This window comes from Flavobacterium sp. DW-iso2 (genome assembly GCF_058725285.1).
In genome coordinates, this window is sequence record NZ_JBZXDY010000012.1 from 57,672 (window position 1) to 98,703 (window position 41,032).

The 41,032-nt window shown below is 34.9% G+C and carries 50 protein-coding genes and 1 pseudogene (1 of these 51 running past the window's edge); 47 read left to right on the forward strand and 4 right to left on the reverse strand.

The window, feature by feature from the left end; translation table 11 throughout:
- Positions 1–931, reverse strand: the 5' portion of a protein-coding gene (locus AC4PRO_RS10055; RefSeq protein ID WP_492117268.1) for a SusC/RagA family TonB-linked outer membrane protein. Its footprint begins 2,195 nt before the window's first position; the window shows 931 of its 3,126 coding nt (coding positions 1–931); its start codon is at positions 929–931; its stop codon lies off the left edge, out of view.
- A gap of 85 nt (positions 932–1,016) precedes the next feature.
- Complete coding sequence (locus AC4PRO_RS10060; RefSeq protein WP_492117269.1) at positions 1,017–2,636, reverse strand: BamA/TamA family outer membrane protein; 1,620 nt, start codon at positions 2,634–2,636, stop codon at positions 1,017–1,019.
- A gap of 362 nt (positions 2,637–2,998) precedes the next feature.
- Between AC4PRO_RS10060 and rpsL the strand changes: the two genes are divergently transcribed.
- The 37 genes from rpsL to ctlX all read left to right on the forward strand — a co-directional run bounded on the left by rpsL (position 2,999) and on the right by ctlX (position 26,559).
- Entirely contained in the window at positions 2,999–3,382 is a 384-nt protein-coding gene (gene rpsL, locus AC4PRO_RS10065; protein ID WP_007136570.1) for a 30S ribosomal protein S12, read from the forward strand.
- 73 nt (positions 3,383–3,455) lie between these two features.
- Entirely contained in the window at positions 3,456–3,932 is a 477-nt protein-coding gene (gene rpsG, locus AC4PRO_RS10070; protein ID WP_074724348.1) for a 30S ribosomal protein S7, read from the forward strand.
- A 10-nt stretch (positions 3,933–3,942) separates the two neighbouring features.
- Complete coding sequence (fusA, locus tag AC4PRO_RS10075; RefSeq protein WP_074724347.1) at positions 3,943–6,099, forward strand: elongation factor G; 2,157 nt, start codon at positions 3,943–3,945, stop codon at positions 6,097–6,099.
- Between the two features lie 11 nt (positions 6,100–6,110).
- Positions 6,111–6,416, forward strand: coding sequence for a 30S ribosomal protein S10 (rpsJ, locus tag AC4PRO_RS10080; RefSeq protein WP_011963470.1), 306 nt, complete (start codon positions 6,111–6,113; stop codon positions 6,414–6,416).
- A gap of 153 nt (positions 6,417–6,569) precedes the next feature.
- Entirely contained in the window at positions 6,570–7,187 is a 618-nt protein-coding gene (gene rplC / locus AC4PRO_RS10085; RefSeq protein WP_074724346.1) for a 50S ribosomal protein L3, read from the forward strand.
- Positions 7,187–7,816 carry a 50S ribosomal protein L4 gene (gene rplD, locus AC4PRO_RS10090; protein ID WP_492117270.1) on the forward strand — a complete coding sequence of 210 codons (630 nt, stop codon included), beginning with the start codon at positions 7,187–7,189 and terminating at the stop codon, positions 7,814–7,816. Before rplC ends, rplD begins: the two co-directional genes overlap by 1 nt.
- Positions 7,817–7,822: 6 nt before the next feature.
- Complete coding sequence (gene rplW, locus AC4PRO_RS10095; protein WP_074724344.1) at positions 7,823–8,113, forward strand: 50S ribosomal protein L23; 291 nt, start codon at positions 7,823–7,825, stop codon at positions 8,111–8,113.
- A gap of 9 nt (positions 8,114–8,122) precedes the next feature.
- Positions 8,123–8,947 carry a 50S ribosomal protein L2 gene (rplB, locus tag AC4PRO_RS10100; RefSeq protein ID WP_074724343.1) on the forward strand — a complete coding sequence of 275 codons (825 nt, stop codon included), beginning with the start codon at positions 8,123–8,125 and terminating at the stop codon, positions 8,945–8,947.
- A 7-nt stretch (positions 8,948–8,954) separates the two neighbouring features.
- Positions 8,955–9,233 carry a 30S ribosomal protein S19 gene (rpsS, locus tag AC4PRO_RS10105; RefSeq protein WP_007136562.1) on the forward strand — a complete coding sequence of 93 codons (279 nt, stop codon included), beginning with the start codon at positions 8,955–8,957 and terminating at the stop codon, positions 9,231–9,233.
- 6 nt (positions 9,234–9,239) lie between these two features.
- Positions 9,240–9,650, forward strand: coding sequence for a 50S ribosomal protein L22 (gene rplV, locus AC4PRO_RS10110; protein WP_007136561.1), 411 nt, complete (start codon positions 9,240–9,242; stop codon positions 9,648–9,650).
- 6 nt (positions 9,651–9,656) lie between these two features.
- On the forward strand, positions 9,657–10,406 hold the full coding sequence (rpsC, locus tag AC4PRO_RS10115; protein ID WP_026707012.1) for a 30S ribosomal protein S3: 750 nt from the start codon (positions 9,657–9,659) through the stop codon (positions 10,404–10,406).
- 18 nt (positions 10,407–10,424) lie between these two features.
- Complete coding sequence (gene rplP / locus AC4PRO_RS10120; RefSeq protein ID WP_016989325.1) at positions 10,425–10,850, forward strand: 50S ribosomal protein L16; 426 nt, start codon at positions 10,425–10,427, stop codon at positions 10,848–10,850.
- 13 nt (positions 10,851–10,863) lie between these two features.
- Entirely contained in the window at positions 10,864–11,061 is a 198-nt protein-coding gene (rpmC, locus tag AC4PRO_RS10125) for a 50S ribosomal protein L29 (RefSeq protein WP_074724342.1), read from the forward strand.
- 11 nt (positions 11,062–11,072) lie between these two features.
- On the forward strand, positions 11,073–11,333 hold the full coding sequence (gene rpsQ / locus AC4PRO_RS10130) for a 30S ribosomal protein S17 (RefSeq protein ID WP_074724341.1): 261 nt from the start codon (positions 11,073–11,075) through the stop codon (positions 11,331–11,333).
- Positions 11,334–11,335: 2 nt separating this feature from the next.
- Positions 11,336–11,704 (forward strand): 50S ribosomal protein L14, encoded by a 369-nt coding sequence (gene rplN / locus AC4PRO_RS10135; RefSeq protein WP_007136556.1) that lies wholly within the window; start codon positions 11,336–11,338, stop codon positions 11,702–11,704.
- 11 nt (positions 11,705–11,715) lie between these two features.
- Positions 11,716–12,030: a 50S ribosomal protein L24 gene (gene rplX / locus AC4PRO_RS10140; RefSeq protein ID WP_074724340.1), complete on the forward strand. Its 315-nt coding sequence runs from the start codon at positions 11,716–11,718 to the stop codon at positions 12,028–12,030.
- A gap of 2 nt (positions 12,031–12,032) precedes the next feature.
- On the forward strand, positions 12,033–12,584 hold the full coding sequence (gene rplE / locus AC4PRO_RS10145; RefSeq protein ID WP_074724339.1) for a 50S ribosomal protein L5: 552 nt from the start codon (positions 12,033–12,035) through the stop codon (positions 12,582–12,584).
- Between the two features lie 3 nt (positions 12,585–12,587).
- Positions 12,588–12,857: a 30S ribosomal protein S14 gene (rpsN, locus tag AC4PRO_RS10150; protein WP_074724338.1), complete on the forward strand. Its 270-nt coding sequence runs from the start codon at positions 12,588–12,590 to the stop codon at positions 12,855–12,857.
- Positions 12,858–12,927: 70 nt separating this feature from the next.
- Positions 12,928–13,326, forward strand: coding sequence for a 30S ribosomal protein S8 (rpsH, locus tag AC4PRO_RS10155; protein ID WP_066081018.1), 399 nt, complete (start codon positions 12,928–12,930; stop codon positions 13,324–13,326).
- A gap of 15 nt (positions 13,327–13,341) precedes the next feature.
- On the forward strand, positions 13,342–13,884 hold the full coding sequence (gene rplF / locus AC4PRO_RS10160; RefSeq protein WP_371535348.1) for a 50S ribosomal protein L6: 543 nt from the start codon (positions 13,342–13,344) through the stop codon (positions 13,882–13,884).
- Between the two features lie 11 nt (positions 13,885–13,895).
- Positions 13,896–14,246, forward strand: coding sequence for a 50S ribosomal protein L18 (gene rplR / locus AC4PRO_RS10165; RefSeq protein WP_492117271.1), 351 nt, complete (start codon positions 13,896–13,898; stop codon positions 14,244–14,246).
- A gap of 6 nt (positions 14,247–14,252) precedes the next feature.
- Positions 14,253–14,777 carry a 30S ribosomal protein S5 gene (rpsE, locus tag AC4PRO_RS10170; RefSeq protein WP_074724336.1) on the forward strand — a complete coding sequence of 175 codons (525 nt, stop codon included), beginning with the start codon at positions 14,253–14,255 and terminating at the stop codon, positions 14,775–14,777.
- 12 nt (positions 14,778–14,789) lie between these two features.
- On the forward strand, positions 14,790–14,972 hold the full coding sequence (gene rpmD / locus AC4PRO_RS10175) for a 50S ribosomal protein L30 (protein WP_016989314.1): 183 nt from the start codon (positions 14,790–14,792) through the stop codon (positions 14,970–14,972).
- Between the two features lie 11 nt (positions 14,973–14,983).
- Positions 14,984–15,436 (forward strand): 50S ribosomal protein L15, encoded by a 453-nt coding sequence (gene rplO / locus AC4PRO_RS10180; protein WP_492117272.1) that lies wholly within the window; start codon positions 14,984–14,986, stop codon positions 15,434–15,436.
- Between the two features lie 13 nt (positions 15,437–15,449).
- Complete coding sequence (secY, locus tag AC4PRO_RS10185; protein WP_074724334.1) at positions 15,450–16,796, forward strand: preprotein translocase subunit SecY; 1,347 nt, start codon at positions 15,450–15,452, stop codon at positions 16,794–16,796.
- Positions 16,797–16,800: 4 nt separating this feature from the next.
- Complete coding sequence (gene infA / locus AC4PRO_RS10190) at positions 16,801–17,016, forward strand: translation initiation factor IF-1 (protein ID WP_007136545.1); 216 nt, start codon at positions 16,801–16,803, stop codon at positions 17,014–17,016.
- A gap of 12 nt (positions 17,017–17,028) precedes the next feature.
- A complete protein-coding gene (ykgO, locus tag AC4PRO_RS10195; protein WP_074724333.1) occupies positions 17,029–17,145 on the forward strand; it encodes a type B 50S ribosomal protein L36 in 117 nt (38 codons plus the stop codon).
- A 2-nt stretch (positions 17,146–17,147) separates the two neighbouring features.
- Entirely contained in the window at positions 17,148–17,522 is a 375-nt protein-coding gene (gene rpsM / locus AC4PRO_RS10200; protein ID WP_074724332.1) for a 30S ribosomal protein S13, read from the forward strand.
- 8 nt (positions 17,523–17,530) lie between these two features.
- A complete protein-coding gene (gene rpsK, locus AC4PRO_RS10205) occupies positions 17,531–17,914 on the forward strand; it encodes a 30S ribosomal protein S11 (RefSeq protein ID WP_007136543.1) in 384 nt (127 codons plus the stop codon).
- Positions 17,915–18,004: 90 nt separating this feature from the next.
- Positions 18,005–18,610, forward strand: coding sequence for a 30S ribosomal protein S4 (gene rpsD, locus AC4PRO_RS10210; protein WP_074724331.1), 606 nt, complete (start codon positions 18,005–18,007; stop codon positions 18,608–18,610).
- 21 nt (positions 18,611–18,631) lie between these two features.
- Positions 18,632–19,624: a DNA-directed RNA polymerase subunit alpha gene (locus AC4PRO_RS10215; protein WP_074724330.1), complete on the forward strand. Its 993-nt coding sequence runs from the start codon at positions 18,632–18,634 to the stop codon at positions 19,622–19,624.
- A gap of 63 nt (positions 19,625–19,687) precedes the next feature.
- The gene (gene rplQ / locus AC4PRO_RS10220; RefSeq protein ID WP_074724329.1) at positions 19,688–20,176 is read left to right on the forward strand and encodes a 50S ribosomal protein L17; all 489 of its coding nucleotides are present in this window, start codon (positions 19,688–19,690) and stop codon (positions 20,174–20,176) included.
- Between the two features lie 239 nt (positions 20,177–20,415).
- The gene (gene carA, locus AC4PRO_RS10225; protein WP_492117273.1) at positions 20,416–21,516 is read left to right on the forward strand and encodes a glutamine-hydrolyzing carbamoyl-phosphate synthase small subunit; all 1,101 of its coding nucleotides are present in this window, start codon (positions 20,416–20,418) and stop codon (positions 21,514–21,516) included.
- A 343-nt stretch (positions 21,517–21,859) separates the two neighbouring features.
- A complete protein-coding gene (gene eno / locus AC4PRO_RS10230) occupies positions 21,860–23,152 on the forward strand; it encodes a phosphopyruvate hydratase (protein ID WP_492117274.1) in 1,293 nt (430 codons plus the stop codon).
- A 155-nt stretch (positions 23,153–23,307) separates the two neighbouring features.
- On the forward strand, positions 23,308–24,591 hold the full coding sequence (locus tag AC4PRO_RS10235) for a citrate synthase (RefSeq protein WP_492117275.1): 1,284 nt from the start codon (positions 23,308–23,310) through the stop codon (positions 24,589–24,591).
- A 68-nt stretch (positions 24,592–24,659) separates the two neighbouring features.
- Positions 24,660–25,574 (forward strand): dimethylarginine dimethylaminohydrolase family protein, encoded by a 915-nt coding sequence (locus AC4PRO_RS10240; protein ID WP_492117276.1) that lies wholly within the window; start codon positions 24,660–24,662, stop codon positions 25,572–25,574.
- 49 nt (positions 25,575–25,623) lie between these two features.
- The gene (gene ctlX, locus AC4PRO_RS10245) at positions 25,624–26,559 is read left to right on the forward strand and encodes a citrulline utilization hydrolase CtlX (protein ID WP_074724324.1); all 936 of its coding nucleotides are present in this window, start codon (positions 25,624–25,626) and stop codon (positions 26,557–26,559) included.
- Positions 26,560–26,620: 61 nt separating this feature from the next.
- Here the strand turns inward: ctlX and AC4PRO_RS10250 are convergent, their stop codons facing one another.
- Positions 26,621–27,250 (reverse strand): MarC family NAAT transporter, encoded by a 630-nt coding sequence (locus AC4PRO_RS10250; RefSeq protein ID WP_074724323.1) that lies wholly within the window; start codon positions 27,248–27,250, stop codon positions 26,621–26,623.
- A 174-nt stretch (positions 27,251–27,424) separates the two neighbouring features.
- Here AC4PRO_RS10250 and AC4PRO_RS10255 point away from each other — a divergent pair, with 174 nt between their 5' ends.
- The gene (locus tag AC4PRO_RS10255; RefSeq protein ID WP_074724367.1) at positions 27,425–27,790 is read left to right on the forward strand and encodes a CoA-binding protein; all 366 of its coding nucleotides are present in this window, start codon (positions 27,425–27,427) and stop codon (positions 27,788–27,790) included.
- Between the two features lie 130 nt (positions 27,791–27,920).
- Here the strand turns inward: AC4PRO_RS10255 and AC4PRO_RS10260 are convergent, their stop codons facing one another.
- Positions 27,921–29,429, reverse strand: coding sequence for a sodium:solute symporter (locus tag AC4PRO_RS10260; RefSeq protein ID WP_492117277.1), 1,509 nt, complete (start codon positions 29,427–29,429; stop codon positions 27,921–27,923).
- Between the two features lie 143 nt (positions 29,430–29,572).
- On the opposite strand from AC4PRO_RS10260, the gene recR reads away from it, so the two are divergent.
- The 9 genes and pseudogenes from recR to AC4PRO_RS10305 all read left to right on the forward strand — a co-directional run bounded on the left by recR (position 29,573) and on the right by AC4PRO_RS10305 (position 40,628).
- Positions 29,573–30,193, forward strand: coding sequence for a recombination mediator RecR (gene recR, locus AC4PRO_RS10265; protein WP_492117278.1), 621 nt, complete (start codon positions 29,573–29,575; stop codon positions 30,191–30,193).
- A gap of 70 nt (positions 30,194–30,263) precedes the next feature.
- Positions 30,264–31,055 carry a polysaccharide biosynthesis/export family protein gene (locus AC4PRO_RS10270; protein ID WP_492117279.1) on the forward strand — a complete coding sequence of 264 codons (792 nt, stop codon included), beginning with the start codon at positions 30,264–30,266 and terminating at the stop codon, positions 31,053–31,055.
- Between the two features lie 15 nt (positions 31,056–31,070).
- Positions 31,071–33,533: a polysaccharide biosynthesis tyrosine autokinase gene (locus AC4PRO_RS10275; protein ID WP_492117280.1), complete on the forward strand. Its 2,463-nt coding sequence runs from the start codon at positions 31,071–31,073 to the stop codon at positions 33,531–33,533.
- Positions 33,534–33,558: 25 nt separating this feature from the next.
- Positions 33,559–34,542, forward strand: coding sequence for an SDR family oxidoreductase (locus AC4PRO_RS10280; protein ID WP_492117281.1), 984 nt, complete (start codon positions 33,559–33,561; stop codon positions 34,540–34,542).
- A 437-nt stretch (positions 34,543–34,979) separates the two neighbouring features.
- Positions 34,980–36,371, forward strand: coding sequence for a UDP-glucose 6-dehydrogenase (locus tag AC4PRO_RS10285; RefSeq protein ID WP_492117282.1), 1,392 nt, complete (start codon positions 34,980–34,982; stop codon positions 36,369–36,371).
- 580 nt (positions 36,372–36,951) lie between these two features.
- Complete coding sequence (locus AC4PRO_RS10290) at positions 36,952–37,419, forward strand: UpxY family transcription antiterminator (RefSeq protein ID WP_074724316.1); 468 nt, start codon at positions 36,952–36,954, stop codon at positions 37,417–37,419.
- 647 nt (positions 37,420–38,066) lie between these two features.
- Positions 38,067–39,350: a nucleotide sugar dehydrogenase gene (locus AC4PRO_RS10295; RefSeq protein WP_492117283.1), complete on the forward strand. Its 1,284-nt coding sequence runs from the start codon at positions 38,067–38,069 to the stop codon at positions 39,348–39,350.
- Between the two features lie 66 nt (positions 39,351–39,416).
- A pseudogene (locus tag AC4PRO_RS10300) lies at positions 39,417–39,539 on the forward strand (adenylyltransferase/cytidyltransferase family protein); the annotation flags it as partial.
- An 81-nt stretch (positions 39,540–39,620) separates the two neighbouring features.
- Entirely contained in the window at positions 39,621–40,628 is a 1,008-nt protein-coding gene (locus AC4PRO_RS10305; protein ID WP_074724314.1) for a mannose-1-phosphate guanylyltransferase, read from the forward strand.
- Positions 40,629–41,032 lie beyond the last annotated feature (404 nt).

Sequence of the window (41,032 nt, forward strand, 5' to 3'; positions counted from 1 at the left end):
ATTTAGGCCCCCAGCTTTCATCAGTTGCATAGTCAGCAACGTTGTAGGTTTGACCATTGATAGTTTCTTGTTGGAAAGTCGTTGAGCTACCACCACCATATTCGTTTTGTAGTTTTGGCATGATGTTAATACTTTCAAATGTAATTCCAGTATTTACAGATATTTCAGCTTTTCCACTACCTTTCTTAGCTGATTTTGTAGTATAAAGAATTGCACCGTTACCTGCTCTATTTCCGTAAAGAGCAGCAGCTGGTCCTCCTTTTAATACAGTAACTGACTCGATGTCGTCTGGATTAATATCTGCAGAAGCATCTCCGTAATCTCTACCACCAGCACCTCTTTGGGTATTGTTTGTGTTGAAGTTTCCGTTATCTAAAGGGATACCATCAATTACAATTAAAGGTCTGTTTTCTCCTGTTGTAGATCCAATTCCTCTAAGTACAATTCTAGTAGAACCTCCCATTGTAGATGGAGCAGTTACTTGTAAACCGGCAACGTTACCAGACAAAGCTGAAATTGCATTGTTTGACCCTCCTTCGCTTAGGGTGCTACCTGAAACCTCTTGTACTGCGTAGCTTAAAGATTTTTTCTCTCTTTTTATTCCTAATGCAGTAACTACAACTCCTTCTAGCTCTACTGCGCTACCTGTCATTTTAACATTGATAGATGATGAAGTAGCTTCTAATGATTGAGATTTCATCCCAATGTAGCTAAAAAGTAATACCTGATTTGGCGATGCTTTAATGGTGTATCTTCCATCAAAATCAGTTTGTGTTCCGGATTTAGTTCCTTTAACTAATACACTCACACCTGGTATAGGCATTCCTGTATTGTCAGAAACAACTCCCGTCACAGCTCTCTCTTGCGCAAAAGTTAGTTGCGCCATAAGTACTACTAGTAGTACTAAGATTCCATTGAACTTTAGTTTCATTTTTAATTATTTTGAATTAGTTTTACAAAACTCTTAATAATTTGTTAACAATCCTAATAAAATAAAAGCTTTTTTTTGGGGGATGTTAAAATTTAACATTATAACTTATATGGATGATTGTGTTGGAAAACAGTGTTTTTTTGAGTTCTGAACTACCATTTACCATTGCTATTTTTAGTAACCCATTACTGGTTTTAAGGCCAATTCCAATTCCGATACCAACTAGATTTGTGTTTTTATTGAACTTATTATCTTCGATAAGGGTTTGTAACCTGCAGTAATCTAGTATTGTATGAGCATAAAGTGTAGGGGAGAGCATATGGCGGTACTCTGTAAGGATAGAATTCATGAAATTTGCTGCTAAGCTGTTTTCTGCAAATCCTCTAATAGTATTTATTCCTCCAAAGCGGTACAATTCATTGTTAATATAGGTGGAGCTATGTAAATAATAATTTTGTGTTTTTATGTTAAGGCTATTGTTGTTGTTTATATAAAAGTTATGCATTGCTTGTAGTTCTGCAAAAAATTGGTTTGATTGGTCTGTGATTTCTGTCTGATTGGTTGTTTCTCTTTTTCCTATACCCATTTTAAGAAGAAGAGTTGATTTTTTTAAAAACAATGGGTTTTCATAGTCGTATTTCGAATATTCCAAATTGCTGGTTGCAAATGCACTCTTATAATCTTTTATGATGGTGTTGTTAATATTTTGTATGTCGCTTGAAGTTGTTGTTTGGTACCCCAAATAGAGCCGTGTTGTATAATTTACAAAATAGCTTATGTTGATTTCGGTCTTGGTATTTTGAAAAGTAGTATCTTGTTTGAAAATGTTTAATTGTGCTTTTAGTCCAATAGGACTTTTAAATAAGTAGGGCAATTCTACTGAGGCGTTAAATGTTGTTTGTTTGTTCCCATCGCTTTTCCAGTAAAGTGAAAACTGTTCGCCAACTTTTAGGGTGTTTTCTAAAGCTAGGTCGAGGTAGCCGTTGAATGTTATTTTTTTATTATCATTATTGTTGAATCCAATGAAGCCGTCAAAAGTATTTGACTTTCTTTTTTCTAAATAGACAAAGATTTTTGTAGTGTCTTTTGTAAATAGTATTTCTGGGTATTTTGTTTGATTTACAAAACCAAATTTTGCAAAGTCATTGTGTATTTTGCTTATTATTTCTTGGTTGAAAGTTTTATTTTTGAATTTCCGATTGAGTTGTATTAAATGTCCTTTCGGAAAATTGTTGTTTTGTTCATTTTTCGCATATTGTATTACAATTTCATTTAATTTTCTCTTGGTTTCTGATATGAGTTGTAGTTCTGCGAAAAGGAGATTTCCTTTTTGCTGCATATTTGTTAGTTTTAGTTTGGCTAGTGAATATCCTTTTTCTTCTAAAATGTTAATGTTTTGTTTTAAAAAACCTGCTATTTCTGAATATGGTACGATAATGCTGTCGTTGATTGTTTTTAAGGAGAGCAATTCGGCGACGATTTTTTCTTTTCCTGTATATAAGTGTATAGATTTGATTCTTATTCCTAAATGGAATTTTGCTAAATAGATCGAGTCGTTTAATTTATACTGTTTAATTATTTGATTTCGAAGATATCCTAGTGCTGATAATTTAGTAGAGGTTGTTTCTATTTCCGAGGCTACAGATTGTATGTTTGGGTGTTTTATTGTATATTTTAAAGAATCTAATATTTGGGTCTCGCGCATAGTGTTGCCTGTTAATTGTAATTCGAAATTTTGGGAATTGCAATTTAAGCTAAAGATAAGCAGTAAGATATGTAGTAAGAAATATTTCAATTAGAATTAAGTTTTTATAAAAGTACTGCAAATATCGAATGTTTGTAATAAAAATCAAACAGCTAATTGATGATGCTAAAATAGTCCTCGAGGGGTTATGTTGTTTCTTCAGGTTAACGGATAAAGTAGATTCTTTATTCCGTTAAATAACAAATGTTTACTGAAATTAAAAATTAGTGAATTAAGATTTGTGGAGTGAAAAATATTTCATACATTTGCAACCCCGTAAAAAGCGGGAATTAAATATACATAATAAATTTTTAGTATTAATTATGCCAACAATTCAACAATTAGTAAGAACAGGAAGAACTCAGATAACTAAGAAGAGTAAATCGGTTGCTTTAGATTCTTGTCCTCAAAGAAGAGGGGTTTGTACGCGTGTTTACACTACAACACCAAAAAAACCAAACTCTGCAATGCGTAAAGTAGCGCGTGTACGTTTGACAAATGGTAATGAAGTAAATGCATACATCCCTGGTGAAGGACACAATTTACAAGAGCACTCGATAGTATTAGTTAGGGGTGGAAGGGTAAAAGATTTACCAGGAGTTAGATATCACATCGTTCGTGGTGCACTTGATACGTCAGGAGTAGCAGGAAGAACACAAAGGAGATCTAAGTACGGAGCAAAACGCCCAAAAGAAGCAAAAAAGTAATTTAAAACGTTATTCTTGTAGCAACGCGATTTTTCGTGATGGTAGAGGCGTAGTATTTTATTAAAAAAAAGACATGAGAAAAAGAGCGGCAAAGAAAAGACCACTTTTACCAGATCCGAGGTTTAACGACCAATTGGTAACGCGTTTTGTGAACAACTTAATGTGGGACGGTAAGAAATCAACAGCTTTTAAAGTATTTTATGATGCAATTGACATTATAGAATCAAAAAAGCAAGATGCAGAAAAACCATCATTAGACATTTGGAAAGATGCTTTAGCAAACGTTATGCCTCACGTAGAAGTACGTAGTCGTAGAGTAGGTGGAGCTACATTTCAAATTCCAATGCAAATTAGACCAGACAGAAAAATTTCTATGGCAATGAAGTGGTTAATACTTTATGCAAGAAGAAGAAATGAAAAGTCTATGGCTCAAAGGTTAGCTTCAGAATGTTTAGCTGCGGCTAAAGAAGAAGGAGCTGCTGTTAAGAAAAGAATGGATACTCACAAAATGGCAGAAGCTAACAAAGCATTCTCTCACTTTAGATTTTAATTCATAAGAAATGGCTAGAGACTTAAAATATACAAGAAATATAGGGATTGCTGCTCACATTGATGCTGGTAAAACAACAACAACAGAACGTATTCTTTTTTATACTGGTAAATCACACAAAATTGGTGAGGTGCACGATGGTGCTGCAACAATGGACTGGATGGCTCAAGAGCAAGAAAGAGGTATTACAATTACTTCTGCTGCTACAACTTGTGAGTGGAATTTTCCAACTACACAAGGAAAGCCTTTACCGGAAACTTTGCCTTATCACTTTAATATTATTGATACTCCGGGACACGTTGATTTTACTGTAGAGGTGAATCGTTCATTGCGTGTATTGGATGGTTTGGTGTTCTTGTTTAGTGCTGTTGATGGTGTTGAGCCTCAATCAGAAACTAACTGGAGACTTGCGGATCAATATAGAGTTCCTCGTATCGGTTTTGTAAACAAAATGGATAGACAAGGATCTAACTTTTTGATGGTATGTCAACAAGTAAGAGATATGTTGAAATCAAACGCAGTTGCAATCACTTTACCAATTGGTGAAGAAAATGATTTCAGAGGTGTTGTGGATTTGGTAAAGAACCAAGCTATTGTATGGCATGAGGAAGGTTTAGGGGCAACTTATGATATTGTGCCTATTCCTGAAGATATGCTTGAAGAGGTTAAAGAATACAGATCGATTCTTATTGAAGCAGTAGCTGATTATGATGAGACTTTGCTTGAAAAATTCATGGAAGATGAAAACTCTATTACAGAGGAAGAAATCAACATTGCATTAAGAGCGGCTGTTATGGACATGGCTATCATTCCGATGATTGCTGGTTCTTCTTTTAAAAACAAGGGTGTTCAATTTATGTTGGATGCAGTTTGTAAATACTTACCTTCTCCAATGGATAAAGATGGTATCGAAGGGATTCATCCTGATGATGCTGAATTATTAGAAGAAGATCAAACTAAAATTTTGCGTAAGCCAGATGTTAAAGAGCCATTCGCTGCTTTAGCTTTTAAGATTGCTACAGATCCTTTCGTAGGACGTTTGGCTTTCTTCCGTGCTTATTCAGGACGTTTAGATGCAGGTTCTTATGTTTTGAACACTCGTTCAGGAAACAAAGAAAGAATCTCGAGAATATACCAAATGCATGCTAATAAGCAAAACCCAATCGATTATATCGAAGCAGGTGATATTGGAGCAGCAGTAGGATTTAAAGATATTAAAACTGGAGATACATTGTGTGATGAAAAACACCCAATTATCCTAGAAAGTATGAAATTCCCTGCACCGGTAATTGGTATTGCAATTGAGCCTAAAACTAAAGCTGATGTGGATAAAATGGGTATGGCTTTGGCTAAATTAGCTGAAGAAGATCCTACGTTTACAGTTAGAACAGATGAGGCTTCAGGGCAAACTATTATTTCTGGTATGGGTGAGCTTCACTTAGATATCTTAGTAGATAGAATGCGTCGTGAATTCAAAGTTGAAGTAAATCAAGGTGAGCCTCAAGTTGAATACAAAGAAGCTTTTACAAAAACTGCAATTCATAGAGAAACATACAAAAAACAATCAGGAGGTCGTGGTAAATTCGGTGATATCGTGTTTAAACTTGAGCCAGCTGATGAAGTGGACGGTAAAGTTCCTGTTGGTTTACAGTTTGTTAACGCCGTAAAAGGTGGTAACGTGCCTAAGGAATATATTCCTTCTGTAGAAAAAGGTTTTAGAGAAGCTATGAAAACGGGTCCTTTGGCTGGTTATCAAGTGGATAGTTTAAAAGTGACTTTAACTGATGGATCTTTTCACCCTGTCGATTCTGATGCACTCTCTTTTGAGTTAGCAGCAAGAATGGGGTATAGAGAAGTTGCTAAGGCTGCAGGTGCTGTTATTCTTGAACCAATCATGAAAATGGAAGTTATTACGCCAGAAGAAAACATGGGAGATATCGTAGGTGATATCAACCGTCGTAGAGGTCAGGTTAATGATATGGGTGATAGAGCTGGTGCTAAAACTATTAAGGCTGATGTGCCATTATCAGAGATGTTTGGTTATGTTACAACATTAAGAACACTGTCATCTGGTAGAGCAACATCTACTATGGAATTTTCACATTACGCGGAAACGCCTTCTAATATTTCAGAAGCAGTAATCAAAAAAGCAAAAGGAAACGCTTAATCTTTAAGAAAATGAGTCAAAAAATCAGAATAAAACTAAAATCTTACGATCACATGTTGGTAGACAAGTCTGCTGAGAAGATTGTAAAAACGGTTAAGAGTACCGGTGCAGTAGTAACAGGACCAATTCCATTACCAACTCACAAAAAACTTTTTACAGTACTACGTTCTCCGCACGTTAACAAGAAAGCGAGAGAGCAATTTGAAGTAATGTCATACAAGAGATTGATTGATATTTATTCATCTTCATCTAAAACTATTGATGCTTTAATGAAATTAGAATTGCCTAGTGGAGTTGAAGTAGAGATCAAAGTTTAAGGATTTACTTAAGAGTAAAAAGGGCACTTTGTTTAAGTGGAAATTTTTTTTGGTTTGTGTGTAAATAAGTTATACTTTTGCACCACTTTAAAAATGAGTTCCACTTAAATGATGTGTTCTATTTTTATATTTAATAATTAATAATTAATATTTATGTCTGGGTTAATTGGTAGAAAAATCGGCATGACTAGTATTTTCGATGAAAACGGGAAGAATATTCCTTGTACAGTAATTGAAGCTGGTCCTTGTGTTGTTACCCAAGTCAGAACCATTGGTGTTGACGGGTACGAAGCGTTGCAACTAGGTTTCGATGACAAAAACGAGAAACATTCCACAAAAGCGGCTTTAGGTCACTTTAAAAAAGCGGGAACTGTAGCTAAGAAAAAAGTCGTTGAATTCCAGAATTTTGCAACAGAACAAAAACTAGGAGATCTTATAGATGTTTCTATGTTTGTTGAAGGAGAATTTGTAGATGTACAAGGTGTATCTAAAGGTAAAGGTTTTCAGGGGGTTGTAAAACGTCACGGTTTTGGTGGTGTTGGTCAAGCGACTCACGGTCAACATAACCGTTTAAGAGCGCCAGGTTCTGTAGGAGCTTCTTCTTATCCATCTAGAGTATTCAAAGGAATGCGTATGGCTGGAAGAATGGGAGGAGAAAATGTAAACGTTCAAAACCTTAGAGTTTTAAAAGTAGTTACTGAAAAGAACCTACTTGTTATAAAAGGATGTGTTCCTGGATGTAACAACTCTTATGTAATCATTCACAAGTAATGGAAGTAAAAGTATTAGATTTAAACGGAAAAGATACTGGAAGAAAGGTTGAACTTTCTGATTCAGTATTCGCAATTGAACCAAATAATCACGCAGTATACCTTGATGTTAAGCAATATTTAGCTAATCAAAGACAAGGAACGCACAAAGCAAAAGAAAGAGCTGAAGTAGCGGGAAGTACACGTAAGATTAAAAAACAAAAAGGAACTGGTACTGCTCGTGCGGGTAGTGCAAAGAATCCATTGTTTAAAGGTGGGGGAACAGTTTTTGGACCTAGACCAAGAAGTTATTCATTTAAATTGAATAAAAGCTTGAAACGTTTAGCAAGAAAATCTGCGTTCTCAATGAAAGCAAAAGAATCAAATATTATCGTTCTTGAAGACTTTAATTTTGAAACACCAAACACTAAAAATTTCATTAATGTTTTGAAAGCTTTAGAGTTAGAAAATAAAAAATCTCTATTTGTGTTGGGCGATGCGAATAAAAATGTATATTTGTCGTCACGTAATTTAAAGGCGTCTAATGTTGTAAGTAGCTTAGAATTAAGCACTTATGCTATATTAAATGCTAATAACCTAGTTCTTTTAGAAAGCTCTTTGGAGATAATTGAAGAAAATTTAAGTAAATAATAGGATATGAGTATCATAATTAAACCTATAGTAACGGAAAAAGTAACCAAAGAAAGTGAAGTTTTAAACCGCTTCGGATTCGTTGTTAACAAAAAAGCAAATAAAGTTGAGATTAAGAAAGCTATTGAAGCTGCTTATGGTGTAACTATTTTGAGTGTTAACACGATGAACGTAAGACCGGATAGAACTACAAAATACACTAAAAGTGGTTTAATCAGTGGAAAGACTAATGCAATTAAAAAAGCAATTGTTCAAGTACAAGACGGAGAAACAATTGATTTTTACAACAATATCTAAGATAGAAAAATGTCAGTAAGAAAATTAAAACCTATTACCCCAGGTCAGCGATTTAGAGTTGTGAATGGTTATGACGCCATTACAACTGATAAGCCGGAACGCTCTTTGATAGCGCCGATAAAAAACTCTGGAGGTAGAAATAGTCAAGGAAAGATGACCATGCGTTATACGGGTGGTGGTCACAAGCAGAGATATCGTATCATTGATTTCAAAAGAACAAAGGAAGGAATTCCTGCGACAGTAAAATCAATTGAATATGATCCAAATCGTACTGCATTTATCGCATTGTTAGCTTATGCTGATGGTGAGAAAACTTATGTTATTGCTCAAAACGGATTGAAAGTAGGTCAGAAATTAGTTTCTGGTCCAGAATCTCAACCGGAAATTGGTAATGCATTGCCGTTAAGCAGAATTCCATTAGGAACTGTAATATCTTGTATTGAGTTAAGACCAGGGCAAGGAGCAGTAATTGCTCGTTCTGCTGGAACATTTGCTCAATTAATGGCAAGAGACGGGAAATATGCAACAATCAAAATGCCTTCAGGAGAAACAAGATTAATCTTGTTGACTTGTGCTGCTACGATTGGAGCTGTTTCTAATTCAGACCACCAATTAGTTGTATCTGGTAAAGCAGGTAGAACAAGATGGTTAGGTAGAAGACCTAGAACAAGACCTGTTGCAATGAACCCTGTCGATCACCCAATGGGTGGTGGTGAAGGACGTTCTTCTGGTGGACATCCACGTTCAAGAAATGGAATACCAGCAAAAGGTTATAGAACTCGTTCTAAGAAAAACCCGAGTAACAAGTATATCGTAGAACGTAGAAAGAAATAATTAAGATATGGCACGTTCATTAAAAAAAGGACCTTTCGTTCATTATAAGTTAGACAAGAAAGTTCAGGAAAACATCGCAGGTGGGAATAAAGGAGTTGTAAAGACATGGTCTAGAGCTTCTATGATTACTCCAGACTTTGTTGGACAAACTATCGCAGTTCATAACGGTCGTCAATTTGTACCAGTTTACGTAACAGAAAACATGGTAGGTCACAAATTAGGAGAGTTTTCACCAACTAGATCTTTTAGAGGTCATGCTGGAGCAAAAAATAAAGGTAAAAAATAAGAAGCAATGGGAGTTCGTAAAAGAGAAACAGCAGATGCGAGAAAAGAGGCTAATAAGTCTATTGCTTTCGCAAAATTGAATAACTGCCCTACTTCACCTAGAAAAATGCGCTTAGTAGCGGACTTGGTAAGAGGTCAGAAGGTAGAGAGAGCATTAAACATCTTAAGATTTAGTTCTAAAGAAGCTTCAAGAAAATTAGAGAAATTGGTTTTATCTGTTATTGCCAACTGGCAAGCAAAAAACCCTGATGCTAATATGGAAGAAGCAGGTTTATTTGTTAAAACGATTACAGTAGATGGTGGAATGATGTTGAAAAGACTTCGTCCAGCTCCACAGGGTCGTGCGCACAGAATAAGAAAACGTTCTAACCACGTGACAATCGTGTTAGGATCTATTAATAACACACAAGCAATTTAATACAAGATGGGACAAAAGACAAATCCAATTGGAAATAGACTTGGTATCATCAGAGGATGGGACTCAAACTGGTATGGTGGAAATGATTATGGTGATAAACTTGCCGAAGATCATAAAATCAGAAAGTATATCCATGCTCGTTTATCAAAAGCTAGTGTATCAAAAGTAATCATCGAGAGAACTTTGAAACTTGTAACCGTTACTATCACTACTGCTAGACCCGGTATCATTATCGGAAAAGGTGGACAAGAGGTAGACAAGTTAAAAGAAGAACTTAAGAAAATTACTGACAAAGAGGTTCAAATCAACATCTTTGAAATCAAAAGACCTGAACTTGACGCGTATCTAGTTGCTACAAGCATCTGTCGTCAAATCGAAAGCCGTATTTCTTACAGACGTGCAATCAAAATGGCTATTGCTGCTTCTATGCGTATGAACGCTGAAGGTATCAAAGTTTTGATTTCTGGTCGTTTGAATGGTGCTGAGATGGCACGTTCAGAAGGTTTCAAAGAAGGAAGAGTTCCTTTATCAACTTTCAGAGCCGATATTGATTATGCATTAGCTGAAGCGCATACTACTTATGGTAGAATGGGTATCAAAGTGTGGATCATGAAAGGTGAAGTTTACGGAAAGAGAGATCTTTCTCCGCTTGCTGGAATGGACAAGAAACAATCTGGCGGAAAAGGTGGAGATTCTCCTCGTGGAAAATCTAACTTTAATAAAGGTGGAAAACCAGACGCTCGTAAAAGAAAGTAATTTTTAAATTAAAGAAAAATGTTACAGCCTAAAAGAACAAAATACCGTAAGGTACAAAAAGGTAAAATGAAAGGGAACTCTGGAAGAGGGCATGAACTTTCTAATGGAATGTTTGGTATTAAATCTGTACATGAAGATGGAATGTTTCTAACTTCTCGTCAAATTGAAGCTGCGCGTATCGCTGCAACTCGTTTCATGAAAAGAGAGGGGCAATTATGGATCAAAATATTTCCAGACAAACCAATTACTAAGAAACCTCTTGAGGTACGTATGGGTAAAGGTAAAGGTGCAGTTGAGTATTGGGCTGCCGTTGTTAAACCCGGAAGAATTATGTTTGAAGTTGGAGGAGTTCCTTTGTCAGTTGCAAAAGAGGCGTTACGTCTTGCAGCTCAAAAGCTTCCAGTAAAAACTAAGTTCGTTGTTGCTAGAGATTTCGAAGCATAATCTATATTATATTATGAAACAATCAGAAATAAAAGATCTTTCTGCAGCGGAGTTGCAAGAGAAGCTTAGTTTGACTAAGAAAACATATGCTGACCTAAAAATGGCTCATGCTATATCACCAATTGAGAACCCGCTTCAAATTAGAAGTGTAAGAAGAACAGTTGCGAGATTAGCGACAGAGCTAACTAAAAGAGAATTGCAACAACTGTAATCTGCTGAAAGATGGAAGAAAAAAGAAATTTAAGAAAAGAAAGAGTTGGTGTTGTAACTTCTGACAAAATGGATAAATCTATTGTTGTTGCTGAAGTACGTAGAGTAAAACACCCGTTATACGGTAAGTTCGTGTTGAAAACTAAAAAGTATCATGCACACGACGAAACGAACGACTGTAACATTGGAGATACTGTAAGGATTAGCGAAACGCGTCCTTTAAGTAAAACTAAATGTTGGAGGTTAGTTGAAATCCTAGAAAGAGCTAAATAATTATGGTACAACAAGAATCAAGACTAAAAGTAGCAGATAACACAGGAGCTAAAGAAGTTTTAACTATCCGTGTTTTAGGAGGTACCAAAAGAAGGTATGCTTCAGTTGGTGACAAGATTGTAGTTTCTATCAAAGATACAACTCCTAACGGAAGCGTTAAAAAAGGAGCTGTTTCAACTGCAGTTGTTGTACGTACCAGAAAAGAAGTGAGAAGAGCCGATGGTTCTTATATCCGTTTCGATGACAATGCATGTGTTCTTTTGAACGCTGCAGGGGAAATGAGAGGAACTCGTGTTTTTGGACCAGTAGCAAGAGAACTTCGTGAAAAACAATTCATGAAAATTGTATCATTAGCACCTGAAGTGCTTTAATTCGTTTTAAGATGATAAAGCTAAAAATAAAAACAGGCGACATTGTAAGAGTAATAGCTGGAGACCATAAAGGTTCTGAAGGTAAAGTATTGCGTGTTGACCGTGAGAAAAACAAAGCGATTGTTGAAGGTGTAAACATGGTTTCAAAACATACGAAACCAAGTGCAAAAAGCCCTCAAGGTGGTATTGTGAAAAAAGAAGCTGCTATTCAAATTTCTAATCTTTCTCTAATTGATCCTAAAACAAAGGAAGCAACAAGAGTTGGAATTAGAGTTGAAGGAGATAAGAAAGTAAGATTTTCAAAAAAATCTAATCAAGTACTATAGTAATGGAGTATACACCTAGACTAAAAGAAGAATATAAGAACAGAGTAATATCTGCTCTTAAAGAGGAGTACGGATACACAAACGTAATGCAAGTTCCTAAATTGGAAAAAATCGTTTTGAGCCGTGGAGTTGGAGCAGCAGTTTCTGATAAAAAATTGATTGACTATGCAGTTGATGAATTGACAAAGATAACTGGACAAAAAGCAATATCTACAATTTCAAAGAAAGATGTTGCATCTTTCAAATTGAGAAAAGGAATGCCTATTGGTGCTAAAGTTACTTTGCGTGGAGAAAGAATGTATGAGTTTTTAGATAGACTTATTACTTCTGCTTTGCCACGTGTTAGAGATTTCAGTGGTATAAAAGCTACAGGTTTTGACGGAAGAGGAAACTATAACCTTGGGGTTTTAGAACAAATCATTTTCCCAGAAATTGACATTGATAAAGTAAACAAAATATCAGGTATGGATATCTCTTTTGTAACTACTGCAAAAACGGATAAAGAAGCAAAGTCATTATTGGCTGAATTAGGATTACCTTTTAAAAAGAATTAAGATATGGCTAAAGAATCAATGAAAGCCCGTGAGGTGAAGAGAGAAAAAACGGTAGCTAAGTATGCTGAGAAAAGAAAAGCTTTGTTAGAGGCTGGAGATTTCGTAGGTTTGCAGAAATTACCTAAAAACGCTTCACCTGTTCGTTTGCACAACAGATGTAAAATAACAGGTAGACCTAGAGGTTACATGCGTCAATTTGGTGTTTCACGTGTTACATTCCGTGAAATGGCAAATAACGGATTGATCCCAGGTGTTAAAAAAGCCAGTTGGTAGAAAATTAATTTTAATTGGTTAAAGGTTCGACAGAAAATCTGAAGAAAACCATAGCCGCAAATTTATACATATGTATACAGATCCTATTGCAGATTATTTAACAAGAGTTAGAAACGCTGTGGCTGCAAACCACAAAGTTGTCGAAATTCCTGCATCTAATCTAAAAAAAGAAATCACTAAGATCTTATTTGATCAAGGTTATATCTTAAGTTACAAATTTGAAGACAACGCTGTTCAGGGTTCAATCAAAATTGCTTTGAAGTATGATAAAGATACTAAAGAGTCAGTAATAAAAGATATCCAAAGAATTAGTAAACCAGGTTTACGTAAATATTCAAGTTCTTCAACCATTCCAAGAATCCTTAACGGATTAGGTATTGCTATTGTTTCTACATCAAAAGGATTGATGACAGGAAAAAAAGCAAAACAATTGAATGTTGGTGGTGAAGTAATTTGTTACGTATACTAATAAATAGACTATAAGATGTCAAGAATAGGTAAAAGCCCAATTGTAATCCCTGCTGGAGTAACTGTAGAAGTTAAAGACGGTATTATTACAGTAAAAGGAAAAAATGGTCAGCTGACACAGGAGTTTTCGGACGTAACTGTTACAGTTGAAGACGGTCAAGTTCAAGTAGACAGGTCGTCTGATCACAAGGACCAAAGAGCAAAACACGGTTTGTACAGATCTTTAATCAATAACATGATTATTGGTGTAACTGAAGGTTTTACAAAATCATTAGAATTGGTAGGAGTTGGTTATAGAGCTTCAAATCAAGGACAGAAATTAGATTTAGCTCTTGGATATTCTCACAATATTGTTTTGCAAGTTGCTGCTGAAGTAACTCTAGAAACTATATCTGAAAAAGGTAAAAACCCAATTGTTAAGCTTACATCGTTTGACAAACAACTTTTAGGTCAAGTTGCGGCAAAAATTAGAGCTTTTCGTAAGCCTGAGCCGTACAAAGGAAAAGGAGTTAAATTTGTAGGTGAAGTATTAAGAAGAAAAGCAGGTAAATCAGCTTAAAAAATAAGATTATGTCATTATCAAAACCTGAAAGAAGACAGAGAATTAGATTCAGAATTAGAAAATCGATTAGTGGTTCTGCTACAAATCCAAGACTATCTGTATTTAGAAGTAACAAAGAAATTTATGCTCAACTTATTGATGACGTAAACGGAGTTACTATTTTGGCTGCTTCTTCAAGAGAAAAAGAAATAGAAAAAGGTACTAACGTAGAAGTTGCTATTGCAGTTGGAAAACTTGTAGCGGAGAAAGCGTTAAAAGCGGGGATAGAAGTTGTAACATTCGATAGAGGAGGTTACTTGTATCACGGTCGTATTAAATCATTAGCAGAAGGCGCGAGAGCTGCTGGACTTAAATTCTAATATATTATGTCTAATAAATACAAGAATGTAGAGTTGGTAAAACCAAGTGGTCTTGAATTAAAAGATCGTTTGGTGAGTGTTAATCGTGTTACTAAAGTTACAAAAGGTGGTAGAGCTTTCGGTTTTTCTGCTATTGTAGTTGTAGGTGATGAGAATGGTGTTGTAGGTCATGGATTAGGAAAGTCTAAAGATGTTTCTGAAGCAATTGCGAAAGCAGTAGAAGATGCGAAGAAAAATCTAGTAAAAATTCCTTTGAATGGTAAATCAGTACCACACGAACAAAAAGGTAAATTTGGTGGAGCTCGTGTGTTTTTAATTCCTGCCTCTCATGGTACAGGAGTTATTGCAGGTGGAGCTGTTCGTTCAGTTCTTGAGTCAGTTGGGATTCACGATGTATTGTCGAAATCTCAAGGATCATCAAATCCTCACAACGTAGTTAAGGCGACTTTTGATGCGTTGTTACAAATGAGAAGCGCTTATAGTGTTGCAAAACAAAGAGGAGTTTCTTTAGAAAAAGTTTTTAAAGGTTAATTCAAGGAAATTATGGCTAAATTATTAGTAAAACAAGTTAGAAGTAAAATCAACTGTCCACTTGATCAAAAAAGAGGATTGGAAGCTTTAGGTCTACGTAAAATGGGACAAATTGTAGAGCATGATTCAAACCCTACAATCCTTGGGATGATAAACAAAGTTAAACACTTAGTTTCTGTAGAAGAAGCTAAATAACAAATACTGGTATGAATTTAAGTAACTTACAACCAGCTGAGGGTTCAACACACAGTCAAAATAAGAGACTAGGTAGAGGAGAAGGTTCTGGAAAAGGTGGTACTTCGGCAAGAGGACACAACGGACAAAAATCTCGTTCTGGGTATTCTAAAAAGATTGGTTTTGAAGGAGGGCAAATGCCTCTTCAAAGACGTGTGCCTAAGTTTGGTTTTACAAACATCAATCGTAAAGAGTACGAAGGTGTAAATCTTGATACACTTCAATTATTAGTTGATAATGGTATTGTAACTGATGCTGTCGATATGACAACTTATGTTGCAAACCGTTTGGCTACTAAGAATGAAATCGTTAAGATTTTAGGAAGAGGAGAATTGACAGCAAGATTAAAAGTAACTGCTCACAAATTTACTGCTACTGCAAAAGCCGCTATTGAAGCTGCTGGAGGAGAAGCTGTAACAATGTAATTTTTCAATTAATATGAAGAAATTTATTGAATCAATAAGTAATGTTTGGAAAATCGAGGAACTAAAAAACAGAATCCTAATTACATTGGGTCTGCTTTTAGTATATCGTTTCGGAGCACATGTTACGCTTCCGGGAATCGATGCGACTCAATTAAATAGTTTAGCAGGTCAAACCAAAAGTGGTATTGGATCTATTCTAGATATGTTTACTGGTGGAGCATTCTCTAAAGCGTCAGTTTTTGCTTTAGGAATTATGCCTTACATTTCGGCTTCTATTGTTGTTCAGCTTATGGGAATTGCGATTCCTTATTTGCAAAAACTTCAAAATGATGGTGAGAGTGGTAGAAAAAAGATTAATCAGATAACACGTTGGTTGACTATTGTTATTACACTAGTACAAGGACCAACTTACATCTACAATCTATATAGAACTTTACCTAGTAGTGCATTTTTATTAGGGTTTAATTCTTTTGAATTCTTATTTTCTTCAGTGATTATCTTAGTTACAGGTACGATATTTGCCATGTGGTTAGGTGAAAAGATAACTGATAAAGGAATTGGAAATGGTATTTCGCTTTTAATTATGGTAGGTATACTTGCTAGATTTCCTCAAGCATTTATACAGGAGTTTACTACTAGAGTTACGAATAACAACGGTGGGCCAATGTTATTGGTTATCGAAATTATTATTTGGCTTTTAGTTATTGTTGCTTGTGTTTTATTAACTATGGCAATTAGAAAGATACCAGTGCAGTACGCTCGTCGTACAACGTCAGGTGATTTTGAACAAGATATGATGGGTGGTAATAGACAATGGATTCCTTTGAAACTTAATGCTTCTGGAGTTATGCCAATTATCTTTGCTCAAGCTATCATGTTCATTCCTGCTGCTGTGGCTGGGTTGTCTAAATCAGATGCATCACAATCAGTTGTAGGCGCTTTTAGTAATATGTTCGGTTTTTGGTATAACCTTGTTTTTGCAACTTTGATAGTTGTATTCACATTCTTTTATACAGCAATCACCGTTCCTACTAATAAGATGTCAGATGATTTGAAAAGAAGTGGAGGTTTTATTCCAGGTATTAGACCAGGTGTAGAAACTTCTGATTTTCTTGACAAAGTGATGTCGTTGATAACTTTCCCAGGATCTTTATTTCTAGCTCTAATAGCTGTGTTCCCAGCGATTATTGTAAGTCTTATGGATGTTCAACAATCTTGGGCAATGTTTTTTGGGGGTACCTCATTAATAATTATGGTTGGTGTTGCCATAGATACAATTCAACAAATTAATTCATACTTGTTAAACAAACATTATGACGGTTTAATGAAGAGTGGAAAAAATAGAAAAGCAGTAGCTTAATCTTATGGCAAAACAATCAGCAATAGAACAAGACGGATCTATAATTGAAGCATTATCAAATGCGATGTTCCGTGTAGAGTTAGAAAATGGACATATTGTAATTGCTCATATATCTGGAAAGATGCGTATGCATTATATCAAATTATTACCTGGTGATAAAGTGAAACTAGAAATGAGCCCGTACGATTTGTCAAAAGCAAGAATTACTTATAGATATTAAAGGATATTCACAATGAAAGTTAGAGCATCAGTAAAAAAGAGAAGTCCCGAGTGCAAGATTGTGCGTAGAAAAGGGATATTGTACGTTATAAACAAAAAGAATCCTAGATTTAAACAAAGACAAGGATAATTATGGCAAGAATTGCAGGGGTAGATATCCCGAAAAACAAGAGAGGTGTTATAGCACTTACCTATATCTTCGGATTAGGAAATAGTAGAGCTATTGAGATTTTAGAAAAAGCTCAAGTTAGCCAAGATAAAAAAGTTCAAGATTGGAATGATGATGAGATCGGAGCGATTCGTGAAGCGGTATCAGAATTCAAAATTGAAGGAGAATTGCGTTCTGAGGTTTCTTTGAACATCAAACGTTTAATGGATATTGGTTGTTACAGAGGTATCCGTCATAGAACTGGTCTTCCTTTAAGAGGACAAAGAACTAAAAACAACTCTAGAACAAGAAAAGGTAAAAGAAAAACTGTTGCCAACAAGAAAAAAGCAACTAAATAATAAGTAATATGGCTAAAGCAACTGCAAAAAAACGTAAAGTTATCGTTGAATCAACGGGAGAAGCTCATATTTCTGCTACCTTCAATAACATCATTATTTCTTTGACAAACAAAAAAGGTGAAGTTATTTCTTGGTCTTCAGCTGGTAAAATGGGTTTTAGAGGTTCTAAAAAGAACACTCCATACGCAGCCCAAATGGCAGCAGAAGATTGTAGTAAAGTAGCTATTGAAGCAGGACTTAAAAAAGTGAAAGTTTATGTAAAAGGACCAGGAAACGGACGTGAGTCTGCGATTCGTTCTTTGCATAACGGTGGAATCGAAGTAACTGAGATTATCGATGTTACTCCAATGCCTCACAACGGATGTCGTCCTCCTAAAAGACGTAGAGTTTAATAATATATTTAAGTATAACTAGGTAGAAAACACGATTATCGAAGGATATGACCTGAATTCATAATCTCTACCTGAATAAAATTTTTAGAAATGGCAAGATATACTGGTCCAAAAACTAGAATTGCTCGTAAATTTGGCGAAGCAATATTCGGAGATGACAAAGCATTCGAAAGAAGAAGTTACCCACCTGGGCAACACGGAATGGCTAAAAAAAGAGGTAAAAAATCTGAATATGCAATCCAATTAATGGAGAAGCAAAAAGCTAAATATTCTTATGGAATTTTAGAAAAACAATTCAGAGGTTTATTTAAAAAAGCATCAGCTACTAAAGGTGTTACTGGTGAAGTTCTTTTACAATTGTGTGAGGCAAGATTAGATAACGTTGTCTTTAGAATGGGTATTGCTCCTTCTCGAAGAGGCGCTAGACAATTAGTATCTCACAGACACGTTACCGTTAATGGTGATGTAGTAAACATTGCTTCTTACCACCTTAAACCTGGTGATAAAGTAGGAGTTCGTGAAAAATCTAAATCATTAGAAGCTATCGAACGTTCTTTATCTAATTCAAGTCATGTTTATGAATGGATTACTTGGAATAATGACGTTAAAGAAGGTACTTTCGTTTCTGTACCAGCTAGACTTCAAATCCCAGAAAACATTAAAGAACAATTAATCGTAGAGTTGTACAACAAATAATAATTGACTTAGTCGAAATTTATGGCAATATTTAATTTTCAGAAGCCCGATAAAGTTATCATGATCGATTCAACCGATTTTGAAGGTAAATTTGAATTTAGACCTTTAGAACCAGGTTACGGATTGACCGTTGGTAATGCACTTAGAAGAGTTTTGCTTTCAGCATTAGAAGGTTATGCAATTACATCCGTTCGTATAGAAGGTGTAGATCATGAGTTTTCTACTATCTCAGGAGTTGTTGAAGATGTTACCGAAATTATCCTTAATCTTAAACAAGTACGTTTCAAACGTCAAATTGAAGATATAGATAATGAGGCAGTTACTATTTCTGTTTCAGGTAAGGATCAATTGACAGCTGGTGATTTTCAAAAATTCATTTCAGGTTTCCAAGTTTTGAATCCAGAACTTGTTATCTGTAATCTAGATCCAAAAATCAAACTGAACTTTGATTTAACAATCGAAAAAGGTAGGGGATATGTTCCTGCAGAGGAGAACAAAAAACAGAACGCTGCAATTGGAACTATTTTTACGGATTCTATTTTTACTCCGGTAAAAAACGTAAAATATTCAATTGAAAATTTCCGTGTTGAGCAAAAAACAGATTATGAAAAATTAGTTTTTGAAATAAAAACTGATGGTTCTATCAATCCAAAAGATGCGCTTACTGAAGCAGCCAAAGTTTTAATTCACCATTTCATGTTGTTTTCTGACGAAAGGATTACACTCGAGGCTGATGAGATCGCACAAACAGAATCGTATGATGAGGAATCATTACATATGAGACAATTGCTTAAAACTAAGCTTGTTGATATGGACTTATCTGTAAGAGCATTAAATTGTTTGAAAGCGGCTGAAGTTGATACGCTTGGAGATTTAGTATCGTTCAATAAAAATGACCTAATGAAATTCCGTAATTTTGGTAAAAAATCTTTAACAGAACTAGATGAACTAGTGGCTATTAAAAATTTGAACTTCGGAATGGATTTAGCGAAATACAAACTAGATAAAGAATAAATTACTTCATATTTTGATCTCCAAAACGGATAGTATCAAGATGAAAGTATAAAAACACACGTCATGAGACACGGAAAAAAATTCAACCACTTAAGCAGACAGACAGCGCATAGAAAATCTATGTTAGCTAATATGGCTTGTTCTCTTATAGAGCACAAACGTATTAACACTACTGTTGCTAAAGCGAAAGCGCTTAAACAATTTGTTGAGCCTTTAATAACAAAATCAAAAACTGATACGACCCATAACCGTCGTATTTGTTTTGCTTACTTACGTAGCAAATATGCGGTAACTGACTTGTTCAGAGACGTAGCTGCTAAAGTAGGCGACCGTCCAGGTGGATACACTCGTATCATTAAAGTTGGAAATCGTTTGGGAGATAATGCTGATATGGCAATGATCGAACTTGTAGATTTCAATGAACTTTACAATGGTGGTAAAAAAGAAGTTAAAAAAGCAAAAAGCCGTCGTGGTGGAAAAGCTAAAAAAGCAGATGAAGCTACTGAAGCTCCAGTTGCTGAAGCTGATACAACTACAGACGCTGCTGAGTAATTATGAAGATAATCATTCAATAAAATTTAAGGATAAACTATTAATAGTTTATCCTTTTTTTTTGTTTTTTTTTCGAACAAATGAATGTATAGTTTTAGATTTTTCTGCTATTCTGTTTGTTTTGTTACGTTCTATTAAGTAAAAGCGCTCATAAAGGCTAGTTTTTTCTTTTATAATAAATTTTAAAAGTTTGCATCCATTGTATTAATGGATTAAATTTGCACAATATTTAACTACTCATGAAATATACAACACGACAAAGCGCCATACTTTTACTAAGTGATGGAACCATTTTCCACGGAAAATCAATAGGTATCAGTGGAACAACTTTTGGAGAAGTATGCTTTAATACTGGAATGACCGGTTATCAAGAAATTTTTACGGATCCTTCTTATTTTGGACAAATAATGGTCGCCACTAATGCTCATATTGGAAATTATGGAGTAAATGAAAATGATGTAGAATCTGATGGTATAAAAATATCAGGTTTAGTTTGTAAAAACTTTAGTTTCAATTATTCCAGAGCTGATGCTTCAGAAAGTTTAGAGGAGTATTTCATTAAACAAAACCTTATTTGTATTTCAGATGTGGATACTAGAGCACTTGTGAGTTACATTAGAGATAATGGAGCTATGAATGCTGTTATTTGTACTGACGGTACTTCTGTAGAGGATTTAAAGAAGTCTTTGGCAAATGTTCCTGATATGAAAGGGTTAGAACTAGCTTCAAAAGTTTCTACTAAGGAGGCATATTACTTTGGTGATGAAAATGCTACCTACAAAATTGCAGCATTAGACTTAGGTATTAAAACAAATATCCTTCGTAACCTTGCTAAGAGAGATTGTTACATTAAAGTTTTTCCTTTTGATTCAACATACAATGATTTAGCATCTTTTAGTCCTGATGGTTTTTTCTTGTCTAATGGTCCTGGTGATCCCGAACCTCTTTCAGGAGCTATTCAAGTAGCGAAAGAAATATTGGATAACAATAGACCATTATTTGGTATTTGCTTAGGACACCAAGTAATTGGGCTGGCTAATGGAATTTCCACTTATAAAATGTTTAATGGACACAGAGGGATAAATCATCCGGTAAAGAACTTAATTTCTGGAAAGGGTGAGATTACCTCACAGAATCATGGTTTTGCAGTTAACAAAGAAGAATTGGAAAACAATTCTGATTTTGAAATCACACATGTTCATTTAAATGACGGAACAGTTGCTGGTATGAGAATGAAAAACAAGAATTGTTTTTCAGTTCAATACCATCCTGAAGCAAGTCCAGGGCCTCACGACTCCTCTTATTTATTTGATCAATTTATTGAAAATATAAAAGGGTAAGATTGTAAGATCATATTTTTTATAGATACTATAGGGGTGCTTGCTTTTTAATGAAAGGAAGTACCCTTCTTTTTTTAGAATAGTATAAATAAATAGGGTTAAATAGATAGATGGACAGTGTTTACATTTTGTCAATTTATCTGATGTGATCATTTTGTACGAATAGGTTTAAGGGCTTTTATTGGGTAGAAATAGATAAATTGTAGTTTATTTCTATAAAAGGAGAGGTGTAATTTTTATTTGGTCATAATTATAACGTTTTCGTTAATAAGATTCATTATTTTCATATTATCATTAGAAAAGATAGAATATATTTGTATTATTAAATTTTAAATAAAGTAATATGAGTATTATTATCAAAATTCACGCAAGACAAATTTTCGATTCGAGAGGAAACCCTACTATAGAAGTAGATGTAGTTACTGAACACGGTGTTTTGGGTAGAGCAGCAGTTCCATCTGGAGCTTCAACTGGAGAACATGAAGCAGTGGAATTACGTGACGGTGGGAAAGCCTATTTAGGAAAAGGAGTTTTGAATGCAGTGAAAAATGTTAATACCCTTATTGCTGAAGAACTTTTAGGAACTTCGGTTTTTGAACAAAATGTAATTGATCAAATGATGATTGATTTGGATGGAACTCCAAATAAATCAAAGTTGGGAGCAAATGCCATTTTAGGAGTTTCTCTTGCTGTTGCAAAAGCTGCTGCTAATGAATTAGGCTTGCCATTATATAGATATGTAGGTGGTGTTTCTGCAAATACATTGCCTGTGCCAATGATGAATATCATCAACGGTGGTTCACATTCTGATGCACCAATTGCATTTCAAGAATTTATGATTTTTCCGGTAAAAGCAGTTTCTTTTACACATGCTATGCAAATGGGAACGGAAATTTTTCATAGTCTTAAAAAAGTACTTCATGATAGAGGTCTTTCTACAGCTGTAGGTGATGAAGGTGGTTTTGCTCCAACTTTAGCTGGTGGTACGGAAGATGCTTTGGATACAATTAAATTGGCAGTTGAAAATGCTGGATATTCTTTTGGTGACGAAATCATGATCGCTTTAGATTGTGCTGCTGCTGAATTTTATGTAAACGGTAAATACGATTACTCTAAATTTGAAGGAGAAACTGGTAAAATTAGATCTTCTGCTGAACAAGTAGACTATTTAGCTGAATTGGTTGCTAAATATCCAATTATCTCAATTGAAGATGGAATGGATGAAAATGACTGGGATGGATGGAAATTACTTACCGATAAAATTGGAGATAAAGTGCAGTTGGTTGGAGATGATTTGTTCGTGACTAATGTAGAACGCTTGTCTACGGGTATCGAAAGAGGTATTGCTAACTCAATTTTAGTAAAAGTAAATCAGATTGGTACATTGACAGAGACTATTGCTGCTGTTAATATGGCAAAAAATGCTGGGTATACTTCTGTAATGTCACATCGCTCTGGAGAAACAGAAGACAACACAATTGCTGACTTAGCGGTTGCTTTGAATTGTGGTCAAATTAAAACTGGATCTGCATCCCGTTCTGATCGTATGGCAAAATACAATCAATTGTTAAGAATAGAAGAGGAACTAGGCGAAACGGCTTTTTTTCCTGGGAAAAAAGCGTTCAAGATAAAATAAGATTTGTTATTATAGTTTAAAAAAAGCCATTCGAATTATTCGAATGGCTTTTTTGTTTTATTTAACAATAACATTATCAATTTCGCTTTTTATTTAATGTTATTATCCTTAGATTTGGTAAATTATTAAATATAAAGTTTTATTTTCAAAATATTATGTCAAAAACAGCTATAGTAGAAATTGATGGTAAGAGGTATGAGTTTCCAGTTGTACAAGGAAGCGAAAACGAAGAAGCTATCGATATTAACAAATTACGAGATTTAACTGGGGTAATTACTCTTGACCCAGGGTATAAAAATTCAGGTTCTTGTACCAGTAAAATTACATTCTTAGATGGAGAACTTGGAATACTCCGTTACAGAGGATATTCGATAGAAGATTTGGCCGACAAAGCTGATTTTTTAGAAGTATCTTTTCTTTTAATCTTTGGAGAGTTGCCAACTGCAGTTCAGTTGAAACAGTTTGAAGATGATATTAGAAAGCATACGTTAGTCAATGAAGAGATGAAAAATATCATTGATGGTTTTCCTAGAACAGCGCATCCAATGGGTGTGTTAGCGGCATTGACAAGTGCGTTAACAGCATTTAATCCAAAATCAGTAAATGTTGATAATGAAAAAGAAATGTATCATGCTGTTTGTAAAACTATGGGGAAATTCCTTGTAATTGCAACCTGGACGTATAGAAAAAGCATGGGTTATCCTTTAAATTACTATGATACCACAAAAGGATATGTCGAAAATTTCATGAAATTAATGTTTGAAATACCAACAGGACCTTATAAAGCAAGTCCAATTGTTATTGATGCATTAAATAAATTGTTTATTCTTCATGCAGATCATGAACAAAATTGTTCTACATCTACTGTAAGAATGGTTGGTTCATCTCACGCCGGATTATTCGCGTCAATATCAGCTGGTGTTTCAGCACTTTGGGGTCCTCTACACGGAGGAGCAAATCAAGCAGTTCTTGAAATGTTAGAAGAAATCCATAATAATGGAGGAGATACTGACAAGTATATGGCTAAAGCCAAAGATAAAAATGATCCTTTTAGATTGATGGGTTTTGGTCATAGAGTATATAAAAACTTTGATCCACGCGCTAAAATTATTAAAAAAGCGGCAGATGAAGTTTTAGAAACTTTAGGTGTTGATGATCCAATTCTTGCAATTGCAAAGAAGTTAGAAGCATTGGCTCTAGAGGATGAATATTTCAAATCAAGAAGCTTATATCCAAATGTAGATTTCTATTCTGGAATTATTTATAGAGCATTAGGAATTCCTACCGATATGTTTACCGTGATGTTCGCTATTGGACGTTTACCAGGTTGGATAGCACAATGGAAAGAAATGCGTGAAAACAAAGAACCTATTGGAAGGCCAAGGCAAATATATACAGGATCTCCCTTGAGAGATTTTAAAACAGTAGATAAACGATAATTCAATTTTAAAAAGCTTCACTCACTAGTGAAGCTTTTTTTTTATCTTTGTCCAAATCAAAATACTATATGTTAAAATTAAATGTAAAGAATGAGACTTCAAGATTGCGGGCAGTAGTTTTAGGAACAGCAATTAGCAATGGTCAAACTCCATCAATAGCAGAAGCATATGATCCAAAATCATTGGAGCACATAGTAGCAGGAACCTATCCGCTTGAAAAAGATATGGTGACTGAGATGGAGGCTTTTAATAAAGTGCTTAAAAAATATGATATCACAATTTATCGCCCCGAATTAATTGCGGATTACAATCAGATATTTACAAGAGATATAGGGTTTGTAATTGACGGTGTTTTTATTAAATCGAATATTTTACGGGAACGCGAGAGAGAGCTTGACGCTATTCAATATGTGATTGATCAGATAGATCCTAAAAATGTAGTTCGTCCTCCTGATGAAGTGCATATCGAAGGTGGGGATGTAATGCTTTGGGACGACCATATATTTATTGGTACCTATAAAGGAAGTGATTATAAAGAATATATTACAGCAAGGACAAATAAGGAGGGAGTACAATTCATTAAAGATTTGTTTCCTAATAAAATCGTTAAAGAATTTGATTTAGTGAAATCAAAAATTGAAGCTAGGGATAATGCTTTACATCTTGATTGCTGTTTCCAACCGGTAGGCCCTAATATGGGAATTATCTATAAAAATGGGTTCCGTGAAGAAGCAGACTATATGTATCTTGTTGATCTTTTTGGAAAAGATAATTTATTTCCTATTACAAGGGACGAGATGTACACTATGAATTCTAATGTGTTTTCTATTGATTCCAATGTTGTGGTTTCTGAAAAAAACTTCACTAGATTGAATAATTGGTTGCGATCTAACGGTTTTACAGTGGAAGAGATTCCTTATGCTGAGATTTCTAAACAGGAAGGATTATTACGTTGTTCGACATTACCTTTAATAAGAGATTAATTCAAGTAATGATGTATTGTAATATATCGTTATATAAATATAAAATAAAATGAAACAAACTACAAATTCTATATTGATGATTCGTCCGGTAGCGTTTAGAATGAACGAACAAACGGCAGTAAATAATTATTATCAAAAAGTATTAGACGGTCTTTTACCGGCAACAGTAAATGCAAAAGCGCAACAAGAATTTGATGCTTTTGTAGAAAAACTAAGAGCTGTTGGTGTTGATGTCACCGTAGTTGATGACACACTAAATCCAGATACTCCAGACAGTATTTTTCCAAACAACTGGATTTCCTTTCATGAAAATGGAGATGTGGCATTATATCCAATGTTTGCAGTGAATCGTCGTCAGGAGCGTCGTGAGGAAATTTTGGATATGTTAGAAGACAAAGGATTCAAAATGGACAATATTGTAGATTATACTTCTGCAGAAGAAGACGGGTTTTTCTTAGAGGGTACAGGAAGTTTGCTGCTTGATAGAGCAAATGAAAAAGCCTATTGCGCTTTGTCTCCTCGGGCTGATGAAGAATTGTTTATTGAGTTCTGTGAAGATTTTGATTATGCACCTGTTCTGTTCGAAGCCTTTCATACGGTAAATGGAGAACGGAAATTAATTTATCATACAAATGTTATGATGTGTTTGGGAGAAACTTTTGCAGTTATTTGTGCAGATAGCATTGATGATAAAAAAGAACGTAAAATGGTTTTAGACAATCTTAAAAAAGATAATAAAGAGGTAGTTTTAATTACAGAAGACCAAGTTAATAATTTCGCTGGAAACATGCTGGAAGTGCGAGGTGCAGATGATAAAAGATATTTAGTGATGAGTACCGCTGCTCATCAAAGCTTAAAGCCAAAACAAGTAGAGCAGTTAGAAAAACACGCTACAATTCTTAGTTCAAGTTTAGATACTATTGAAGCCTGTGGCGGTGGAAGTGCCCGATGTATGATGGCAGAAATTTTCTTACCAAAAGCATAAAAAAAAAGACCTTCAAATATTTTTGAAGGTCTTTTTTTTGAATTTTAGCGATCTGTTTTTTTTACATCAAATTTGTTTTGACTATTGTTATAATAGAGCTGATAATGTATTGGACTCCTATCGCGATTACTATAAATCCAACAATTCTTGAAATAGCGACGATTCCGGAAGCTCCAAGTATTTTAGCCAGATAGTGTGCACTTCTCAAGACGATAAAAATGGAAATGGCAACTGCTACCATAGCCAAAACGGAAATGATAATTTCGGATGTTTCCTGATGTTCACTATAAAATGCAATTAACAAGGACATGGATCCCGGTCCAGCAAGCATGGGGATAGCTAATGGAGTTAAAGCAATGTCATTTCTTTTTTGAGCATCACTTTCTACTTTCTTGCTTACTCCTCTTTTTTTGTTAAATTGGCCTGAGAGTAATGAGAACCCTGAAGTAGCGATAACAATACCTCCTGCTATACGTAAAGCTTCCATGCTAATTCCAAAAAAGGACAATACATATTCTCCTAAAAAAAAGGAGATAATCATAATCACAAAAACATTTATAGCCGTCCAGAGTGAAATACGGGAGCGTTCTTTTTTGTCGTCATCTTGTGTGAGTCCAACAAAAATGGGAACTGTACCAATAGGGTTTATAACTGAAAAAAGGGCAGCAAATAAATAAATAAAAAGTTCCATGTTTTTTTGCGAAATTAGTTGGTTCTATTGAGGATTAAAGTGTTTTCTGGATTAAAAAAATGTTATATTAAAAAGAATAGAGTCCTAAATAATAGCATTAGAAATCGAAAGATATTAATTTTAATTAAAACGGACTATAGTAATTTACTACTTTTACAAAAAAATAATAAAACAATGAAAAATAAAAAAACTTTAGTTCTTGGCGCATCAGCAAAACCGGAGAAATATGCATACAAAGCAATTACGATGCTTGTTGATAAGGGACATTCTGTTCTTGCTATTGGCCAAAATGCGGGAGAAGTGGCTGGAATAAAAATTCAGACTAAAGCGATTCCTTTAAAAAACATAGATACCATTACCTTATATTTAAACCCAGCGCGTCAAAAAGATTATTATAATTACATAGTCGAAACGAAGCCGAAACGGGTGCTTTTTAATCCAGGAACTGAAAACCCAGAATTGTATCAACTTTTGGAACTGAATAACATAAAATCAGAAGTAGCCTGCACATTGGTTTTGTTGACTACAAATAGATATTAAATAGCTAATTATTTATAATTTTTGAATATCTTAATGCTTTAGGAAAATATAAAATTGTGTTCATTTCGTCTCGTTTTAACAAGGGACGAGATGGAATTACAAAAGGCTTCCTTCTAGCCTTGTCTGAAAATTAGAAACGAGTTTCTTCTAAAGTTGGTTTGCTAATCAATAGCAGTCCTATGAAAGTGATTAGTCCATTTATGACAATCAGTTCGTTATCGAATACATATCCAAAAAATAACACTTTTGAATTTTCGCTAAGTAAAAAAGTTAGTACAGGAGATAACAAACAGATAAATGGTACAAATTGATCCTTAACTGTTTTTGTGTTCATAAATAGACCGAAGCTATACAATCCTAATAATGGCCCGTAGGTATAAGAAGCAATCCTGAAAATCATTCCTACTACAGAACTGTCATTAACAGAATTGAAGAATACAATCACTAAGAACATTAGAAAACAAAAGCCAAGATGGGTAAGATGTCTTGCTTTTACCGCCGTGGGCTTATTGCGGTTTTCAGTTTTATCCATCCCCAGAAAGTCGACACAAAAGGAAGTGGTTAGCGCCGTTAAGGCGGAGTCTGTTGTTGCAAATGTAGCTGCCGTTAAGCCCAGTAAGAATATGACTGAAGGAATCAGCGTTAAGTGATGAAACGCAATTTCAGGAAACAGCAAGTCTGTTCTTGGTTTTCCCGTAACCAAATCAGTAGGGACTTCGATTCCGTTTTTTGCAGCATAAATATAAAGTAAGGCACCTACGCTTAAAAAGAATATATTGATCAATACAAATATTCCAGTGAAGGTAAACATATTCTTTTGGGCTTCGCCAATGGTCGCGCAACTTAGATTTTTTTGCATTAAGTCTTGATCTAATCCTACCATAGCAATCGTCACGAAAATTCCGCCAAGGATTTGTTTTACAAAGTGAAATTTACTAGTTAGAAAATCTTCGAAGAAAAATACTTTAGAATAATTACTATTTTTCACTTCTTCAAAAGCTTCAATAATATTCAAGTTTAAGCTTTGGCAAATAAAATAAATAGTCATAAAAACAGAGGTGACTAAGAAAAATGTTTGTAGTGTATCAGTGATGATAATAGTTTTTAAGCCTCCTCGATAGGTGTACGCAAATATTAAAGCTAATGAAATTAATACCGTAGCGGCAAAGGGAATTCCATAAAAATCAAACACAAAACGTTGTAATACAATCACAACGAGATACAATCTAAATGCTGATCCGATGGTTCTACTAATTAAGAAAATCGTAGCGGCAGTCTTATAGGAATAAGTTCCCAGGCGGCGTTCTATATATCCATAAATAGAAGTCAGGTTCATTCGATAATATAAAGGCACGAGTACTTTGGCAATAAATATAAACCCTATTGCATTTCCAAGAACAAACTGAAAGTATTTGAATTGTTCTCCACTAGGTGCTCCGACTTCTCCCGGAACCGAAATAAAAGTCACACCAGAAAGCGCTGTTCCGATCATCCCGAAAGCTACTAAATACCACTTAGAGTTTTTATTCGCTTTAAAGAAAGCATCATTTCCACTGTCTTTTTTACTGGTGAAATGAGAAATAGTGAATAATATTCCGAAGTAGATAACGATAAGTGATAGTATGGCGAAGGGTGTCATTTTTTAGATTTTGAAAAGCCAAAATACAATTTTTTAGTTGATCCTTTATTTGATCTCTCTTTTATTTAAATGGGCGTGAATTTATAGTAGGGATTAAGCAAATAAGCATTTAAACAAATAAACAATTTGCTACATTTGCAGTTATGGAATTTTCTTCAAAATTAATAGAGAAAGCGGTTAATGAAATATCTCAATTGCCGGGAATAGGAAAGAGAAGTGCCTTGCGCTTGGTGTTGCATTTATTGAAGCAACCCAAAGAGCAAACTGGTTTTTTGGCTCAAGCATTGGTAAATATGAGAGAAGATATTAAGTATTGTACAAATTGTCACAATATTTCTGACAGCACGATTTGTGAAATCTGTGCCAATAAAAACCGGAATCATCAAATTGTTTGTGTTGTTGAAGACATTCGAGATGTTATGGCAATAGAAAATACAGGGCAATTTAGAGGGGTTTATCATGTTTTAGGAGGTAAAATATCTCCTATTGACGGAGTAGGGCCTAGTCAGTTGAGAATTGCAACATTGGTAGAAAAAGTGAAATCTGGAAGTATAAACGAAGTTATTTTTGCGTTAAGCTCAACAATGGAGGGCGATACTACTAATTTTTACATTTACAAGCAGATAGTAGATGCTGCTATTGTGATATCAACAATTGCGCGCGGAATTGCAGTAGGAGATGAATTAGAATATGCAGATGAAGTTACTTTAGGAAGGAGTATATTGCAGCGTGTACCCTTTGAAAAGTCTTTCAAAAATAATTAATGATCTCAATAAATAACTAAACTTTTGATATAGTAAATGAAAAGCTATATTTGTTATATAAAATAAAAAAATGAGCAAGCATATATTCTATTTGTTACTTAGTATTAGCGTGTTATTTAGTTCATGTATTCCAACTCAGGATTTAATTTATTTGCAAAAAAAGAGTAATTCTGAAACAGAAATAGGGATCTCTGCTATTGTTGCAAAACCATATAGATTGCAAACCAGCGATGTATTGAGTATTAGTATCAAGGCCATTGACCCAAAATTAGTTGCTATTTTCAGTACTACAAACGAGGGTGGTACCGGTAAATCAGAATCTGGATTGTATTTTGATGGTTTTACGGTTGATGATCACGGGAATATAAGAATGCCAGTTTTAGGAGAAATTAATGTAATTGGTTTTACTTTGGATGAAATACGAGTTAAAATTGAGAAGCAATTGTTAGCGGAATATTTTAATAAGGAAGCTAATATCTTTGTTATTGTAAAATTAGCAGGTTTCAAGTATACCATTAATGGGGAAATAGGAAGTACGGGAACCAAGACTTTATTTCAGGAAAACGTAACTATTATGGAGGCTATTGCAAATGCGGGAGACATAACTATAACAGGAAATAGAAAAGCAGTTACAATTATCAGAAAGTCACCAACGGGAGTACAAATGCATGATCTAGATCTTACGGATATCAATGTTATGAACTCGCCTTATTTTTATTTACAGCCTAATGATTATATTTATATCAAACCACTCAAACAAAAAACTTGGGGAACTGGAAAAACGGGGATAGAATCGTTAGGAACTTTTGTTACACTGTTGTCCTTGGCCACAACGACCTTTTTCTTGCTATTTAAAAATTAAAACAGAGATCCAAAAATGTTAGATATAAAAGATTTTTCGATTTTTGAAAACCAGGTAAGTTTTGACTTTAAAGGGTTTTTAATAAAAATTGGAAGTTACTGGAAGTGGTTTTTATTAAGCTTAATCATGACCTTTACGATCGCCTATCAGGTGAACATTCGGAAAGAGAAGGTATATAGTATGGAAACGCTTATTTCTGTAAAGGAAGAAAGCAATCCGTTATTTACTTCAAACACCAGTCTTGTTTTTAATTGGGGAGGTACTTCTGATCAGGTTCAAACTATTTCGACTACAATACAGTCTAGATCTCACAACGAATTGGTTGTAGATAAACTGCAATACTATATTAACTATTTAGTTCAGGGGAAATATGCTCTCGAAGATGCTTATGGAGCAGTTCCTTTTTATGTTCAGATTGATAAATCAAAAGGGCAGTTAGTAGGAAGTGTTATTGGAATTACTTTTTTGAGCGAAAGTGTTTATGAAATAAGAATTCCATTTGAGAGTCAAAATGCTTCGCTGATTACTTATAGAGATAATTCGTACAGTAACACCACTGTTGCAACGGGGGATTTTGTTAAGCGATATAAAGTGGGTGAAAAAGTATCTTTACCTTTTTTAAATTGGAAATTACAAATAAATGATAATCCAGGATTTTATAAAGGCAATGAATATTTTGTTTCATTCAGTGATTTTAATAGTACAGTTGCGGCGTATAAAGGAATAGATGTTCGTTCAGATGATAAAGGAGGTTCTATAATCACACTTGGAATGCAAGGGGCTAATAAGGCAAGAATGGTTAAATACCTGAATTCGACCGTAGAAATGCTCATCAAAAGACAATTGGATAGTAAAAATCAATTTGCTACAAATACGATCGCTTTTATTGATAGTACTTTAATTGCAATGGAATCGCAGTTGAAAGAAACTGGAAATGAGCTAAAATCATTTAGAAAGGACAAGAATATTTATGATATTGAAGAAGGAGGGGCTAAGTTTTCTGATCAGATGCTCGAATTTGATGTCAAGAGGGATGAAGTAACCCGTAAAATCACGTATTATAACACTCTTAAGTCTTATTTAAAAAACAGCGTTGATTACTCTAAACTTCCAGCGCCGTCAGTAGCAGGAATAGAAGATCCTAATGTGATGACTAATGTTTCCAAGTTGATTTCGCTTTCGGCTCAGAGGGCAGAAATGGCTTATGCCGTAAAAAGCGATAAGATATTTAAAGACTTTGACAATCAAATGGCGGCTATTAAAAATGTATTGTTAGAAAATATTGCGTCTGCAAAATCTTCTTTACAATATGATCTGGCACTGGTAAACAATAAAATTAATCAAACGGAAAGCACGATTAAGAGGCTTCCGGATGACCAGCAGGAATTGATTAAAATAAAGAGAAAGTATGATTTAAGCGATAATATCTACAGTACTTTTCTTCAAAAAAGAAGTGAAGCTGATATTGTAAAAGCAGCAAATTTGTCTGACATTCATTTTATCGATCCAGCGAAAGATGTGGGCGGAGGACAAATAGGTCCAAGAACGTCCGCTAATTATGTTTTGGCCCTATTTCTGGGAATACTGTTCCCATTGCTATTTGTGTTTTTCGTTTTTTTCATTAATAATTCGATACAAAACACGGATGATATTGTAAAGCTAACGCAAATTCCGTTGATTGGAGTGATAGGTTTAAATAGAGAGAATTCAGAGTTGGCTGTTTATGACAGACCCAAATCAGCATTGTCTGAATCCTTTAGAGCAATACGCTCTTCACTTCAATATTTATATAAAAAGCAAAATGTGGATGGCGCTAAGACATTGATGATAACGTCATCTGTCAGTGGGGAAGGAAAGACATTCTGTTCCATTAATATTGCTACTGTTTTCGCTTTAAGCGAAAAAAAGACAGTTATTGTAGGATGTGATTTAAGAAAGCCCAAATTATTTGAGGAGTTTAATTTGTCCAATGAAGTTGGAATCGTCAATTATTTAATCAAGCAAAAAAGTGTTAATGAAATTATCAACCATACTTCCATTCCTTATCTTGATGTTATTCTTTCTGGACCTGTCCCGCCTAATCCATCTGAATTGATTATTAGTGATGGAATGGGAGAATTGATTGAAGAATTAAAGGAAATCTACGATTATATCATTTTGGATACGCCACCCGTGGGATTAGTTTCTGATGCTTTGGAATTATCCCAATATTCAGATGTTACTTTATATATTGTAAGGCAGAATTTTTCCAAAAAGGAAATGATTACTTTATTGAATAATAGAGTAAAACGCGGGGAACTTGACAATGCAAGTATTATTTTAAATGGCTTTGAAAACAAGGCTAAATATGGTGCCGGCTATGGTTACGGCTACGGTTACGGCTATGGGAATTATTCAAATGGATATACTGATGACGATAAACCAAAGAACTTATTCCAATCAGTGAGTAGAAAAATACGTAATAAGCGCAAAAAATAGTGGTAAGACTTTTAAATTAATAGAAATGAAAAAAGGAACAAAAAGTAGAATATTAATTACTGGAGGAGCTGGATTCATTGGCTCTAATCTTTGTGAATATTTTTTATCCAAAGGACATGAAGTAAGATGCTTGGATAATTTTGCTACGGGACACCGACATAATTTAAAAGATTTTATTAATAATCCAAATTTTCGGTTGATTGAAGGAGATATTAGAAATGCTATTGATTGTCAAAATGCAGTTAAAGAGGTGGATTATGTCTTGCATCAGGCAGCACTTGGATCTGTGCCGCGTTCCATTAATGATCCGGTTACGACGAATGATGTAAATGTGTCTGGTTTTTTGAATATGCTGGTAGCGTCTACTGATGCCAAAGTGAAACGGTTTATATACGCCGCTAGCTCTTCTACCTATGGAGACTCAGTTGGATTGCCAAAAGTAGAGGATGTGATAGGGAAACCACTTTCTCCTTATGCGATAACAAAATATGTGAACGAACTGTATGCTGAAATTTTCAGTAAAACCTATGGTTTGGAAACAATTGGGTTGCGTTATTTTAATGTTTTTGGTCGGAAACAGGATCCAAATGGGGCCTATGCTGCAGTAATTCCGAAATTTGTGATGCAATTGATGAATCATGAGCCGATTACAATCAACGGTGATGGGAATTATTCCCGTGATTTTACTTATATTGATAATGTCATTCAGATGAATGAATTAGCATTGACTACAAAAAAACCAGCGGCGGTAAATTCGGTTTACAATACGGCCTTTGGAGATCGAAATACATTGAATGATTTGGTGCGTTATTTGAAGGAATATTTAACAAAATATGACCCTGAAATAGCTCACGTGGAGGTAGTCAATGGTCCAAACAGAGCGGGAGATATACCGCATTCTTTGGCGAGTATCGCTAAAGCAAAAGAGTTGTTGGATTACGATCCACAATATTCCTTACAGCAAGGGTTGAAGGAAGCAATTGATTGGTACTGGAATAATTTGAAGTAGGCGGTTAGTGGTTGTCGATTGTCATAGGATTTGTTTTGGGTTATGAGTAGTGGATTGTAACTTTTAGGTTTGGAGTGATTAGCAGGGACAATATTTGAATGAAATAATTATGTTTTTACTTTTTTTCTTGATAAAAAAAGTAACAAAAAATTATTCACGCTTTAATATTGTTTTTTTGTATTCATGAATCTTCGATTTCACTACCTGAAAATTCATAGCTTAAAAACTACCTCAAAACTATGTTCCGCAGCCCGAGCCGTTCGCCTTTCAGGCTCAACTCGCGGACTGCTGCCACTCCGTTTTGTCGTCGTTTTTTGACGTTATTAATTTAAGGGCGGGTTTCGGTTTTGAGTAGTTAGAATTGAGCTGTTTTTGATAGCGATTCACTACTAGTGTTTTACGAAAATAAAATATGATAAAGAATTAAAATTAAAGAAATGAAAATTACAAAAATTTGTTGCATTGGGGCTGGATACGTAGGTGGACCTACTATGGCAGTTATAGCACAAAAATGTCCGCAGATCCAGGTTACGGTTGTTGACTTAAATGAAGAACGAATTGCGGCTTGGAATGACGAAAATTTAGATAATATCCCTATTTACGAACCGGGATTAGATAAAATTGTTGGAGAAGCCAGAGGCAGAAATTTATTCTTTTCTACCCATGTTGAAAAAGCAATCGATGAAGCTCAGATTATTTTTATCTCGGTTAATACGCCTACTAAAACGTATGGTAAAGGGAAAGGTATGGCAGCGGATTTAAAATACATCGAGTTGTGCGCCAGACAAATTGCTAAAATAGCCAAGGATAATAAAATAGTGGTAGAGAAATCAACGCTACCGGTACGAACTGCCGAAGCCATTAAAAGTATTTTGGACAATACCGGTAATGGCGTACAATTTCAAATTTTATCTAATCCAGAGTTTCTTGCTGAAGGAACAGCAGTTCAGGATTTATTGAATCCGGATCGAATATTAATAGGTGGAGATACTACTGAAGACGGACAAAAAGCGATACAAGCTCTTGTTGCTGTTTACGCCAATTGGGTTGCAGCCGATAAAATATTAACTACTAATTTGTGGTCGTCTGAGTTATCAAAGTTGACTGCTAACGCATTTTTGGCGCAAAGAATCTCTTCTATCAATGCCATGTCTGAGCTTTGTGAAAAAACGGGTGCTGATGTGAATGAGGTGGCAAAAGCGATAGGAATGGACAGCCGAATAGGATCAAAATTCCTTAAGGCATCAGTAGGATTTGGAGGCTCTTGTTTCCAAAAAGACATTTTGAATTTGGTTTACATTGCCAAATCCTATGGATTGAGCGAAGTGGCTGATTATTGGGAGCAGGTTATTATCATGAACGATCATCAAAAAAGACGTTTCTCAAATACTATTGTGCAAACACTTTATAATACCGTTTCCGATAAAAAAATATGTTTCTTAGGTTGGGCTTTCAAGAAAGACACCAACGATACTAGAGAATCTGCAGCTATTTATGTGGCAGACGAACTAATAAATGAAAACGCAAAAATTGCCGTTTATGATCCTAAAGTGTCCAGAAAGAAAATTTTGGCTGATTTGGATTATTTAGAAACCAGAACGGCAGAAAAAAATGCGAACAGCATTCTGTCATTTGAAGATCCTTATGAAACTTGTGAAGGCGCACACGCAATAGCGGTCCTTACGGAATGGGATGAGTTTGTTCAATATGATTGGCAACGAATTTATGATTCCATGCAAAAGCCTGCTTTTGTTTTTGACGGAAGAAATATATTGAATGGTTCTGCTCTTAAGGAAATAGGATTTGTTTATCAAGGTATCGGTTCTTAAGTCCTCACCCCGGCCCTCTCCAAAGGAGAGGGAGACTAAGCGAAGTTTGTTTATTAAATAAATTTGTACAAGTTAGGTGGCTGATAAAAGTTGTTTTCGGCTGCGATTCTCGAAATATTTTTATAAAAATGCTTTCGCTATTTTATAAAAACTTCCCGAAACGCCCAATAGCTATCGGGATCAGACAGTAAAATTGAAGATTAATTAATACCAAAAAAATAATTTTAAAAACAGGAATATTTGATGGTTATGCCAAGGTATTTTACTTCTTATTACTACGCATTCCGGTATTTCTTTTTTGATCATGACAAATTGGAGATTTAGCGAACACCGCTTAAAATAAAAGTTAAGTGAGCAAAAAAATAAAATTGTACTAGTATAATAAAAATACAATCGGTACTGAAAGTTGTTTAAATATTATTTTACTACTTTTCGATTAAAACGGTCATGGGGTCAGTCGAGTAGCTCTAATAATACATGGGTTTGTGTAATTCGAGATTAAAAACAATTAGGGAACAACAAATAGATATTTATATAAAATAAAGGAATAACAACAAGATGTTATTTCAACACAAGGCAAATGAAAAATTGGTATGTAGTCTATACAAAACCCAAATGGGAGAAAAAAGTGGCGGAGCAGTTAACGAAAATTGGAATAGAATGCTATTGTCCTCTGATTACTCAGGTACGACAATGGTCAGACCGTAAGAAGAAGGTAATTGTTCCTCTTTTTAATTCCTATGTTTTTGTGCAATTAGCGGAGTCCGATAGGAATTTAGTGTTTCAGTCTGCAGGTGCGGTTCGTTATTTGTTTTGGTTGGGGAAGCCGGCGATTGTTCGTGATGAAGAGATTGTTACCATTAAAAAGTGGTTGGAAACTCCTGATGTTTATGATGTTTCTATAGATGCTATACAAGTGGGAGACAAAATCACTTTAGAATCTGGTCCTTTCTCTGCTCAAGAGGCCGTTGTTCAGGAAGTTACTAAAACACATTATGTACTGGTATTGGAATCATTAGGATGCGTTTTGAAAATGAAAATTAAGTAATACCAATTCTATTTATAAAACAGTCCAATTGTCAGTTCGAGCGGAGTTGAGAACCACTATTGCATCTCGACTGCGCTCGATGTGACAAAAATTAGTTCGGACTATACTGTACTTGTGTTTGGTATAAATTAATTGCTTTTTAATTACTACAAATAAAACAGGATTTCATCCTCAATCATTTGATTTTAACTATAAAAAAATTAAAATTTTAGATGGTTAAAGCCTCAAAATTCACCATTTATACTTTGTGAATTTTGGGGCTTTTGCATTATTTCAAGTGAATCTGTATGCGGTTCTTATTTACTTGGAAGTGGATTAGCCTTTTTTGTGAGCGTGTACTTGGGCGTTTCGCTTTCTCAATTTGAATTATTTGTGTAAGACTATTCTTTGAAATAAATTAGAGGGCTTTTTTTCATAGCTAAAAATATTATTCTCGTTATATGTTGGAAATTAATTATTTACGTTTGTATTTTTTTTTAAAAGTACTGTTTTAGTGGTTTGATATACAATTATAACATAATAAATCGGCTTATTGTACCTATATTTGAGCTCTTTAAAAAAACATGATTTGAGCCCATTATTGCGGGTTTGATTTGCGAATTTGTGCTTTTTAATGAATAAACGACATGGAAATTAATTTTTAATATATGGACTTGAATTCGAAGATTGCAATTGTAGGTCTTGGTTACGTTGGTTTGCCCTTAGCTAGGTTGTTTGCTACAAAACATGCTGTAGTGGGATTTGATATTAATGAGTCTCGAGTAGCAGAATTAAAATCAGGTGTTGATGCTACTCTCGAAATTGATACTGCAACGTTGCAAAAAGTATTAGTTGAAAAGCCAGGGCATGCGAACGGTTTGTATTGCACAAACCATATTGTCGATATTGCCGACTGTAATTATTACATTGTAACGGTTCCTACGCCAGTGGATAAAAACAATCGTCCTGATTTGACCCCTTTGTATAAATCATCTGAAACAATAGGGAAGGTTCTCAAAAAAGGGGATGTTGTTATCTATGAATCCACGGTATACCCAGGAGTTACGGAAGAGGAATGTGTACCCGTTTTGGAAAGAGTTTCAGGTTTAAAGTTCAACATTGATTTTTTTGCGGGTTATTCGCCTGAGCGAATTAATCCAGGAGATAAGGAACATACCGTTGATAAAATTTTAAAAGTCACTTCTGGTTCTACTCCAGAAATAGGACGAAAGATAAACGAATTGTATCAAAGCGTGATTACGGCTGGTACTTATCTGGCGCCTTCGATTAAGGTAGCCGAAGCGGCCAAAGTAATCGAGAACTCACAACGTGATATTAATATTGCTTTTGTAAATGAATTGGCAAAAATATTCAACTTAATGAATATTGATACGCAAGCCGTTTTAGATGCGGCTGGAACCAAATGGAATTTTTTGCCTTTTAAACCGGGATTGGTTGGGGGACATTGTATAGGAGTTGATCCTTATTATTTAGCTCAGAAAGCACAAGAATTAGGATATCATCCTGAAATTATCTTGGCGGGAAGGCGATTGAATGACAGCATGGGAGACTATGTTGCTTCTCAAATCGTGAAGTTGATGATTAAAAAGGGAATTTCGGTTAATGGGGCTACGTTGTTGATGCTTGGTATTACTTTCAAAGAGAATTGTCCCGATGTTCGCAATACTAAAATTGTAGATGTCATCGCCGCATTAACCGATTATGGGATTACAGTAACTATTTATGATCCTTTAGCCAATCCAGCTGCGGTGAATCACGAATATAATTTGGTTACTACTGCTGTTTTACCCCATCAAAAATTTGATGCGGTCGTTCTTGGTGTGGCACACGCCGCATTTTTGAACTTGGATTTTTCACAATTGCAGAACACAAAAAGTGTGTTGTATGATGTGAAAGGCGTTTTAGGAGATCCAGTAGACGGGAGATTGTAAAATCCTCACCCTAGCTCTCTCCGAAGGAAAGGGAGGTGGTGTAAAGCATTTCTTTGTAAAAGGATAACTATTAAAATAGATGTGCGTATTATCGGTGATGAATATAAAGAGGCTGATTTTACGGGTCGCGGTTATTGTGAGGAGAAAGGAATTGAATTCTATTTCAATGTGCGGGACCATCGTTTTTGAAGTAGTAGTCTCCGCAAAGGAGTAGCGGACAAATAATAAAAAAGAATAATATAAAGGTTTAAATCCCCTTAAGGTTACTATATGGAAAATAATAATTCAATTACACATGTCATTCTTACCGGTGGAGTAGGAAGTAGGTTGTGGCCGTTATCACGCAAAAGCCAGCCCAAGCAGTATCTCGATATTTTTGATGGAAAGTCTTTGTTTGAGATGACTGTCGAGCGAAATAGAAATATTGCGGATAAAGTGATGGTCGTGGGTAATATTGACAACTGCCATTTGAGCAGGAAAGTGCTAGAAAAATCGAATACAGAGTATATTGATATTATTGAATCTACTCCAAGAAATACTGCTGCCGCAATCGCTTTTGCAGCCTTTGCTTCAAATCCGGAAGACATTCTAATTGTGACCCCATCAGATCATATTATTGAAGAAATGGAACACTACGAAGAAGCAATAAAAGAAGCAGTTGAAAAAGCTTCAAAAGGATATATTGTTACTTTTGGGATTGTTCCCACTAAGCCAGAAACGGGATATGGATATATTGAACGCAGGGGCGATACTGTTCTTTCTTTTCGAGAGAAACCAAACCAAGTCACCGCCACCGATTTTATTGCGAAAGGTAATTTTTTATGGAATAGCGGTATGTTCTGTTTTAAAGCAGGAGTGTTACTGGAAGAATTAAAAGCATTCCATCCTGAAGTATATGAAAAAGCAAAAATAACCTGGGATACGAATATCAATGGAAATTTAGCTTTGGATTTGTCACTTGAAATTCCTTCTATAAGTATTGATTATGCGGTGATGGAACGCAGTAAAAAAATTAAAGTTGTTTCGTCTAAATTTGGTTGGTCGGATTTGGGTTCTTTTGAATCGGTTTATGATTATTTAGTTACCATAGGTCATGCTGTGGATAAAAATGGGAATATGGTTATTGGGACTAATAATTATACTGCTTTCATAGGGCTTAAGGATACTATTTTTGTTTATACGGATACTGCAAACTTAATTTTGAAAAAAGAATTGTCACAGGATGTTAAAAGTGTTTATAATAAACTGGAAAGGGAAAATCCAGGGTTGTTGGATTAGAAAAATCATTTGTTTTTCTTGGGTCTAAAGGGAGCCAAATGATTTTTGGAGGGAGAGTGTTTTAAAAATCATTTGCTTTTCCCCGACCCTAAAGGGAGCCAAATGATTTTTGGAGGGAGAGTAATTTGAAAATCATTTGTTTTTCCCCAACCCTAAAGGGAGCCAAATGATTTTTGGAGGGAGAGTAATTTGAAAATCATTTGTTTTTCCCCGACCCTAAAGGGAGCCAAATGATTTTTGGAGCGAGAGTGTTTTAGGAAATCATTTATTTTTCGCCGGGTCTAAAGGGAGTCAAATGATTTTTGGAGCGAGAGTGTTTTAAAAATCATTTATTGGTCACAGATTGGGGTTTAAAACCCTGCAATTTATTGCAGAACTTTAGTAATGCGAAAAAATATTTACCT

Excerpts from the sequence above, each read along its gene's own strand:
- AC4PRO_RS10060 (WP_492117269.1), bottom strand. The coding sequence starts at position 2,636 with ATGCGCGAGACCCAAATATTAGATTCTTTAAAATATACAATAAAACAC.
- rpsL (WP_007136570.1), top strand. The coding sequence starts at position 2,999 with ATGCCAACAATTCAACAATTAGTAAGAACAGGAAGAACTCAGATAACT.
- rpsG (WP_074724348.1), top strand. The coding sequence starts at position 3,456 with ATGAGAAAAAGAGCGGCAAAGAAAAGACCACTTTTACCAGATCCGAGG.
- fusA (WP_074724347.1), top strand. The coding sequence starts at position 3,943 with ATGGCTAGAGACTTAAAATATACAAGAAATATAGGGATTGCTGCTCAC.
- rpsJ (WP_011963470.1), top strand. The coding sequence starts at position 6,111 with ATGAGTCAAAAAATCAGAATAAAACTAAAATCTTACGATCACATGTTG.
- rplC (WP_074724346.1), top strand. The coding sequence starts at position 6,570 with ATGTCTGGGTTAATTGGTAGAAAAATCGGCATGACTAGTATTTTCGAT.
- rplD (WP_492117270.1), top strand. The coding sequence starts at position 7,187 with ATGGAAGTAAAAGTATTAGATTTAAACGGAAAAGATACTGGAAGAAAG.
- rplW (WP_074724344.1), top strand. The coding sequence starts at position 7,823 with ATGAGTATCATAATTAAACCTATAGTAACGGAAAAAGTAACCAAAGAA.
- rplB (WP_074724343.1), top strand. The coding sequence starts at position 8,123 with ATGTCAGTAAGAAAATTAAAACCTATTACCCCAGGTCAGCGATTTAGA.
- rpsS (WP_007136562.1), top strand. The coding sequence starts at position 8,955 with ATGGCACGTTCATTAAAAAAAGGACCTTTCGTTCATTATAAGTTAGAC.
- rplV (WP_007136561.1), top strand. The coding sequence starts at position 9,240 with ATGGGAGTTCGTAAAAGAGAAACAGCAGATGCGAGAAAAGAGGCTAAT.
- rpsC (WP_026707012.1), top strand. The coding sequence starts at position 9,657 with ATGGGACAAAAGACAAATCCAATTGGAAATAGACTTGGTATCATCAGA.
- rplP (WP_016989325.1), top strand. The coding sequence starts at position 10,425 with ATGTTACAGCCTAAAAGAACAAAATACCGTAAGGTACAAAAAGGTAAA.
- rpmC (WP_074724342.1), top strand. The coding sequence starts at position 10,864 with ATGAAACAATCAGAAATAAAAGATCTTTCTGCAGCGGAGTTGCAAGAG.
- rpsQ (WP_074724341.1), top strand. The coding sequence starts at position 11,073 with ATGGAAGAAAAAAGAAATTTAAGAAAAGAAAGAGTTGGTGTTGTAACT.
- rplN (WP_007136556.1), top strand. The coding sequence starts at position 11,336 with ATGGTACAACAAGAATCAAGACTAAAAGTAGCAGATAACACAGGAGCT.
- rplX (WP_074724340.1), top strand. The coding sequence starts at position 11,716 with ATGATAAAGCTAAAAATAAAAACAGGCGACATTGTAAGAGTAATAGCT.
- rplE (WP_074724339.1), top strand. The coding sequence starts at position 12,033 with ATGGAGTATACACCTAGACTAAAAGAAGAATATAAGAACAGAGTAATA.
- rpsN (WP_074724338.1), top strand. The coding sequence starts at position 12,588 with ATGGCTAAAGAATCAATGAAAGCCCGTGAGGTGAAGAGAGAAAAAACG.
- rpsH (WP_066081018.1), top strand. The coding sequence starts at position 12,928 with ATGTATACAGATCCTATTGCAGATTATTTAACAAGAGTTAGAAACGCT.
- rplF (WP_371535348.1), top strand. The coding sequence starts at position 13,342 with ATGTCAAGAATAGGTAAAAGCCCAATTGTAATCCCTGCTGGAGTAACT.
- rplR (WP_492117271.1), top strand. The coding sequence starts at position 13,896 with ATGTCATTATCAAAACCTGAAAGAAGACAGAGAATTAGATTCAGAATT.
- rpsE (WP_074724336.1), top strand. The coding sequence starts at position 14,253 with ATGTCTAATAAATACAAGAATGTAGAGTTGGTAAAACCAAGTGGTCTT.
- rpmD (WP_016989314.1), top strand. The coding sequence starts at position 14,790 with ATGGCTAAATTATTAGTAAAACAAGTTAGAAGTAAAATCAACTGTCCA.
- rplO (WP_492117272.1), top strand. The coding sequence starts at position 14,984 with ATGAATTTAAGTAACTTACAACCAGCTGAGGGTTCAACACACAGTCAA.
- secY (WP_074724334.1), top strand. The coding sequence starts at position 15,450 with ATGAAGAAATTTATTGAATCAATAAGTAATGTTTGGAAAATCGAGGAA.
- infA (WP_007136545.1), top strand. The coding sequence starts at position 16,801 with ATGGCAAAACAATCAGCAATAGAACAAGACGGATCTATAATTGAAGCA.
- ykgO (WP_074724333.1), top strand. The coding sequence starts at position 17,029 with ATGAAAGTTAGAGCATCAGTAAAAAAGAGAAGTCCCGAGTGCAAGATT.
- rpsM (WP_074724332.1), top strand. The coding sequence starts at position 17,148 with ATGGCAAGAATTGCAGGGGTAGATATCCCGAAAAACAAGAGAGGTGTT.
- rpsK (WP_007136543.1), top strand. The coding sequence starts at position 17,531 with ATGGCTAAAGCAACTGCAAAAAAACGTAAAGTTATCGTTGAATCAACG.
- rpsD (WP_074724331.1), top strand. The coding sequence starts at position 18,005 with ATGGCAAGATATACTGGTCCAAAAACTAGAATTGCTCGTAAATTTGGC.
- AC4PRO_RS10215 (WP_074724330.1), top strand. The coding sequence starts at position 18,632 with ATGGCAATATTTAATTTTCAGAAGCCCGATAAAGTTATCATGATCGAT.
- rplQ (WP_074724329.1), top strand. The coding sequence starts at position 19,688 with ATGAGACACGGAAAAAAATTCAACCACTTAAGCAGACAGACAGCGCAT.
- carA (WP_492117273.1), top strand. The coding sequence starts at position 20,416 with ATGAAATATACAACACGACAAAGCGCCATACTTTTACTAAGTGATGGA.
- eno (WP_492117274.1), top strand. The coding sequence starts at position 21,860 with ATGAGTATTATTATCAAAATTCACGCAAGACAAATTTTCGATTCGAGA.
- AC4PRO_RS10235 (WP_492117275.1), top strand. The coding sequence starts at position 23,308 with ATGTCAAAAACAGCTATAGTAGAAATTGATGGTAAGAGGTATGAGTTT.
- AC4PRO_RS10240 (WP_492117276.1), top strand. The coding sequence starts at position 24,660 with ATGTTAAAATTAAATGTAAAGAATGAGACTTCAAGATTGCGGGCAGTA.
- ctlX (WP_074724324.1), top strand. The coding sequence starts at position 25,624 with ATGAAACAAACTACAAATTCTATATTGATGATTCGTCCGGTAGCGTTT.
- AC4PRO_RS10250 (WP_074724323.1), bottom strand. The coding sequence starts at position 27,250 with ATGGAACTTTTTATTTATTTATTTGCTGCCCTTTTTTCAGTTATAAAC.
- AC4PRO_RS10255 (WP_074724367.1), top strand. The coding sequence starts at position 27,425 with ATGAAAAATAAAAAAACTTTAGTTCTTGGCGCATCAGCAAAACCGGAG.
- AC4PRO_RS10260 (WP_492117277.1), bottom strand. The coding sequence starts at position 29,429 with ATGACACCCTTCGCCATACTATCACTTATCGTTATCTACTTCGGAATA.
- recR (WP_492117278.1), top strand. The coding sequence starts at position 29,573 with ATGGAATTTTCTTCAAAATTAATAGAGAAAGCGGTTAATGAAATATCT.
- AC4PRO_RS10270 (WP_492117279.1), top strand. The coding sequence starts at position 30,264 with ATGAGCAAGCATATATTCTATTTGTTACTTAGTATTAGCGTGTTATTT.
- AC4PRO_RS10275 (WP_492117280.1), top strand. The coding sequence starts at position 31,071 with ATGTTAGATATAAAAGATTTTTCGATTTTTGAAAACCAGGTAAGTTTT.
- AC4PRO_RS10280 (WP_492117281.1), top strand. The coding sequence starts at position 33,559 with ATGAAAAAAGGAACAAAAAGTAGAATATTAATTACTGGAGGAGCTGGA.
- AC4PRO_RS10285 (WP_492117282.1), top strand. The coding sequence starts at position 34,980 with ATGAAAATTACAAAAATTTGTTGCATTGGGGCTGGATACGTAGGTGGA.
- AC4PRO_RS10290 (WP_074724316.1), top strand. The coding sequence starts at position 36,952 with ATGAAAAATTGGTATGTAGTCTATACAAAACCCAAATGGGAGAAAAAA.
- AC4PRO_RS10295 (WP_492117283.1), top strand. The coding sequence starts at position 38,067 with ATGGACTTGAATTCGAAGATTGCAATTGTAGGTCTTGGTTACGTTGGT.
- AC4PRO_RS10305 (WP_074724314.1), top strand. The coding sequence starts at position 39,621 with ATGGAAAATAATAATTCAATTACACATGTCATTCTTACCGGTGGAGTA.